Here is a 57,671-nt window from a genome sequence, read left to right on the forward strand (position 1 = left end):
AGCTCCGTCAAGTCCGCTCGACTTGCATGTATTAGGCACGCCGCCAGCGTTCGTCCTGAGCGAGGATCAAACTCTCCAAAAAGTGTTTGACTTGCTCAATTGTTTCTATTAAAAATACGGGGTGTACTCTTAATAGAAGTTAAAAATTAAAACGTTGACGTTTTATTGATTTTGTTCAGTTTTCAATGTTCAATGTTCAATTTCGCTTCATTTTCGCTATCATCATCTGACGACTTAAATAATATACCATGTATAAAAATAAAGAGCAAGTCTTTTTTATAAAAAAAACAGCCTTTTTAATTGGCTGTTTTCTCCTCGCTTTTTTCGATGTATAAGTCTCTTCGTTTCGCTAGATCTAGAAAGTCTCCATTTCGGAGTTGAACGAGCGGTCTTGTCTTATTTCCAGGTTGAACGAATATTACTTTCCCTTCGATTCCATTTGATAACGTGACTTGCATGCCTGGAGATAATTCCGCCACTAATGAAAACAGTGCACCCATAATAGAAAGATCAAACTGTCCGAATAAATCCTGTTGAATCATTTCAATAGCTTTAAAAACAGATTCTCTTCTACGAAACAGCCGCTCGGTCGTCAGCGCATGGTATGTATCAGCCAGCCCGATTAATTGTGAGATTGGGTGTATCGCATTTCCTTTTTCACCCGCAGGATAACCAGAGCCATCTAAGCGTTCATGATGCTGATAAATTGCCAGCTTCGCTTCTGGTTTTAAAAGCTTTAAATCTTTTACCATTTTATAGCTGACGACAGGATGATTCTGAATTTCTGTGTATTCAGTTTCAGTGAGCGCTGTGCTTTTTGTTAACAAAGACATTTTAATTTTCGACATACCACAGTCCGCCAATAGTCCTGCGAGAGCTGATTGAACGATTAATCCCTTATCGTAATTCAGCTTTTGGGCGATCATGCCGCTTAATAAGCCGACTGATAGAGAGTGATGGTAAAGATATGCGTCTTTTTTAGAGTAAGATGAAATTTTTTGAAGCTGCTCCGGATTTTCTAATGTATATTCCAGAATTGGTAAAATAATTGTACGCATCCTGGCAATTTCCACATTCATTCCGGACTGCCACCGTTGAAATTCTTCTTTGACACTTTCCAATGTTTTAAAATAAAGCTGCTCCATTGTATCAATTATTGGCAGTATACTAGTTGATGGAGATGCTGAATATAACGAAACGGTCGTATTTTCTTCCTCTGCTATAACGTCTACTGACTGTATTGAAAAAGCACGTAAAAATCGAATATGCTGGTCTGTCAAAACCATCCCGGCTGAGATGATGGGAGTGGATGTTCGGGCTAAAACCGCTTCTTTTAGCCGGTATCCCGGTTCAATAATTTCAACAGCTATATACATTTTCCACCTCGCGTTCTGTCTTTACACCTACATTATAAAGAAATTAAGTTAAAATAGACAGACAAAAAGCACAGACATATGAAACGCCTGTGCTTTTCTTTATTCTTCTAGTTCTTCTAGTTCTTCTAGTTCTTCTTCATCTTCTTTTTCAACTTTCGCAACTGTAGCCACCGTTTCGCTATCACCCAGACGAATAAGTTTCACGCCTTGTGTATTCCGGCCAGTAATAGAAATTGTAGCAATATCCATCCGAATCATAACGCCGCCCATTGTAATCAGCATAAGGTCTTCTTCACCCGTAACGGTTTTAACAGCAATAAGTGCTCCATTTTTCCCGGTAATATTAAGTGTTTTAAGCCCTTTGCCACCGCGTGTTTGAATGCGGTATTCAGATTCAGGCGTTAATTTTCCGTACCCATTTTCTGTGACGATTAAGATGTAATCATTTTCTTCTACAAGTTCCATTCCAACCGCGTAATCCCCTTCTGATAAGGTGATTCCTTTTACGCCTGTTGACGTACGGCCCATAGAACGGACATTATCTTCAGGAAAACGAATAAGCATACCATCGCGTGTTCCCATAACAATATGCTTGTTACCATCCGTTAACCGAACAGAGATCAACTCGTCTTCGTCGCGGATATTTAACGCAATTAAGCCATTTGTTCGAATGTTTGCGTAATCCATTAACGGTGTCCGTTTAACGACACCCTGTTTAGTCGCAAAGAAAAGGAATGAATCCTCCGTGAACTCTTCAACGAATAACATCGAGTTAACCCACTCATCCTGTTCAACACCCAGCAGGTTGACGAGCGGAATTCCTTTTGCCGTCCGGCTGAATTCAGGAAGCTGATAGCCTTTTAAGCGGTACACTTTTCCTTTATTTGTAAAGAAAAGGATTGTGTCATGAGTAGACGTTGTAAGCAGCTGCTCAACAAAGTCATTTTCATTCGTGCCCATTCCTTGAATGCCACGTCCGCCACGGCGCTGGCTCCGGTATGTGGAGATTGGCTGGCGTTTAATATAGCCTTTATGTGTTAATGTAATAATGATTTTTTCAACCGGAATTAAATCTTCATCCATCAAGTCACCCGGCGCTCCGTCTGTAATTTCTGTGCGGCGCTTATCATTAAATCGGTTTTTGATTTCAATTAATTCTTCGCGAATGATCTCAAGAATTTTTTCTTCATCGGCTAAAATAGCTTTTAACTCAGTAATAACAGCCAGCAGATTTTGATATTCTTCTTCGATTTTTTCACGTTCAAGACCGGTAAGGCGCTGCAAACGCATATCTAAAATAGCTTGTGACTGTTTTTCAGATAGGCCGAATTGTTCCATTAAGCCTTCGCGAGCAAGATCCGCTGTTTGTGAGCCACGGATCAACGCAATAATACGGTCGATGTGATCCAGCGCAATACGCAATCCTTCTAAAATATGAGCACGCGCTTCTGCTTTATTTAAATCAAATTGTGTACGGCGGCGGATAATTTCCTGCTGATGCGCTAAATAATGCGTTAAACATTCTTTTAAGCCGAGGACTTTTGGATGTCCGTCGACAAGCGCCAGCATATTAATTCCAAAACTTGTCTGCATAGCCGTATATTTGTACAAATTGTTTAAAACAACACTCGCATTCGCGTCACGGCGGATTTCCATCACGATTCGCATACCTTCTCGGTCAGATTCGTCACGAAGATCGGTAATGCCGTCAACCTTTTTATCACGTACGAGTTCAGCGATACGCTCAATCAGCTTTGCTTTATTAACTTGGTATGGAATTTCCGTCACAATGATCGTTTCTTTGCCATTAGCTTTTTCTTCAATTTCTGTCCGTGCACGCAAAATAATGGACCCGCGTCCTGTTTCATAAGCTCGGCGAATACCGCTGCGGCCCATTAAAATGCCAGCAGTTGGAAAATCAGGACCAGGAATATGTTCCATCAAATCGAGAACAGATATCTCCGGATTTTTGCTGACAGCGAGGATAGCGTCAATGACTTCTCCGAGCTGATGTGGCGGGATATTCGTCGCCATACCAACCGCAATGCCCGAAGCCCCGTTTACGAGCAAGTTAGGGAATCGGGCTGGCAGAACAACAGGCTCCCGTTCAGATCCATCATAGTTATCTTTGTAATCAATTGTATCTTTATTTAAATCACGCGTAATTTCCATGGCAATTTTGGACATGCGGGCTTCTGTATAACGCATTGCTGCCGCTGCATCGCCATCTACTGAACCGAAGTTTCCGTGGCCATCCACAAGCATATAGCGATAGTTAAAATCCTGCGCCATCCGTACCATCGTTTCGTATACGGCTGAGTCACCGTGCGGATGATATTTACCGATAACATCACCGACGATCCGCGCAGACTTTTTATATGCCTTATCGGCAGTCATGCCAAGATCATTCATTGCGTATAAAATACGCCGGTGTACCGGTTTCAATCCATCACGAACGTCCGGAAGCGCCCGGGATACGATAACACTCATCGCATAATCAAGAAACGATGACCGCATTTCCTGGCTTATATTAATCTCTTTCACGTTGGAGCTTGGCATATCAGCCATGAAAAATCCTCCCTTTAAGAAAAGTGCAAGGTGTACAGCTTTAGGCGACAAGCATAAGACGAGTAGTTTTTAGAGCAAAGGCTAAAATCGCGGCATTATACCGCAAAGCCTTTGTGACCCACACCCTATAAGGCCCTCGAACTAATGACGCCTGGAACTGGACAATGTAAGAAAAGCCGGAGCGTCCGCAAATACGGACGCTTTCTCAACTTATATATCAAGATTTTTTACGTATCGTGCGTTGTCTTCGATGAATTTACGGCGTGGTTCTACTTTATCGCCCATTAAAATTTCAAACGTTTCATCTGCTTCCATTGCGTCTTTTAGTGTTACTTGCAGCAATGTTCGCGTAGATGGATCCATCGTCGTTTCCCATAGCTGGGTCGGATTCATTTCCCCGAGACCCTTATAACGCTGCAAAATTGGTTTTGCATTCGCCGGAATGGTTTTCATGATTTCATCTAGCTCATGATCGTTGTATGCATAACTGATGTTCTTGCCTTGCTGCACTTTGTAAAGCGGCGGCTGGGCAATATAAACATAACCTGCTTCAATAAGCGGCCGCATGTACCGGAAAAAGAATGTTAACAGCAATGTCCGGATATGCGCACCATCTACATCGGCATCCGTCATGATCACTAATTTATGATAACGTGCTTTCGACAAGTCAAACTCTTCGCTAATGCCTGTGCCGAGCGCCGTAATCATAGCTCGAACTTCATTGTTGGATAAAATTTTATCTAAACGTGCTTTTTCTACGTTTAAGATTTTCCCACGCAGCGGCAAGATTGCCTGAAAGTGGCGGTCACGCCCCTGTTTCGCTGAACCACCCGCTGAATCTCCTTCTACAATATAGAGTTCGCTGATTTTTGGATCACGCGATGAACAGTCTGCCAGTTTCCCTGGAAGGCTTGATACTTCAAGCGCACTTTTCCGACGTGTCAATTCACGGGCTTTTTTGGCAGCCATTCGTGCACGTGCAGCCATCATCCCTTTTTCAACGATTTTCCGCGCGACATTTGGATTTTCAAGCATAAACGCTTCAAAGCGGCCTGAAAAGACATTGTCTGTTACAGTACGCGCCTCTGAATTACCAAGCTTTGTTTTCGTTTGGCCTTCGAACTGTGGATCTGGATGTTTAACTGAAATAATGGCTGTCAGCCCTTCACGAACATCTTCTCCTGATAAATTGCCGTCAAGCTCTTTCGCTAAGCCATTTTTACGCGCATAATCGTTAATCACACGGGTCAGTGCCGTTTTAAAGCCGGATTCATGTGTACCGCCTTCGTGTGTACTTATATTATTGGCAAATGAGTAAATATTGCTTGCATAGCCATCGTTATATTGAAGAGAGACCTCGACTTGAATGCCTTCGCGCTCTCCTTCCATGAAAATGGCTTCTTCATGCAGCACTTCCTTCGTACGGTTCAAATGCTCCACATACGATTTAATTCCGCCTTCGTAATAGTATTCATTTTTTTTGCCGTCTTCACGCTTATCTTCAAGCGCTATTTTAATGCCACGGTTCAAGAAAGCGAGTTCCCGAAGACGCTGTACTAATATGTCATAATCGTACACGAGTGTTTCAGTGAAAATCTCGCTATCCGGCCGAAAATGAATATGGGTGCCGGTAATATCCGTTTCCCCTACTACTTTTAAGTCCTCTTGCGGCACACCGCGCTTAAATGCTTGATAATGAATTTTTCCATCACGGTGAACATATACTTCCAAAAGCGTCGAGAGCGCATTAACAACTGATGCACCGACGCCATGAAGACCGCCGGATACTTTGTAGCCGCCGCCGCCAAATTTCCCGCCGGCATGAAGGACAGTTAAAATAACCTCCACAGCCGGACGGCCCATTTTTTCATGAATGCCGACTGGAATCCCGCGGCCATTATCTTTAACGGTAATACTGTTATCCTCTTCTATCGTGACATTGATTTCATCACAATAACCAGCTAGTGCTTCATCGATGCTGTTATCGACAATTTCCCAGACGAGGTGGTGCAGTCCTCTTGCACTTGTTGAACCAATATACATTCCTGGACGTTTTCGGACAGCTTCAAGTCCTTCGAGCACCTGTATTTGATTTTCATCATAGGAAGGTGTCGTATTTTGCGGGTCCATAGTCAAATCCAGTCACCTTCTCTTTCGGTAAAATAATCTTATTTTATTTGGTTAATCGCACCAGCTGTTACACTATAAGCCGATGCGGCATTTAATGTGTCGTGCTCAAGACCGTCTGTATTCGTTGTGGTCACAAACGTCTGCACTTTTCCGTGGATCGTGTTCAGCAAATGTGATTGGCGGTAATCATCCAATTCCGATAAGACGTCATCGAGCAGTAAAATTGGGTATTCTCCAATTTCTGCTTGAATCAGTTCAATTTCAGCAAGTTTCACAGCAAGTGCCGTTGTGCGCTGCTGTCCTTGCGACCCAAATGTTTGAATGTTTTTGTTGTTCACATAAAAAAGAAGATCATCCCGATGTGGACCGGTTAAGGTAATACCCCGGTCTATTTCTCTCGTCCGGCCCTTTTGGAACGCCTCCAACATAGCTGAGCGTATTTGATCGTCGCTCTGCCCTTCCGTTACCCCGACTGCCGGCTCATAAACGATGGAAAGTGATTCAATACCACGTGAAATACCCGAATGAAGCGGTCCCGCCCATTTTTGAAGCAGGCGAATAAATTCAAATCGTTTTTTCATCACTTTCACCGCCAGCTCCACAAGCTGCTCGGTAAAAACGTCAAGCATTGCAAAGTCAGACGCCCTTTTCGTCTGGAGCTGCTTTAAATAATGGTTCCGCTGCTGCATCACTTTATGATAAAGGCTCAAGTCGTGCAAATAGACAGGAGATACCTGTCCGATTTCCATATCAATAAACCGCCTTCTTACTTGAGGGCTGCCCTTTACCAGTGTTAAATCTTCCGGTGCAAACATGACAACATTCATGTTACCGATATATTGACTAAGCCGTGTTTGTTCCAAGTGATTGACCTTGGCTTTTTTACCTTTTTTTGAAATGACGAGCTCAATCGGAAGTGACTGGTGCTTTTTTTGCACTCGCCCTTTTATTTTAGCATATTCCGCTTCCCAGCGAATTAAATCTTTATCATTCGATGTCCGATGCGATTTGGCCATTGCCAATACATAGATGGACTCGATTATATTTGTTTTCCCTTGAGCATTTTCACCGATGACGACATTAACAGTATTATCAAATTCCACGAGGAGCGATTCATAATTCCGATAGTTTTCTAAGGCCAGTTGTTCAATGTGCATATGAAAACACCTTTCGATGGCCGTTAATCGCTGTCTTCCTCAGTTCCAAATCCTACTTCGTATACGCCATCACCAGGAATCTCCACTTCATCCCCTTCATAAAGCTTCCGGCCGCGTCTAGCATCCAGTTCTCCATTGATGTATACTTCATGCTCACTCAAGTACCACTTTGCCTGGCCGCCGGTCTGAATAATGCCCGCCAGTTTTAGAAATTGGCCAAGAGTAATAAATTCCTCGTTTTCTGCTTTTTTTGTCGTCATAAGTTCATTTCCTCCGTAAATATCCTAATACTTTATTTTAACATAAATACAAAAGAAGCGGAGCCAATACGCCCCGCTTTTCCGAAGATTAATTAATATGTGCGCACCGGCAAAATTAATTGCAAAGTAGAGTCGTCATGAAGCGGCCGAATAACGAATGGGCGCATCGCTCCAGTAAATTGAATTTCAATCTCTGTCCCTTCGATTGCTTTCAGCGCATCCATCATATACTTCGCGCTGAATGAGATCTTCAGTTCTTCTCCTTCAGCCGCCAAGCTGTTTACTTGCTCCGTTACTTTGCCAATCTCCGGTGAATTGGACGAAATTTCAACGGTCCCATCATCATTGCTGCTCATTTTCACAACATTATTTCGTCCTTCGCGCGCTAAAAGTGAAGCACGGTCAACGGCCTGTAAATATTCTTTTGTATTTAAGTCGATTTTTGTTTTATGTTCATCCGGGATAAGACGACTTGTGTCCGGGTAATTTCCGTCAAGCAATCGTGAGAAAAACAAAACATGCTTTGAACGGAACAATACTTGGTTTTCTGTCATGACAATTTCAACCGGTTCATTTGTGTCATCCAAAATTTTGCTTAGCTCTGTCAAGCTTTTCCCTGGGATCACAACGTTGTACTCGCCTTCCGGAAGCCCTTCTGCTGCCGTTTTGCGAAGAGCAAGACGGTGGCTGTCGGTAGCTGTGCAAATGAGTTTGCTGTTTTCAATCTTCCAGTTTACCCCGGTTAAAATTGGACGCGTTTCCGACGTAGATACAGCAAACACCGTTTGGCGAATAAGTGTTTTCACAAGGTCGGCAGGCAGCTTAAACACATTCTCATCATCGATTTGCGGCAAATGGGGGTATTCATCAGCATCCTGGCCATTCAAATTAAATTCTGCATGTCCTGAACGAATGATTGTTTGGAATGAAGATGATGTTTCAAATTCGATAGTAGATGCCGGAAGTTTTCGGACGATTTCATTGAAAAACCGTGCATTTAAGACAACACCGCCTGTTTCTTCAATTGTGGCGATCGCCACTTCTCCTTCTTCACTGGGAATGAACGATTCGATTGAAATATCAGAGTCGCTTCCCGTCAGTGTGATCCCCTCATCCGATGCATGAATTTTAATTCCGGTCAAAATGGGGATTGTTGTTCTCGAACTTACTGCCTTTAGTACATCTTGTATGCCAGCAGCGAGCCGGTCTTTTTGAATCGAAAATTTCATAAGAATACCTCCGAAATTATTTTTGAATAACAATTTTAATAAGGGCAATTTTAATAATTATATATTTAAAAAATAATAGCCGTAGTAGTAGGGGGTGTTGATTTGTGGATAAGTGTATAAAAACGAAATAATAACAGTCTATCCACATGTGGACAGACTGTTGATGAACGCCCTTTTTTATTCACAGCTTATTAAGCTTTTAAAATGGTAATGATTTCTTTTACTTTTTGAGCAGCGGCAGGATCTGTTTCCATGAGCTTTGAAATTTTCTCATGTGCATGAATCACTGTTGTGTGATCGCGCCCCCCAAACTCTTCGCCAATTTTCGGCAGAGAAAAATCAGTCAGTTCCCGAGACAAGTACATTGCAACCTGTCTCGGGAAGGCGATGGATTTCGTTCTTTTCTTTGCAGTGAAATCTTCTAGGCGAATACCGTATTGTTCTCCAACAACCCGTTGAATGTCTGGGATGGTCACAACTTTTGGGCGCGATCCTGGAATGATGTCTTTCAACGCGTCTGCTGCGACAGTTGCATTCACTTCTTTGTTAATTAGAGAAGAATAAGCAACGACTCGGATCAAAGCCCCTTCAAGCTCCCGGATATTTGTATCAATTTGATTTGCTATATACAGCATCACTTCATTTGGCACATCCAAGTTTTCCGCACGTGCTTTTTTGCGCAAAATGGCAATCCGTGTTTCAAGATCCGGTGGTGTGATATCTGTAATTAGTCCCCATTCAAAACGGGAACGTAATCGGTCTTCAAGTGTTGGGATTTCTTTAGGCGGCCGATCGCTCGAGATGATAATTTGTTTGCTTTCCTCATGAAGCGTGTTAAACGTGTGAAAAAACTCTTCTTGTGTCTGTTCTTTCCCGGCTAAAAACTGAATATCATCAATAAGCAGCACGTCGACATTCCGGTATTTATTCCGAAATTCGACTGCTTTGTTATCACGAATTGAATTAATAAATTCATTCGTAAACTTTTCCGATGACAAATAAACGACTTTTGCACCAGGATTATGCTCGATTACATAATGGCCAATGGCGTGCATCAAATGGGTTTTACCCAGACCGACGCCCCCGTAAATGAATAATGGATTATAGGCTTTTGCCGGCGCTTCAGCAACTGCGAGTGATGCAGCATGAGCGAATCGGTTACCAGATCCGATAACAAATGTGTCGAATGTATACTTTGGATTCAGCATACTTTGAATCGTTGGTTCACCGTTTGATTTTGGAGCTGGTGCCGGCTGCTCGGCACGATGTGTTGGCGGTACATATGATTTCAGATCATGGACGTCTGGGGAAATAAAATAAACATCCAGCTTTTCACCGGTTAATTCATCAATAATTTCAGACGTTAAGTGCGTATAATGCCCTTCAAGCCAATCACGGTTGAAAAAATTAGGCGCTGCAACAACAATCGCATCTCCATGAAGCGAATGAGCTTTTGTTGACTTCACCCACGTTTCGTAACTCGGCTTGCTGATTCTTGTCTGGATACGTTCCAGCACTTTGTTCCATAAATCATCAATATTTTCCATTGGCCCCTCCTTACTGACTGTCAGCGCAGTTTGTTTAATGTTTGTACAACTAAAAAACCTTAGATTTCGAGCGAAATTCATAATTATGCATGACAATGTTTGTGAATAAATATATAATAAGATGAAACTAGTTTTTCGACAAAACTAACAGTCTGTGGATAAAGATAAAAACACCCTGTACATTATTTTTCCACATATTATCCACAACTGTGGATAGATAATATGTCGAATTTTAGTTATGCAGAGTGAAAACAAAATAATAATAGCAGAAAAAACGAGACTGTGCAATGGCTTGAATTATTTATCCACAGGCTTTAAAACACTGTTTAAAAGATTGTCCACAGGGTGCGGACTTGTGAAAAGATCATAGAAGAGGCTGTGGATAATCAAAAAATGCTGTCGATTACTGTCCACAGCAAAAAATAGGTCTATAAATAGCGTTTTCTGTACAAGGTAGATTCCTTATCAAAAAGACAGTGAAATAATTTGCATCCACGGCCATTTTAAAATTTGGTTGACAGGATACAGGCTCATCCTTATAATTAACAAAGACTGTTTTGAAAATATGAATTTTAAAACCTCAGGGAGGTGTTTTAATATGAAAAGAACGTATCAGCCTAATAAACGTAAAAGAAGCAAAGTTCATGGTTTCCGTGCACGCATGAGTTCTAAAAACGGCCGCCGTGTTTTAGCAAGCCGCCGTGCTAAAGGCAGAAAAGTACTATCTGCATAAGACCACTGACCATTTCAGTGGTCTTTTTTTCTAAAGATTGCTGAGGGACCGCGGGAAGCGGGTCACGAAGGCGTTGCCGCAGGAAGCAGCGGAGTTAGCCTTTGATCCTTAAAAATAGCCAGCAGGTGCCATACATGAAAAAACCATTCCGCATTAAAAAAAACGACGATTTTCAAACGGTCTTCAGTAAAGGTAAGTCGTTCGCGAATCGCCAGTTTATTGTGTACTTGTATAAAAAAGAACAAAACGTCCCGTTCCGGATCGGCTTGTCCGTCAGCAAAAAGCTGGGCAACGCTGTTGTGCGTAATCGTATTAAGCGATATATAAGACAGAGCTTTACGGAACTGAAGACAGACATTAAGCCTGGATACGACTTTATTGTCATTGCACGAAAGCCGGCTGCCGACATGTCTTGTGCAGAAGTGAAGGGGAGTCTTATACACGTATTGAAACTGGCGCGGGCGCTTCAGCGAGAACAATCGAATCCACTCAATAAGAATTAAGCCAATGACAGGGGGCGCAACCGCTTGAGCAAAAGAATGCTTTCAGTCCTGATGGTGGCTCTTTTTTCCGTCTTGCTTGCAGGATGTACGGAAGTCAATCAGGACATTACAGCGGACAGTGAAGGATTCTGGAATGAGTACGTCATTTATCCGCTTTCGCAATTTATTACAGCCACATCTGATCTAGTAGGTGGCTACGGTCTTGGGATCATTGTCGTTACGATCATTATTCGGATCATCATTTTGCCGCTTATGATCAAGCAGACGAAAAGCGCTAAAGCGATGCAGGAGATCCAGCCTAAAATTAAAGAAATTCAAGAAAAATACAAGTCAAAAGATGCACAAACGCAGCAAAAGCTTCAGCAAGAAACGATGGCACTCTTTCAGCAGAATGGTGTCAACCCGCTTGCCGGATGTTTCCCGATTTTGGTTCAAATGCCAATCATTATTGGTCTTTACCAGGCGATTATGCGGACAGGAGAAATTAAAAACCATACATTCTTATGGTTTGATTTAGGCTCGCCAGATATTATTTTGTCTGTTTTGGCCGGTGTATTTACATTTTTCCAGCAAAAATTGATGATGTCCGGCGCAGCAATGGAAAATCCACAAATGAAAATGATGCTTTGGCTTATGCCGATTATGGTTATCGTATTTGGTATTACACTGCCATCTGCACTTGCGTTGTATTGGGTAGTCGGCAGCATTTTCATGATTGTTCAAACATTGGTGATCAATGGAATGCCCAAGAAAAATGAAAATACTGTTGCTAAGTAAGCAATTAAAAAGACATTGCCATCCAGGTAATGTCTTTTTTTATGTATAAAAAGGGAAATAATACCACGGTAAAATTGCCGATTAAAAATAAGTTATCAACATGTGGACGATTATCTGTCTTTTTTTCACCAGCTGGCTGTGGTATTCTATTTATTTAGGGAATGACATGAAAGCCAGCAGGCAATAACATATATTAACATCAACATAAAAAGAGGTGAACGAAGTGGAGTTTGATACAATTGCCGCAATTTCGACGCCGTCTGGCGAGGGGGCAATTGCGATCGTCCGGCTGAGCGGCGATGAAGCGATTGCGATTGCGGATAAAGTATTTAAAGCACCGGGACAGAAAAAACTGTCCACAGTGCCGAGCCATACTATTCATTACGGTCATTTAATAGAGCCATCCACAGGCCGAACTGCAGAAGAAGTCATGGTGTCTTTAATGAAAGGCCCAAAAACATTTACACGTGAAGATGTTGTGGAAATTAACTGCCATGGAGGTATAACAGCCGTTAACCGTGTTTTGCAGATTGTCTTAAATGAAGGAGCGCGTCTCGCTGAACCGGGAGAATTCACCAAACGGGCTTTTTTAAATGGCCGAATTGATTTATCCCAGGCGGAAGCTGTTATGGATTTGATTCGTGCGAAAACAGATAAAGCAATGAACGTTGCCCTTAATCAAGTGGAAGGCCGATTATCGAAGCTGATTGGGCAGCTGCGCCAAGCAATTTTAGAAACACTGGCACACGTAGAAGTAAATATTGATTATCCAGAATATGACGATGTGGAAGAAATGACTCATCGTGTACTGCTCCAAAAATCGCAGTTTGTGCGAAAGGAAATTGATCGGCTGCTCCGGACGGCAGAACAGGGAAAAATTTTACGCGAAGGGTTGTCCACTGTTATTATCGGGCGCCCAAACGTCGGGAAATCTTCACTTCTTAATGCGCTTGTTCAAGAAAATAAAGCGATTGTTACAGATATTCCTGGCACAACACGGGATGTAATTGAAGAGTATGTCAACGTCAGGGGCGTACCGCTTCGGCTTGTTGATACGGCGGGCATTCGAGAAACGGAAGACATCGTGGAACGAATCGGTGTGGAGCGTTCAAGAAAAGTATTAAAAGAAGCCGATTTAATTTTACTTGTGTTAAACTATTCCGATGAGCTGACGCCGGAAGATGAAAAGTTATTTGAAGCGGTAGCCGGCATGGATGTTATTGTCATTGTCAATAAAACAGATCTTGAGCCGAAAATAAATATGAAACGTGTGAAAGAACTGGCTGCTAATAGCCGGCTTGTGACAACTTCGCTTCTTGAAGAAGAAGGCATCGATGAACTTGAAGAAGCCATTGCCGGACTCTTTTTTTCTGGAGCCGTTGGAGCACAGGATATGACCTATGTATCTAATTCACGCCATATTGCTCTATTAAATCAGGCAAATCGTTCGATTTCCGATGCAATCAGCGGAGTCGAATCAGGTGTGCCAATTGATATTGTTCAAATTGATTTAACAAGAACGTGGGAGCTGCTCGGCGAAATTATCGGCGAAAGCGTCCATGAAAGCTTGATTGACCAGCTATTTTCACAGTTTTGTCTCGGGAAATAAGCAATGGAAAGGATTAATAGCATGAACTATTATGAAGCAGGCGAATATGAAGTTGTTGTCATTGGAGCAGGCCATGCCGGAGTAGAAGCGGGTCTTGCTTCTGCGCGCACAGGTGCAAAAACATTAATGATTACGATTAATCTTGATATGATCGCATACATGCCATGCAACCCGTCTGTCGGAGGACCGGCAAAAGGAATTGTTGTCCGTGAAATTGATGCACTTGGCGGCGAAATGGCGAAAAATATAGATAAAACACACATTCAAATGAGAATGCTTAACACAGGAAAAGGGCCAGCTGTTCGGGCATTGCGCGCGCAGGCGGATAAAGTACTGTATCAGCAGGAAATGAAAAAAACGATTGAGCAGGAGCCGAACTTGACTCTTATTCAAGGAATGGCGGATCGCTTAATCGTAGAAGATGGCGAGTGCCGCGGGATCATTACACAAACAGGTGCGATGTATCGTTCAAAAGCCGTCATTATTACGAGCGGAACGTTTATGCGTGGAGAAATTATTCTTGGCGACTTAAAGTATTCGAGCGGTCCGAACAATCAGCAGCCTTCCGTAAAATTATCGGAGCATTTAGAAGAGCTTGGTTTTGAGCTTGTCCGTTTTAAAACGGGTACGCCGCCACGTGTTAACAGCCGGACAATTGATTATTCCAAAACGGAAATTCAGCCGGGAGATGATGTTCCGCGTGCATTCAGCTATGAAACAAAAGAATACATTACGGATCAGCTGCCGTGCTGGCTTACTTATACGAACGAAGAAACACACAATATTATCGGCGAAAATTTACACCGCTCACCGATGTATTCAGGTGTCATTAAAGGACGCGGCCCGCGCTACTGTCCATCTATTGAAGACAAAGTCGTCCGTTTTAACGACAAGCCGCGCCATCAAATTTTCTTAGAGCCAGAAGGACGGAATACAGAAGAAGTATATGTACAAGGCTTTTCCACAAGCTTGCCGGAAGATGTTCAATACCGGATGCTGCGTACCATCCCGGGGCTGGAGAAAGCACAACTGATGCGTGCCGGCTATGCGATTGAATATGATGCAATGGTACCGACACAGCTGTGGCCGACGCTGGAAACAAAAAAAGTGAAAAACTTGTACACAGCGGGGCAAATTAATGGAACTTCTGGCTATGAGGAAGCAGCAGGACAAGGGTTAATGGCCGGCATTAATGCCGCATGCCGCGTACTTGGCAAAGAAGAAGTTGTTCTAAGCCGTTCCGATGCATATATCGGCGTAATGATTGACGACCTTGTCACAAAAGGAACAAGTGAGCCTTATCGTTTACTCACATCCCGTGCGGAGTACCGCCTTCTTTTGCGCCACGATAACGCAGATCTTCGCTTAACGGAAATTGGTCATAAACTCGGTACCATCTCACAAGAGCGTCATGCAGCCTTTACAGCCAAAAAAGAAGCGATCGCTGCCGAAATTAAACGGCTGAAAGCAACGATTATTAAGCCGGATGAAAAAACGCAGTCGGTTATTCGTGAGTCTGGCGGAAGTGAACTAAAAGACGGCATTCGCGGTGCAGACTTATTGCGCCGCCCAGAAATGACGTATGACGCAGTCAAGAAGCTTATTCCGGCTGATGTACTTCTTGATGAAGAAGTAGAAGAGCAAGTGGAAATTCAAATTAAATATGAAGGTTACATTGAAAAGTCCTTGCAGCAAGTAGAGCGGATGAAAAAGATGGAGAACAAAAAAATTCCAGCCGACATTGATTACGATGCAATCAGCGGTATTGCCAATGAAGCACGGACAAACTTAAAAGAAGTCCGGCCGCTTTCGATTGCACAGGCATCCCGTATTTCCGGTGTAAATCCGGCTGATATTTCGATCTTGCTTATTTACATTGAGCAGGGCCGTGTTGCACGGACCGGCAGCGAATAAGAAAGGAACCGACATATGAATATCAATCAATTTCAATCCGAACTATCTTTAAAGGGTATTGAATTAACCGCACAGCAGCTCAATCAATTTAACCGCTACTTTGAGCTGCTTGTGGAATGGAACGAAAAAATGAATTTGACGGCGATTACCGACCAGGAAGATGTTTATATGAAACATTTTTACGACTCGCTTACAGCAGCTATATATACGGATTTAACAAAGCCGCTGCGCATTTGTGATGTCGGTGCCGGTGCCGGGTTTCCGAGTATACCGCTGAAAATTGCGTTTCCTCATTTACATGTGACGATCATCGATTCATTAAATAAACGCATTACCTTTTTAAATCATTTAGCTTCTGAACTGAAGCTGGAAAATGTTCAATTTGTTCATGGCCGGGCAGAAGAAATGGGTCAAAACCCGGAGCATCGCGGGCAATACGATCTTGTTACTGCCCGTGCAGTGGCACGCATGTCAGTCTTATCTGAACTGTGCCTGCCATTTGTGAAAACCGGCGGTGCTTTTGTCGCGATGAAAGCAGCCAGTGCAGCTGATGAAATGGAAACAGCCGCCAAAGCGATTGGAACGCTCGGCGGCAAAACAGAAAATGTTTTTTCATTTCGTCTGCCGATTGAAAACAGTGAACGGACGATTATTGTGGTCAGAAAAGAAAAAGAAACGCCAAAAAAGTATCCGCGCAAAGCTGGTACTCCGAATAAGACACCAATCGAATAGTCTGGAGAAGGAACAGGGCGCCTCGTGGCGAATACTATCAGAATGGAGAATGAAAAAGGTGGTGTGAACATGAAGCGTCCTTTTTCCCGTCTATTTGGCGGAAAAAGTGAAACAGCCATGATGTTTCCCGTGGATGAAGTAAAAGAAATTGCAGTGGAATGGCTGGAGCCAAATCAATTTCAGCCGCGATTCGTGTTTCAAGAAGAAAAGATAGCAGAACTTGCGTCAACCATTGCTGTCCATGGCATTATTCAACCAATTGTTGTCCGGGAAATAGAAGGTGGAAGATACGAAATCATAGCGGGAGAACGTCGTTTTCGAGCAGCGAAAAGCCTTGGCCATGAAACAGTCCCCGTTATTATTCGTCCATTTACGGATGAACAAACGGCTTCAGCGGCTATTATTGAAAATGTTCAGCGGGAAGAGTTGTCCCCAATTGAAGAAGCGATTGCGTATAAAAAGCTGCTTGATTTAAATAAGACGACGCAGCAAACACTTGCGGAAATGGTCGGGAAAAGCCAGTCATTTGTAGCTAATAAACTCCGCTTGCTCAAATTGCCGGAAGAAGTGCAGCAGGCTGTGGCTGAAAGAAAGGTTACCGAACGGCATGCAAGAGCACTTTTGCCGCTTAAAAAGCCGGAATTGCAATGCGAGCTGCTGCACATCATGATCGATAAGCAGCTTAGCGTAAAACAGACAGAAGACCGTGTTGTGAAAATGTTAGAAAAAGAGCCGCCGCGACCTCGTACAAAAGCGGTCAGCCGTGATATCCGTATTGCGCTGAATACGATCCGCCAGTCACTTGTCCTCGTTCAGCAAAGTGGCATCGATGTAGAACAGTCAGAAGAAGATAATGAGGACTTTTATCGAATCACGATTCAAATTCCAAAAAAACCAAAATAGTGCTTCAAAAGCCGTTTTTTTATAGAAAAGCGGCTTTTTTTTACAGGCATCAAAAGCCAAAACGCTTCACTTTTGATAAAATAGAAAGCAGATAACACCGACAGACGAAAGCAGGTGGCTTCTTTTGGGAAAAGTAATCGCAGTCGCCAACCAAAAAGGCGGCGTAGGGAAAACGACAACATCGGTGAACCTTGGGGCATCGCTCGCCTCACTTGGCAAGAAAGTACTACTTCTTGACATTGACCCACAGGGAAATGCAACAAGTGGCGCCGGAATTGAAAAAAAAAGCGTTGAACAGTGCATATACGATGTAATCGTAGACGATGTAGAGTTGACAGATGTCATTAAGCAAACAACAGCGGAAGGCATGTTTGTAGCACCGGCTACAATTGCGCTTGCTGGTGCTGAAATTGAGCTTGTATCGGCCATTTCACGTGAATTGCGGATGAAAAAAGCACTCGAGCCGCTCCGCGAAAGTTTTGATTATGTGATTATTGACTGTCCGCCATCGCTTGGTTTGTTAACGATTAACGCATTAACAGCAGCGGATTCTGTTTTAATTCCGGTTCAATGCGAGTATTACGCACTGGAAGGGTTAAATCAATTATTAAACACAGTCCGGCTCGTTCAAAAGCATTTAAATAAAGACCTTTACATAGAAGGTGTTCTGCTCACGATGTTTGATGCCCGGACTAATTTAAGCATTCAAGTCGCAGAAGAAGTGAAAAAATATTTCCATGATAAAGTATACAAGTCGGTAATTCCTCGTAATGTGCGTTTAAGTGAAGCACCGAGCCACGGCAAGCCGGTTTTACTGTATGATGGCCGTTCACGGGGTGCGGAAGTGTATCTTGATTTTGCGAAAGAGGTGGCAGCATATGGCTAAAGGGCTTGGCAGAGGACTGGATGCACTTTTTCCGGATTTAGGTTCGGACAAAAACAGCACCGTCGAGGACATTTCAGTAAAAGATATTCGCCCGAATCCGCATCAGCCTCGAAAAATATTTAATGAAGAAGCGATTAATGAACTGAAACAATCCATTCAGGCACATGGCATTTTGCAGCCAATTGTACTCCGGAAAAGTATTAAAGGCTATGAAATTGTAGCCGGTGAGCGCCGTTATCGCGCTGCAAAAGCAGCGGGCATGAAAGAAGTACCGGCGATCGTCAAAGAATTGACAGAAGCACAAATGATGGAGCTCGCACTGCTCGAAAACTTACAGCGTGAAGATTTAACGGTAATGGAAGAAGCAGCGGCTTATCAGCTTATTATGGATAAATTAAACGTCACACAGGCAGAACTCGCTTCTAGGATTGGGAAAAGCAGGCCGCACATTTCCAACTATGTCCGCCTGCTGGATTTGCCGCCGGAGATTCAGGAAATGATTGCAGAGAGCAAACTGTCGATGGGCCATGCGCGTGCTTTGCTTGGTGTAAAACCAAAGCAAAAACAGCTTGAAGCAGCCGAAAAAACAGCGGCAGAAGGCTGGACAGTCCGTCAGCTGGAAAGCTGGATTCGTGAAGCCAGAGAAAATGTTTCACGTGAAACAAAAACAGTTAAAAAAGACGTATTTATTTTAGATCGGGAAGAAGCTCTTCGCGAGCGATTCGGTACAACGGTGCAAATTCGTCAATCAAAAAGCGGCAACAAGGGCAAAATTGAAATTGAATATCTGTCAACGGACGACTTAAACCGCATTTTAGAAATGCTTGATAACAGAGGATAAAAGATGTTTATAATTGGGTCGCTTGTCAATGGGATCGCTGTTGTAATCGGCGCTTTGCTCGGTACTTTGCTGGCGCGGATCCCGGAAGGAATAAAAGGAACGGTTATGCATGCGATTGGTCTTGCGGTTATCGTTCTCGGTTTACAAATGGGGTTAAAAAGTGAAAATTTTCTGCTTGTCATTATCAGTCTTGTATCCGGTGCACTCACTGGGGAATTGATTAAAATTGATGATCGGCTGAATCATTTAGGAAATTGGCTTGAATCAAAAATTGGCTCAGCCGGGAGTGGGCGCGTATCACAAGGATTTGTTACTGCAACGCTTATTTTTGTTATTGGCGCCATGGGTGTGATCGGTGCGCTGGACAGTGGCATTCGCGGCAATCATGATGTGCTGTATACAAAATCTTTGATCGACGGCATTACGGCTCTGATCTTAACGACGACACTCGGCATAGGTGTAATGTTTTCTGCTATTCCTGTCTTTTTATATCAAGGGGTCATCGCCCTTTTTGCTACTCAAATCGACCGATTTGTTTCACAAGAATGGATGGATACGTTTATCCTAGAAATGACATCAGCGGGCGGAATCATGATTTTTGCAATTGGTCTTAATTTGCTAGGCATTACCAAAATAAGAGTGGCAAATTTATTGCCGGCAATTGCATTTGTTGGCATTTTTGTCTCGGTTTGGCCGTAAGCTTCTCTTTTAGGAGAAGCTTTCAGGCTGTTGACAAACGCCCGCTTCGTCACTTGCCGTGCGTGAATGCTCAGGACCCCAAAAGGTCACTCTGCTTCCCGCACAGCGGTGTTCTTAGATCGACAAACGTTTTCAATCAGCCTGCTTTCTGACGCTGTCTCCACTCTGAGCTCTCTTCTTTCCGGAGAAGCTTTTTTAATTTGAAAGGCAACTATCATGCAGGACACCTGTATTTAATGGCTTCCGTTACTGCTGTGGATGATCGGCATTTCGCAAACGGGCTTGTTAAGATTACTCTGCGGTGGAACTATAAAAGTTCTTTGCACCACCTTTGCACGGGCTCTGCCGTATTACAAAGTTTTCAATCACTTCTCTGTAAAAAAGCATATTCTCCTGTTAAAATGAGAACGACTGATTCAACTAGCAGAAGGAGGGCTTTTTTTGGAGGAACAATCATTATCGACGTACCAGCGTGCCCTCGAATCGTTATGGGCTAAATTTACAAATGAAGAAACGTGGCTTGTTTTCGGGGAAGCTGCCCTTAAAATCACACTGACGATTCTGGCGGCATGGTTAATTGTCAAGGTTGGAAAAATAGCGGTTCGCAACTTTTTTGTCATCCGTTCAAAAGCACCGCTTACCTTTTCCGAGCGGCGTGAAAATACACTATTAAAGCTGATTGAGAATGTACTTGCGTATGTTGTTTATTTTATCGCGCTCGTCAACATACTTGGTGTTTTGACTTTTGATGTGAAAGGATTAATTGCAGGGGCTGGAGTACTTGGTCTTGCGATTGGTTTTGGGGCTCAAAGCTTAGTAAAAGACGTCATTACCGGCTTCTTTATTATTTTCGAGGACCAGTTTTCAGTCGGAGACTTTGTCCGCATTGGCCAGTTTGAAGGAACGGTTGAAGAGATCGGCCTGCGTACGACAAAGTTAAAGGTATGGACCGGAGAAATTCACATTATTCCGAACGGCAGCATTATCGAAGTGACAAACTTCTCACTCAATAACAGCGTTGCAGTTGTAGATGTGGGCATTGCATATGAAGAAAATATTGAAGAAGCTGAAAAAGTGATTAACGGAATGCTGGAGACGTTAAAAGATAAGTATCCAGAAATCGTAGATACTCCGAAGTTGCTTGGTATTCAAACACTGGCACCATCTGATGTGACACTCCGTATTACAGCGGAAACAACACCGATGAACCACTGGTACGTGGCACGAATGATGCGCAAAGACATTAAAGAATGCCTAGACGCGAACGGAATTGAAATTCCATATCCACGTATGGTTATGTACTCGCGCACAGATCAAGAAGCACAGGCAGCATCAAAACAAGCAAGCAGCGGAGGAACGGCATGATGGAAGAAAAACAATTTGAGTTAAATGATGTTGTCGAAATGAAAAAAGCCCATCCGTGCGGCACAAACCGCTGGAAAATCATTCGTCTTGGCATGGATATCCGAATCAAATGTGAAGGCTGTGGACACAGCGTTATGCTGCCGCGGCGTGAATTTGCAAAAAAAATGAAAAAAGTAGTAACAGAGAGCGGCGAATGAGCCGCTCTTTCTTTGCGTTGCCTTTTTCCGCCGCAGTCCATATAATGGGGAAAGGTTTAGAGAATACAATGTCCGTTTTTACAGAAAACAAGGAGTGAATAAATAATATGGCATTAACAGCAGGAATAGTCGGTCTTCCGAACGTCGGCAAGTCGACCCTATTTAACGCAATCACAAAAGCAGGGGCTGAATCGGCAAACTATCCGTTTTGTACAATCGACCCAAACGTTGGCATTGTGGAAGTGCCTGATGCGCGGCTCACAAAGTTAACAGAAATGGTCACGCCGAAAAAAACAATTCCAACAGCGTTTGAATTTACTGATATTGCGGGAATTGTTAAAGGTGCAAGCAAAGGGGAAGGGCTTGGAAACAAGTTTTTGTCTCACATTCGTGAAGTGGATGCGATTTGCCAGGTGGTTCGCTGTTTCGATGATGAAAATATTACACACGTGTCCGGTAAAGTAGATCCGATTGACGACATTGAAGTCATTAACCTGGAGCTTATTTTGGCGGATCTGGAGTCTGTTGATAAACGTCTTGCGCGTGTTGTAAAGCTTGCGAAACAAAAAGACAAGGACGCTGTAGCGGAGCATGATGTGCTTGTTCTCGTGAAAGAAGCACTTGAATCAGATAAGCCTGCCCGTTCGGTTGAATTTACTGAAGAACAGCAAAAAATTGTGAAACAGCTACACTTGCTGACAGCAAAACCAATGCTGTATGTGGCCAATGTGAGCGAAGAAGAAATCGCGGATGCGTCCAGCAACGAGCATGTGGGAAAAGTACGAGAATACGCTGCTGGCGAAGGTTCGGAAGTAATCGTTATCAGTGCGAAAGTAGAAGAAGAAATCGCGGAGCTTGATGATGATGAAAAAGCAATGTTTCTTGAAGAGCTTGGCATTGAACAATCGGGTCTGGACCAATTAATCACTGCAGCTTACTCCCTTTTAGGACTTGCAACATACTTTACAGCAGGTGTGCAGGAAGTGCGTGCATGGACGTTCCTTAAAGGCATGAAAGCACCACAATGTGCGGGGATTATTCATACCGACTTTGAACGCGGCTTTATTCGTGCCGAAACGGTTTCATACGATGATCTTGTCGAAAATGGCTCTATGACAGCTGCAAAAGAAGCCGGCAAAGTCCGTCTCGAAGGAAAAGAATACGTGATGAAAGACGGAGACGTTGTTCACTTCCGGTTTAACGTTTAATTTAATATGTCTGGAGACTAGACTATCCCAAGAGCCAGAAAAACTGGCTTTTAAGGATAGTCTTTTTTCTATTAACGCTGAAATTGTAGCAGCTAACGCCGAAAAATTCATTTTTTGGCGTTAGCAATTACACATTGGATCAAAAAATATAAGAGATTCCCTTTTTGACGGAGGTAGCTTGTTTGAAAGACATTAGCTATGCAGCACTGCTGGCCGCTTTTTTGTTTATGGCAATACCGCTCTGGCTATCGTATAAGCAAAAGCTCGGTATTTCCAGGGAAATGCTGAATGCATCCATTCGGGCGTTTGTTCAGTTAATGATTATTGGTTACATCATTACATTTGTTTTTTCCATTGAAGCACCAATTCTTTTTTCACTAATTATCCTTGTGATGATTTTGATCGCGGCAAAAACATGTGCGAAACGCGGCGGCAGTTTTAATTATTCTTTTCAAATTGCCTTTACCGCTCTTTTAACAGCGGAAATGCTGTCTGTATCGATATGGGTTCTGTTTGATATTGTGGAGTATGAAGCGCAGTACATTCTGCCAATGAGCGGTATGATTATTGGGAGTTCAATGGTAGCGATCAGCCTTGTATTTGACCGGCTGAAGCGGGAGTTTGATTTGACGAAAGAACTCATTATGGGAAAACTGGCACTCGGTGCGACGAATCGCCAAGCATCGCAAGAGTTGATCGAAGCAACTGTGAAAGCAGCACTCATTCCAAATGTGGAAGCGATGAAAACAATCGGTCTTGTGCAGCTGCCAGGCATGATGACAGGTGCGATTATTGCTGGCTCTTCACCCGTCATTGCGGTGAAGTACCAGCTCGTCATTGTTTTAACTAACTTTGGAAACACAGCGTTGACAGCTATTATCGTCTGTTTTTTGGCGTACTCGTCTTTTTTTAAGCAAAAAATGTTTTAAAGTTGCATTAATCAAACGTACGTTCTATAATGAAAAGGTGTTCACCTGCACAGCCATGAGCCCCGTTTTATTTTCTCTTATTGTGAAAAACGTTGCGCTGTTGAGAGATTCATGTTATAATTTCAACTTGTGAGTAATGAAAATTTGCTCCTTGCCCTTTTAAATAAAAGGGCCGCATAGTCCACGAGGAGGTGAACGAAGATGAGAAAGTACGAATTCATGTACATTATCCGCCCGAACATTGAAGATGAGGCAAAAAAAGCGCTTGTTGAGCGTTTTGACACAATCCTTACTTCAAACGGTGCCGAAATCATCGAGTCAAAAGAATGGGGTAAACGCCGTCTAGCATACGAAATCAACGATTTCCGTGAAGGCTTCTACCAACTAATTCAAGCTAAAGCTGAAGATGCAGCTGCAGTTAATGAATTTGACCGTCTTGCGAAAATCAGCGATGACATTATCCGTCATATCGTTGTTAAACAAGAAGAAAAGTAATCGCTGTACAATAAATACACATCTTTTTCATCATGTTTCAATTTGAAACATTTTAAAAGAAAAGGAGTTGATTCTGATGATAAACCGAGTGGTTTTAGTGGGCCGTTTAACGAAAGACCCTGAACTTCGCTATACGCCATCCGGTGCAGCTGTTGCGACATTTACGCTTGCGGTGAACCGTACGTACACGAACCAGCAGGGCGACCGGGAAGCGGATTTCATCAACTGTGTGATCTGGCGTAAGCCGGCTGAAAACGTAGCGAATTTCTTGAAAAAAGGAAGTCTTGCCGGCGTTGAAGGACGCATCCAAACACGCAATTATGAAGGTCAGGATGGAAAGCGCGTTTACGTGACAGAAGTCCAGGCAGACAGTGTCCAATTTCTTGAACCAAAATCCGGCGGCGGTGGAGGGAGCCAATATGGCAATGCTCCTCAACAGCAGGGTGGCGGTTATGGCGGCGGACAGCAGCAAAGCAATCAGGACTTTCCGTTTGGCCAGCAACAGCAGAATCAACAGCGCGGCAATAACAATGCCGGTTATTCTAAAATGAATGAAGATCCGTTTGCAGATAACGGTCAGCCGATCGATATTTCAGACGATGATCTTCCGTTCTAATTAAAGCAAGAGGAGGGGAAACTCATGGCAGGACGCAGAGGTGGACGTAAGCGTAAAAAGGTTTGTTATTTCACATCTAACGGTATTACACATATCGATTATAAAGATGTTGATTTGCTTAAAAAGTTTGTATCTGAACGTGGAAAGATTCTTCCACGCCGTGTAACAGGTACAAGCGCTAAATACCAACGCCGTTTGACGATCGCAATCAAACGCTCGCGGCAGGTAGCACTTCTTCCATTCGTTGGAGAAGAAAGATAAGACAAAAAGCACAATGCTGAATCTTCAGCATTGTGCTTTTTTTGTGAAACAAGATAAATGACGATCTTCATTATGTAAATAAAAAAATCTATAAATAGTATAGCTTTTTTTGAATTTATAAGTAAAATAGGTAATGGGGTATTATAACTTGGAAATGGTGGTAAAAAATTGAAGGTTATCAAATCAATCAAAACAAAATTGCTTCTTCCGATCATTGCAGCGCTTATTTTGGCGTTTGCCTTTATAATCGGATTTATTAGCTGGCAAACAGAAAATAGTGTTGAAAAAAGTGTGATTGCTCAAAGTGAGGGAATTGTAGAAAGTTTATCAGGAACGGTAAAATCGTTTTTAGATCAATATGAAAAAAGCATCGGCCTATTATCGGTTAATGAGACGATTCAAGCATATGGCTCAGCTGAACTGGACGGAGATGAAGCTGCCAGTCAGCAAACTGCGGCATTATTTGGGGATTATTTAGAAACGTATGGAGAAGTTACTAATATTTATTTTGGTGTAGAAGACGGGACAACACTTATCATGCCGGAAATTGAGCTTCCAGCTGATTTTGATCCTCGTGAACGGGACTGGTATACGCAGGCTGAAAATAAAAAAGCCGCTGTATGGAGCGAGCCATACGAAGATACAGCAACAGGTGCGTCAGTCGTCACTGTTTCAAGAGCAGTATATGATGCAAATGACCGTTTTCTTGGCGTCCTTGGAGTTGACATCGATTTAACCGTATTAGCGGAACGGGTCACGCAGACCGATCTCGGCTACAAAGGCTATCCGATTATTTTTTCTCCTGTAGGTACGGCTATTGTTCATCCGACTCTTCAAGGAGAAAATTTAACGAAAGTGGATGTCGTAAAAGAAATTATCGATGGTTCCTCACCATCCGGAACAAAATATTATCAGATGGATGGTGAAGACCGCATCATTGTTTTTAATAATGTTCCTGGTTTAAATTGGACAGTAGGTGCCGTTTACAACAAAGCCAATTTGCTCGACTTATCTGAATCAGTTGGACAATCACTCCTTTGGACAGGCATTATCCTTCTCATCTTAATCAGTGCGGCAATGCTTTTCGTCGTTTCCAGCATCGTTAAGCCGCTTCGTCAGCTTGAACGCTCGGCGTTTCAGGTGGCAGAAGGTGATTTGTCGGTGCAGGTACCTGTTACGACCAAAGATGAAGTCGGGCAGGTGGCGGCCGCATTTAATAAAATGACAGAAAACATGCGGACCATTCTACAAAAAGTGAACCATTCTGTTCAAGAGGTAAAAGTATCAGCAGAGAGTTTAAGTGCTGTGTCGGAAGAAACAAATGCATCAAGTGAACAGATGACGCATGCGATTAATGAAATTACGCTGGGGGTTTCTCGTTCGGCAGAAGATTCTGCCGAAGCAGTAGAGAGGTCAAATAGTCTAGGCAATCAAATCGATGTGATTACCAGACAGGCCAATGAAATGGCGAGAGCTGCTTCCCAAGCAGAGCAGGCCAATCAAAAAGGGACCGGACAAATTGAGGAATTGCGCACGGCAAGTGATGAAACAAAAACCTATATTTCCGGCATGCAAACCGTTATTGAAGAGCTGGAATCAAAAATGACATCGGTTGAAGTTGTTATTCAAGCGATCACGGATATTTCGGCTCAGACGAATTTGCTTGCGCTCAATGCCTCTATTGAAGCAGCCCGTGCCGGTGAACATGGGAAAGGATTCGCGGTTGTAGCAGAAGAAGTGCGGAAGCTGGCAGAGCAGTCTGGACAGGCAGCCAATCAAGTAAGAAAAACGATTACAGACATTCAAGCAGGGTCAAAAACAGCTGTTGAGCACATGAAAAAAACACGCAGCAATTTTGATGAACAAACAATGGCTGTTGAAGAAACGAGCAAGATTTTTCACCAGTTATCAGCGCTTGTCGGGACGATGGAATCTTCTATTATAACCATCAACCGTGAGATAAAAGAAGTCGGACTAACAAAAGATGAAGTGATTTATACGATGACCGGCATCGCGGCCAGCAGCCAGCAGTCTGCCGCTGCAAGCGAAGAAGTAAGCGCATCGGCGGAGGAACAGCTAAAAGCAGTTCGTACTGTGACGGAATCATCGGAGCAATTAATGGGTCTAAGTGCTGAATTAAAAGAAGTAGTGAATCAATTTAAACTAGCTTGAAGATTAAAAGAGATGCCGAAACGAGGGCATCTCTTTTTTAATATAATCTTTATAATTACTTAATAATATGATGGGTCTATGAAACTATAATGAGAGGTGGAAACAGGGAGAAAGGTGTAGATTGATGAAATCCATTCGAATGAAATTCATGATACCCATTGCGTTTGTTCTCATTACTGTTGCGCAGACTGGATGGAAAATTGGCGCTGTTTATGAAAAACAAAATTTATTTGGCATTTCCAATGAAATGAAAAAAATTCTCACGATTACGGCGTTATCTATTCTTGTGATTGTAATGGTTGTCGTGTTTTTATTAACGTCTAGCATTACGAAGCCCATTCTGAAATTGAAAGAGTCGGTTAAACAAGTAGCGGACGGTAACTTGCAGACACACGTTCACGTTTCGGGAAATGATGAAGTAGCTGAACTTAGCCTTAATTTTAATGAGATGGTTACCAAAATGTGCAGCATCGTTGAAGTAACAGAGGACGCGGCTAAAAATGTACGGGAATCGATTCAACATTTAAATATAGCTGTTCAAGAAATCAATGAATCCGGCTCGGTGGCTGTAGCGGCGCTTGATGACCTGACAGATGGAACAGAGCGTTCGGCAAGCGGATCGAAAAAAGCAGCAGACCGTGCAAAAGAGCTGGGGACATTAATTAGCTTGATTTCTGAAGAAGCCGATTCTATGGCTCAATTAGCTCAAAAGGCAGCCACAGCGGCGGATAAGGGGACAAAGCACGTCTCAGCTGTCGTGGAGTCCATGAATGCTTCTGCGGTCCGTATGGACGTTGCTATAACGGCCATTCGCACACTTGCTGAAGATATCGGCCGAATTGCAAGCTCGTACACGTGATTGAAGACATATCTGTCCAGACCAATTTACTTGCCCTTAATGCATCAATTGAAGCAGCATGCGCTGGCAGCCATGGCAAAGGATTTGCGGTCGTAGCGCAAGAAGTAAGAAAGCTTGCAGAGCAATCAAGCAGAGCAGCCGGTGAAATACATAAAAAAATCGAGGCGGTTCAAGAAGGTTCCACTCATGCCATTGAAACAGTAAGTGAAGCGGGCGGGCACATTATGACGCAGACAGAAGCCGTGCGGGAAACGGAAATGGTTTTTGTTAACCAGGAAGACGTTATAATCAAAATGGAAGAAGCCATCGCCCAAATGGTACACAGCGTTCACACCGCAAATCAGGAAAAAGATGCCGTCGTCCAGACAGCCGGTCATATTGCTGAAGAAGCACGGGCATCTGCTGCTTCTTGTGAAGAAGTACAGGGCCGGACGCGGACACAGCTATCAACTATTGAAGGGGTAGCAGCCGCTTCTGAACAGCTTGCTTCATTAAATGAAGAATTAATTCAAGCCATTCGTCAATTTCAAATATGAAGAAATAATGAAAAGTCCGATCTTGTGTTCGGGATTTTTTTGTTTTAAAGTTGAATGGGGGACTAAAGGAATGTAGAATAAAGAAGGAGAATGCCGGAATGTGCGGCAAATGAACGGAGTGTTGAAGTGGGAAAGACAAAAGTCATAACAGAAGGAGCGATGATGCTGGCAATTTTTACGGTTCTGCTGCTGATCTCAGTGTATGTACCGATTATTTCAATTGTCGGCGCGCTATTTTTATTGCTTCCTTTTTTGATTTATAGCGGCAAATATCCGGCAGGTCCATCCTTTATGCTGCTTGCTGGTGCAATCGCTGTGGCGTTTATTGCAGGAGGCATTGTATCTGTGCCGGTGGCGGTCATGTATGGAACAACGGGACTCATGATGGGCATGCTGATACGGAAGCGGTCGGATGGATGGATGGTTTACATGGCAGGAAGCCTTGTGTTTCTTGTAAATATTATCATTCAATATGTTGGAGCGGTGGTGCTGCTCGATATTTCATTTGTGGATCAATTCGGCAGCGCACTGAAGCAATCCATTGTAGAAACCAGCAACATTCTTGGACAGGAAGTTCCTTATACAGAAGATGAAATTAACGCGGTCATTGAATATATCGGCGCGCTTTTGCCCGCCATTTTTGTAGTGTCGGCATTTATCGCCGTTCTGCTCATGATAACGGTTAATTATCCAGTTTTGAAGCGCCTCGGTGTAAAGATGAAACCGCTCAATCCGTTCCGGACGGTTCAGCTTCCACGTGCGATTTTATGGTATTACCTCTTTTTTATGGTCGGTGCACTTCTCGTAAAGCCGGAAAGCGGTACAACATGGTACGATATTTATGTAAACGTCATGTTTATTTTGCAGGCATGCTTATACATACAAGGGCTATCATTTGTTTTTTTCTTTGCTCACAGCAAAAAATGGCCAAAAGCAATTCCGGTCATTCTGGCCGTTTTATCAATTCCCCTTGTCCCGCTTCTTTATCTTATCCGATTATTAGGTATAATTGATTTAGGATTTGACTTAAGACGGCGGATGCAAAAAAAGCCTTAAACGCTTTTTAAAATCAGCTCTATTGAACGTAACGAATGGAGCTTTAGAATGAGGAGCTGAAGCGAATGCTTTCGTATTACAACAGGCGAATGGTCCAGATACCGATGATCGTTGTTTTGCTTGTGCTTGCAGCTGCGTCGGTCTGGCTGTTCACCTATAATCGAATCGCCGGCGCCGGATTAATGATTTTAACAGTTTTTCTGCTCCTCTTTTTATACTTGGCAGAAAGAAAAATGCATGAAGATGTACAAAAATACGTCACTACCCTGTCCTACCGGCTGCAAAAAGTCGGCGACGAAACGCTTCAAGAGCTGCCGATTGGTATTTTGCTTTATAATAAAGAATACGTCGTCGAATGGGCAAATGCTTTTTTGACCTCTTATTTTCAAGAAGAAACGCTCGTCGGGGAATCGCTTTATGAGGTGGCAGAACCATTGCTGCCGGCGATCAAAAGTGATAAAGAAGCGATGATTGACTTGAATGGCAAGACATTTCGCGTTATGTCGAAACCAGATGAAAGGCTTCTTTACTTTTTTGATGTAACAAAAGAAGAGCGTACAGCACGGCAGTTTAAAGAAGAAAAAACGGCGCTCGGCATCATTTACCTCGATAACTTTGATGATTTAACGCAAGGGATGGATGATCAGACGCGAAGCAGCTTAAACAGCTTAGTAACATCTAAACTGAATAGATGGGCAAAAGAAAAAGGCATGTTTTTAAAACGTGTTTCCTCTGAGCGTTTTTTTGCGGTAATGAATGAGCGGATTTTGCGCAAGCTTGAAGAAAATAAATTTTCTATTTTAGATGAGGTGCGGGAAGAAACAGCAAAACATCATGCACCGCTCACATTGAGTATCGGCATCGGACAAGGTACGGTTCCATTGCCGGAATTGGGTGACCTCGCCCAATCCAGTCTCGATCTGGCGCTCGGACGAGGCGGCGATCAGGCAGCCATCAAGCAGGCAGACGGAAAAGTAAAATTTTACGGGGGGAAAACAAACCCGACTGAAAAACGAACCCGCGTGCGTGCGCGTGTTATTTCTCACGCGCTTCGTGATATCGTAACAGACAGCGATAAAGTCATTGTAATGGGCCATAAATATCCAGATATGGATGCGGTGGGTGCATCAATGGGAATTCGTCACGTGGCCGAATTAAACGGACGCGAAGGCTACATCGTCATTGACTTTTCGCAAATTGATACAGCGGTGAAACGGCTTCTGAGCGAAGTAAAAGAGCAAAACCCATCGCTTTATTCGAGGATTATTACGCCAGAAGAAGCGCTTGAAATTGCGACGAACCGAACATTGCTCGTTGTTGTTGACACACATAAACCGTCGCTTGTCATTGAAGACCGGCTTTTATCGAAAGCAGAACGGGTCGTCGTGATCGATCACCACCGGCGTGGGGAAGAATTTATTAAAAATCCACTTCTTGTGTATATGGAGCCGTATGCGTCGTCCACAGCTGAGCTTGTGACAGAGCTTTTGGAATACCAGCCGAAGACGAAAAAAATATCCATGCTTGAATCGACAGCGCTGCTTGCCGGCATTATTGTGGATACAAAAAGCTTTTCACTCCGGACTGGCGCCCGGACATTTGATGCGGCTGCCTATTTGCGCACACACGGTGCGGATACAATCCTTGTCCAAAAGTTTTTAAAAGAAGATATCGGCACATACATTCAGCGCGGCCAGCTGATTGAAACAGTTTATTTCTACAAGGACGGCCTGGCCATTGCCAAAGGCGACGACGATTATATCTATGATTCTGTACTGATCGCTCAGGCAGCAGACACAATTTTGACGATGACCGGAGTGCAGGCATCATTTGTCATTGCCCGGCGGTCAGAAGACACGATCGGGATCAGCGCCCGTTCGCTTGGCGAAGTAAACGTGCAAATTATTATGGAGCAAATGAATGGCGGGGGCCATTTGACAAACGCGGCCACACAAATTCGTGATGCATCAGTGGAAGATGTAGAGATGGAATTGTGCCGTGTGATTGATGAAATAACTGAAGGGGGAACAGAAGAATGAAAGTGATCTTTTTAAAAGACGTAAAAGGAAAAGGCAAAAAAGGCGAAGTGAAAAATGTCGCAGACGGCTATGCACATAATTTTTTAATTAAAAACGGCTACGCGGTCGAAGCGACTTCGGGCAACCAAAATGCGTTAGACGCACAAAAGAAAAAACAAGCCGCACTTGCGGCGCAAGAATTAGAAGAAGCGAAAAAACTGAAAGAAACAGTCGAGGCGCTAACGGTTGAACTGCACGCGAAAACAGGTGAAGGAGGCCGGCTTTTCGGTTCTGTTACCGCAAAACAAGTTGTAGATGAACTGAATAAAACGCATAATATTAAGCTGGACAAGCGAAAAATGGATCTTCCAGATGGAATTCGCGGTCTCGGTTACACAAACGTTCCGGTTAAATTGCATAACGAGGTAGCGGCTACACTAAAAGTACACGTAACAGAAGAAAAATAAATGATCAAAAAATGTGATCGGAATTATCTGATCACATTTTTTTCGCGAGGAGGGTAACGATGAGCGATGTATTAACGGACCGTGTGCCGCCGCAAAATATTGAAGCAGAACAGGCTGTACTGGGGGCGATTTTCCTTGAACCGTCCGCGTTAACAGTCGCTTCTGAAATTTTGATTCCGGAAGACTTTTACCGGAATGCCCACCAGCAAATTTACTTAACGATGCTGAAGCTCGGCGACCACGGAAAAGCGGTCGATGTTGTGACGGTCACTGAAGACCTGGCAGCCCAGAAACTGATTGAAGATGTCGGCGGTATTTCATATTTAAGTGAGCTTGCGTCGGCAGTCCCGACTGCAGCTAATATTGAATATTATGCCCGCATCGTCGAAGAAAAATCTCTTTTGCGCCGATTAATCCGAACCGCTACAACAATTGCGTCGGACGGATATGAACGGGAAGACGAGGTAGAAGGCCTTCTTAGCGAAGCAGAAAAAAGCATTATGGAAGTGGCGCAGCGCAAAAATGCCGGCGCTTTTCATAACATTAAAGACGTGCTTGTCCGCACGTATGACAATATTGAGCTTCTCCATAACCGAAAAGGAGACGTAACCGGTATTCCTACCGGCTTTGCGGAGCTTGACCGGATGACAGCAGGCTTTCAGCGGAACGACTTGATTATTGTGGCCGCCCGCCCGTCTGTCGGGAAAACGGCGTTTGCGCTCAATATCGCGCAAAACGTGGCGACAAATACTGATGAGACTGTTGCGATTTTCAGCCTGGAAATGGGCGCGGAACAGCTTGTGATGCGGATGCTTTGTGCAGAAGGCAACATTAATGCTCAAAGCCTGCGGACGGGCGCACTGACGGATGAGGACTGGCGCAAACTGACGATGGCAATGGGAAGCTTGTCCAACTCCGGTATTTACATTGACGATACGCCAGGGGTGCGGATCGGGGAAATCCGGTCTAAATGCCGCCGCCTTAAGCAGGAGCAGGGACTTGGCATGATTTTAATCGATTATTTGCAGTTGATCCAAGGGAATGGCCGCTCCGGCGAAAACCGCCAACAGGAAGTATCGGAAATTTCCCGCTCCTTAAAAGCACTCGCCCGTGAACTTGAAGTGCCGGTCATTGCTCTTTCTCAGCTTTCCCGGGGCGTTGAGCAGCGGCAGGATAAGCGGCCAATGATGTCGGATATTCGGGAATCGGGTTCGATTGAGCAGGATGCGGATATTGTCGCGTTCTTATACCGTGACGATTATTATGATAAAGAATCAGAAAACAAAAACATGATTGAAATTATTATTGCCAAACAGCGGAACGGCCCGACCGGTACCGTCGAGCTTGCTTTCGTAAAAGAATACAATAAATTTGTGAATGTCGAGCGGCGCATGGATGAGATGGGCGCACCGCCGGGAGCATAAAAAAGTCAGCGATTTGCTGGCTTTTTTATTTTAAAGGCGAATAAAAAAATCTAAATAACTTAAAAATGTTCGTCTTTTCCGTTTGACGAATCGTGTTTTTTACTGGTAAAATGAACGTGTTTGACAAAACGTTTTTCATGAACCTTCGGAGGTGCAAAAATGTCATCAGTAGTCGTAGTAGGAACGCAGTGGGGCGATGAGGGAAAAGGGAAAGTAACCGATTTTCTTTCTGAAAACGCGGAAGTCGTAGCTCGTTACCAAGGTGGTAACAATGCGGGTCATACAATTAAATTTAATGGTGTTACATACAAACTTCACTTAATCCCGTCCGGTATTTTTTATTCGGATAAAATTTGTGTGATCGGAAACGGTATGGTTGTTGACCCGAAAGCGCTTGTTAAAGAGCTTGAGTACTTGCATGGACACGGAGTATCCACAGAAAATCTTCGGATTTCAAATCGCGCACACGTTATTTTGCCATATCATTTGAAAATTGATGAAGTGGAAGAAGAACGTAAAGGCGCCAACAAAATTGGTACAACGAAAAAAGGCATTGGTCCTGCTTATATGGATAAAGCGGCACGGATGGGAATCCGTATGGCTGATTTGCTGGATCGTGAAACATTTGAAGAAAAATTAGCGCATAATATTGCAGAGAAAAACCGTCTGCTTGAGCGCTTTTACGAAACAGAAGGCTTTAAAGTAGAAGATATTTTGGATGAGTACTACGAATATGGCCAGCAAATTAAAGATCTTGTTTGTGATACGTCTGTCGTTTTAAATGATGCGCTTGACGAAGGCCGCCGCGTTTTATTTGAAGGCGCGCAAGGCGTTATGCTTGATATCGACCAAGGAACGTATCCATTTGTTACATCATCAAACCCTGTAGCAGGCGGCGTTACGATTGGTTCTGGTGTCGGCCCATCAAAAATTACACACGTTGTCGGCGTTTCAAAAGCATATACAACACGTGTAGGTGACGGACCGTTCCCAACAGAATTAAATAATGAAATTGGTAATCAAATCCGTGAAGTCGGCCGCGAGTATGGCACAACGACAGGCCGCCCGCGCCGTGTTGGCTGGTTTGACAGCGTAGTTGTCCGCCATGCGCGCCGTGTGAGCGGGTTGACAGACCTTTCATTGAACTCGATCGATGTGTTAACAGGCATTGAAACGTTGAAAATCTGTACAGCGTACCGCTACAAAGGTGAGCTGATTACAGAATATCCGGCGAACCTTCGCACACTCGCAGAATGTGAGCCTGTGTATGAAGAACTTCCAGGCTGGACAGAAGATATTACCGGCGTGAAAGACTTAAGCGAACTTCCTGTGAACGCACGCCACTATATTGAGCGTGTTTCACAGCTGACAGGCATTCCATTGTCTGTGTTCTCTGTAGGTCCAGATCGTAATCAAACAAACGTCGTGCGCAGCGTTTGGAGCTAAATATAAGCACGAAAGAAGAGGCTGTCTCAAATGGGACAGTCTCTTCTGCTTTTTTGAGAAGTGACGGCATGGATCGGCTGTTGGAGAATAGTCCCCATTTATCCAAACGCTGCTTTTCATAAAAGGAATTTATAGATATTCAAAAAAGTATTGCTCTTATGACTGTCTCCTTAACAAAAGCTAATAGAATTATTAAACAGATGGACCTTCCTTTTATTTAAAATTCACGTCTATGTTTATGGTTAAATATCTCTTTGTAGCGAAAAAAATGTAGAATTTTGTCTTATTTCCTTGGGAATGTTTAGGAATAGACGCAAAATTGTCAAAATTTCATCGTTTTGTTCGTTTTTTTACGACAAATATGGTGAAAATGTATTGTCACCCTTTAACCCATGTGATACTATTAACAACGTTGCTGGTGAACAGCATATTTATAAATGGTCCGGTAGTTCAGTTGGTTAGAATGCCTGCCTGTCACGCAGGAGGTCGCGGGTTCGAGTCCCGTCCGGACCGCCATTTTTACTTTAACCTATTGTTATGTTATTTCTTGATGGCGGCCGTCTAACACCTATGAATTGTCCTTCATGAACAACGGCCGCTGTATTTTTTGAAAACTATGATTTTTTATGAATGTATCTAATCTTGGCTCAGTAGCTCAGTCGGTAGAGCAAAGGACTGAAAATCCTTGTGTCGGCGGTTCGATTCCGTCCTGAGCCATCGAAAAAGCATCGCGGTGATTTCGCTCCCGTGGTGCTTTTTGTTATTTCTGTATATATGTTGCGGGATGCTGTGATTTGTCTGTCATGGTAAAGTTAAGGAAAGCGAAAGAAGCAAAAATATGATAAAATATAATATTTGAAGCCATCTTTTATTTAGTGAAACTAAAAGTGAGGGACATATACGATGCAAAAGAAAATATTGGTTGTTGATGACGAAAGACCGATTGCAGATATTTTGCAGTTTAATTTGAAAAAAGAAGGATACGACGTGCAGTGTGCTTATGACGGTGACCAGGCAGTTGAGATGGTTGAGGAAATGCAGCCGGACCTTGTGCTGCTTGATATTATGCTGCCAGGCCGTGATGGCATGGAAGTATGTCGTGAAGTACGGAAAAAATACGAGATGCCGATTATTATGCTGACAGCGAAAGATTCTGAGATCGATAAAGTATTAGGTCTTGAACTCGGGGCCGATGATTATGTGACGAAGCCTTTTTCAACACGTGAGCTTATTGCACGTGTAAAAGCGAATTTGCGGCGCCATCAGGCGGCGCCGGCTCAGGAAGAAGCAGCAGCGGACACCAATGAAATTGCAGTTGGCGCGTTGACGATTCACCCAGATGCGTACATCGTATCAAAGCGCGGTGAAACGATTGAATTAACACATCGTGAATTCGAGCTTCTTCATTATTTGGCGAAGCATATCGGCCAGGTTATGACACGTGAGCATTTGCTGCAAACCGTTTGGGGCTATGATTATTATGGAGACGTCCGGACTGTAGATGTAACGGTGAGACGACTGCGTGAAAAGATTGAAGATAATCCGAGCCATCCATCATGGATCGTGACACGAAGAGGTGTCGGCTACTATTTGCGCAATCCCGAACAGGAGTAATGTGAATGAAGCGAGTAGGATTTTTTCGTTCAATTCAAATGAAATTTGTACTGATTTATGTGCTGCTTATTTTATTTGCGATGCAGATTATCAGTGTGTATTTTGTCAATTCCCTTGAAGAAAAGTTCACGTCAAACTTTAAAACGTCCTTGGAGCAACGGGTTAACTTGCTTGAATACAATTTGCGCGAAGAAATGCTGAAAGAGCGTGATGAACAATCAAATACGTTGGAGCAGGATATCCGGCGCGTTTTAGAAGACTTTTCCTCGGCCAGTGATGTCAATGAGGTTCGCGTGATTAACATGGAAAACCGGATTATTGGCACTTCTGATTCAAACAACCGGGGAATCGTCGGTCAGCGATTGCCGGACCTTTCTGTGAAACGGGCGCTTTCAGCCGGCCAAACAGAAGATGAAATGTATATTGCCGAAAACACAGGCCAGCGTGTCTGGGTGCTCACATCACCGATTTTATCCAACAGTGAAGTTATTGGAGCCATTTATCTTGTCGGTGATATTGAGACCGTCTTTACACAATTGGATGATATTAATGAAATCTTATTTTCCGCAGCTGTGTTAGCGCTGGCGATTACAGCCATTCTGGGCATTACATTAGCCAGAACGATTACCCGTCCGATTACCGATATGAGGCGGCAGGCCGTTGCACTGGGAAAAGGAAATTTCTCCCGGAAAGTAAAAGTGTACGGACAGGATGAGATTGGCGAACTTGCCGTGACGTTTAACAATTTGACGAAAAGACTGCAGGAAGCGCAGGCAACGACAGAAGGTGAACGCCGTAAGTTGTCATCGGTTCTTTCGTATATGACAGACGGCGTCATTGCGACTGACCGGCGCGGACGTGTCATTTTAATTAACGAGCCGGCTTCTAAAATGTTGAATGTTTCACGTGAAACAGTGATTTCACAGCCGATTGTTTCACTGCTGAATTTAGAAGAGGACTATTCATTTGATGATTTATTAAATGAACAGGATTCGGTTATTTTGGATTATAGCACGCATGATCGGCCGTATGTCCTTCGGGCCAACTTTTCGGTTATTCAAAAAGAAACCGGCTTTGTGAACGGCTTAATTACCGTGCTGCACGATATTACCGAGCAGGAGAAAATAGAAATGGAACGCCGCGAGTTTGTAACGAACGTATCACATGAACTGCGTACGCCGCTGACAACGATGCGCAGCTACTTAGAAGCGCTTGCGGACGGAGCCTGGCAGGACCCGGACATTGCACCGAATTTTCTTGATGTTACGCAGACCGAGACGGAGCGGATGATCCGGCTCGTAAACGACTTGCTTCAGTTATCGAAGTTCGACAGCCAGGAATACAATTTAATGAAAAAAGATACTGATTTTATTGATTTTTTCAATAAAATTATTGACCGATTTGAAATGACAAAATCGCAGGAAGTGACATTCAGGAGAAAGCTGCCGCGTTACCCGATTTATGTCACGATTGACCAGGACAAGCTCACGCAGGTTATTGATAACATCATTTCCAACGCGCTTAAATACTCACCAGAAGGCGGACTTGTTTCGTTTAAGGTGGAGGAGCATGGAAATACGATTCAAATTAGTATTAGTGATCAGGGCATGGGTATCCCGAAAAAAAGCCTCGACCGCATTTTTGAGCGCTTTTACCGGGTAGATCGCGCCCGTTCAAGAAAAATGGGTGGGACCGGTCTTGGACTTGCCATTGCAAAAGAACTCATTACCGCGCACGGCGGCCACATCTGGGCAAAGAGTGTCGAAGGGAAAGGAACGACAATTTTCTTCACGCTGCCGGCGGATCTTTCCGAAGAGGATGATTGGGAATGAATTATGAAAAAATCAAATCTGGGGCACTGGCACTGCTCGTGTTGATCAGCCTTGCCTTTACGTGGGGAATTTGGAACTACCAGCCATCCTATGAAACGATTGCCGATGGGGCAGACGATATTGTAAAGGAAGTAGAGATTGGCCAGCAGCGCAAAATTTCTGAACTCGTAAAGCCGTCGAAAATCATCTTACACCAGGGCAGCGATCATTATGGCACTGTGTCTGAACAAGAGCTGGACTGGATGATGGAAGAAATGGCAAATTGGACGTTTTTTGAGCCTGAAAATGTGTCCAGTTCATTTGTAAATGAACTGGAATTTTCCAAGCTATTGTCCAGTGATTCGCATGTAGAATTATTTTTCTCTTCTTCAGTGCCCTTTAATACAATAAAGACGATGTTCTCTTTTAATGACACGATCGTTCCGAATGCTGTATTCAACCGAATCGTTATTACGGAAGCAGAAGAAGAAAATAAAGCGTTCGTTTATTTTGTTTCTGTGCAGGAAAGACTCGTTTTTAGAAGCCAAATTGAAACAAGATCGTTAAAAGAGTTTAAAGATCACTACGTGGAAGATGCTGCTCGGCTTGAACCATATATTTCTCATCAAGTTCCACAAGGATCCCTTTTATATGTACCGAAAGAACCGCCTGTGTTAACTGTGCAAAATTACTTGTCGAAGCAAATTGATGCAGAAACGTTTAAGCGTGCCCTTTTTAATGATCCGAGCTATGTAAGACGCGGTTCGCGTTCAGGCATTGACGAATATACGGATGGCTCGAGCTTTATGCGTGTTAACAGCAGCACAGGAACTATCACTTATGTGAATCCAGCAGAAACGCCTCAATCAATGCCGTTGGACCAGCTTATTGAAAAAAGTATTAACTTTGTTAATGATCATAAAGGCTGGGTGGATGATTATCGCTTATTTACAGCAGAACCAGGCTTGTCTAATATTGGCTATCGTTTGTTTTCAGGCGACTTTCCTGTTTTTGATTCACAAAGCATGGCTGAACTGTCGCAAATTTGGGGACAGGACCGAATTTATCAATATGAGCGCTCCTCTTTTATTGTGCAGCTTGACAAACCACTTCCTCCAGAAGAGAGTGTTGAATTAAAAAGCGGCCAGGAAGCATTGAATCAAGTTATCAATCTAGAAAGTATTGATCCATTGCTGCTGACAGATATGCGGATTGGGTACGAAATGACGCTGGAACAAGATTCTCGGAAAATTTTAACACTAAAGCCGTTCTGGTACTATCAATATAATGGGGTTTGGCAAAAGCTCGTCACAGACGAAAGGAGACCGGTTGATGGATTGGAGTAAAACAAAAACCATTTTTATCGCCGTGTTTCTTGTACTGGACATTTTTTTGGCTGTGATGTTTTTTAATAAATACAGTGCATCCCGCTTCGAAGTCATTAAAGCAACAACAATTGAAGAAAAGCTGCAGTCAGACGGAGTGAAATATGAAAAAATGCCGGCTGATGCCGGTGAGCGTTCGCTCATCACCGCCAAACCTAAAATATTTTCCGAAACCGATTTGCTGTTTTTAACGAAGCAGAAATTGGATATTAGAAAAAATGGCACTGAAATTGCGAGTGTGCTCGACAAGCCATATGATACAAATGGAGCAACACGGGACAAGCTCAATTCATTCGTAAAAAATAACGTCTATCAAGGCGGCGAATATTCATATGGGGAACGAAAACGAAGTCAAGACGGAGACACCGTTATTTACTATCAAAAAATTGAAAATAAAAAGCTGTTTGAAAATGATTATGGGACGCTGACTTTACAACTCGATAATGACGAAAACGTTGTCGAGTACTCCCAAACAATGCTCGACAGTGTTGATGAAGACCGGAACGAAGCAGCTATTTTGCCCGCGCCACAGGCACTTGATGCGCTTTATAAAAATGGGCTCATTCAGCCGGACAGCAAGATTAGCAATGCAGAGCTCGGCTATTATACGTTCGTGCAGCTGAATGAATCACAAGTACTGCTGCAAGTCTTATCACCAACATGGTATTTTCAGCTGGAAAAAGGCGATATAACCGAGGAAGTGTATGTAAACGCATTTGACGGATCTATTTATCAGACAGACAAAGAATCGTAGTAATGTAACTGGAGTGAACAGCATGACAATGCAATTTAGTGTACTGGCAAGCGGCAGCACCGGCAATGCGATCTTTATTGAATCAGACGGTCAGTCTTTTCTTGTCGATGCCGGTCTTTCAGGCAAAAAAATGGATGAGCTGTTTTCATCGATTGGAAGAAAAATTGCCGACCTGTCCGGTATCTTTGTCACACACGAGCATAGCGACCATATTAAAGGCCTCGGTGTGCTGGCAAGAAAATACAAACTGCCTATTTATGCGAACGAAAAAACGTGGCGGGCAATGGACCGGCTGACTGGCGCGATTGATGACAGCCAGAAGTTTACGTTTGAAACAGAAACGGTAAAAACGTTCGGTGCTGTGGATATTCAATCGTTTGGTGTCTCGCATGATGCAGCGGAGCCGATGTTTTATATTTTCCACAACGGTGGCAAAAAACTCGTTCTCATTACGGACACCGGGTATGTGAGTGATAGGATGAAAGGGCTTATCTCTAACGCGGATGTGTATGTATTTGAGAGCAACCATGATGTTGGCATGCTGCGGATGGGTCGTTACCCGTGGAGCATCAAGCAGCGCATTTTAAGCGATGTCGGGCATGTGTCGAATGAAGATGCAGCGCTCGCGATGAATGACGTGATCGGACCGCAGACGAAGCGTATTTATTTGGCGCACTTGAGTGCCGATAATAATATGAAAGAACTTGCGAAAATGAGTGTGACGCAAATGCTTGAACAAAAAGACGCCGGTGTCGGTCATCAGTTTCATCTGTATGACACGGACCCGAAAGTGCCGACACCACTCGCGTTGATTTAATAAAACGTTCCGCGGCAATCAGCCCGGAGCATTTTTTTTGCTGCGGGGCATCAAAAGAAATAAAAAATCGTATAGTAAACCTGCAAATCTTCACTTAAAACATTGCTGGCGGCTTATAAGTTGCCCTTCTTTTCGGCAAAAGCGTATAATTTTTTTAGAATAGCCTCTGAGAATGGTGAAACAATAAGTTGGCAGAAAGGGTGAATGATATTGGGCTATTATGATGAAGGGCGCACAGAACGAAATAAGCGCGGCGGAAAAAGCGGCTACTTTTTATCAGGACTTGCCGGCATCGTGATTGGGGCCGGTCTTGTCGTAGCCACGCTTCCATCGATTGTGGATTATCAAAACAAAGACGTATCCGTTTCTGAAAATAAGCCGGCCGGCAGATCGGAACAAGTGTCACTCGATGTAACAACAGACGTGACACAAGCGGTAGAAAAAGCAAAGGATGCGGTTGTTGGTATTACAAATATTCAAGCATCGATGAACTTTTTCGGCTCGGAATCAACAACAGAGGAAGCCGGGACCGGAAGTGGTGTCATTTATAAAAAAGACGGAGATACTGCTTTTATTGTGACAAATCATCATGTTATTCAAGACGCGCAGCAGCTTGAAGTGACGCTGGCGGACGGCACGAAAGAACCAGCCGAGCTGCTAGGCAGCGACGTATGGACGGATCTTGCTGTTTTAACGATCAGTGGCGCTAATGTGGATAAAACAGCTGAGTTCGGCGATTCAGAAGCGCTCAAAATTGGCGAGCCAGTTATTGCGATTGGAAATCCCCTCGGTCTTGAATTTTCTGGTTCAGTTACGCAGGGAGTCGTATCTGGACTGGAGCGTGCGATTCCAGTTGATTTAAATGGCGACATGGTTAACGACTGGCAGGCGGAAGTGCTGCAGACAGATGCCGCCATTAATCCCGGCAACAGCGGCGGGGCATTGGTGAACATTGCGGGTCAGGTGATTGGCATTAACTCAATGAAAATTGCCCAAAGCGCGGTTGAAGGCATTGGCTTGTCCATTCCAATCGACACGGCTTTGCCCATTATTGAAGATCTTGAATCATTTGGTGAAGTGAAGCGGCCGGCCATGGGAGTAACGCTTCGAAATGTTAACGAGTTGCCATCATATCACCAGCAGGAAACGTTAAAGCTGCCTGAAGATATTAAAGAAGGTGTTATTGTTGAGCAAGTATTGACGAATTCACCAGCGGCGAAAGCGGGACTTCGAGAATACGATGTGATCACTGCGCTTGACGGAAAACCCGTGCAAGATGTCATTGCCCTGCGCAAATACATGTACAATAATAAACAAGAAGGCGACACCGTAAACGTGACGTACTACCGGGATGGGAAGCAGCAAGAAACGAAAATGAGGCTTGTTGCGGAGAGTGATTTATAATGGAGAAACAACAAATGGCATGCTGTCTTGAGCATATTGAATTAGCCCTTGATATTGCTGTCGATGAATATGAAACAGCACCGGTTATGAAAAAAACGGAAGAACCTGTATCTTGCGAGTTTTGTCAAAATCCGGCTATATATATAGTGGGAAACTGATATTTGCCCACGAAATGTGGATGAATTCTGTGGGTATGTGGATAAAGTCAGAAAATTCCCGTTATCAACATGTTGATAATGGGAATTTTTTTCTTTATTTCACAGTAACTTTAATTGGTTCTGAAATGAGTGTCCATTCTTGGCCAAGCATTGTAAATGTGTGTTGAGCAAAAACGTAAGAAGAACCCAGTTTCTCTGCCTGAATGGTATTTTCATCAATTTTGAAATTGTCACCAGATGAGAAAAGGTTCGTTTCGATATTCTTTTTTTGTCGGTCGGATAATTCAAGAACGCTTTTGCTTGAATCGCTGCTGTCTGCCCTATATTCAAATTCCAGATTTTTATCGGCGTTTCGATCCGGATTGGTTATCGGCCAGTCGGGCTGCTTCTGTCTGTGTCACAGCTGCTGAATACAAATAACCGGAAGGCACATTGGACTTAGAAGCGACAGATTGTGTTACATTGTTTAAATGGAAGCGTTGCAATATAACTTAATCCGTTACGTCTTCTTCTTCAATAATTCGAATCGTGCCCTTAGCAATACCATCCGCTTTTAATTCCACCGTTAAATAATACTCCTGTTGCTAAAAAAAGGCCCTGTCTTCTTCTTTTTTATCATGATTCCTTCCTAAATAGACTTCAACAACTAATTTGTCAGGAAAATATTAAAGAAATATAAAGAATAAAATAAGTTGACAAAAAACAATGAAAATTCCTTCTTTTGTCCCCTTAAATAAAAAAGAAACAAACAAAAGACCGGTATTCACGTGTAGATGCTGTGGTAAAATATAAACAGATATGCTGTTGATATGTGGATAACTTCTGTGGATAAACTGTTCGTAAATTGTTTGTAAAGTGGGGTTTAATTGTGAATATCTCGATTATAACAGTAGGTAAATTAAAAGAAAAGTACTTAAAACAAGGAATTGACGAGTATATAAAAAGGCTGTCCGTATATGCAAAAATAGAAATCGTTGAAGTAACGGACGAAAAAGCGCCGGAAGTGTTAAGTGATGCCGAAATGAATCAGGTAAAAGCAAAAGAAGGAGAACGGATCTTAGCCAAAATCAATCCAGACGCCCACGTCATTGCACTCGCCATCAACGGCAAAATGAAATCATCCGAGCAGCTTGCTGCGGACATTGACAAGCTCGCCACATATGGGAAAAGCAAAATTGCATTTGTCGTCGGCGGCTCACTGGGGCTGAGTGATACCGTCCTAAAGCGGGCGGATGAAAAGCTGTCTTTTTCACCGATGACGTTTCCTCATCAGCTCATGAGACTTATTTTAGTGGAGCAGGTGTATCGGAGTTTTAGAATAAATAGGAATGAACCGTATCATAAGTAACTGAAAACCAATAAATAATTTACAGGATATGTTTTTACAAAGTGAATGCCCTTTATCTACTTCTAAAGAAATTTTGCCCTTTAAAGATGACCGTTTTCTTTTTGAGTAGGCGATTTTTGCACAAAAAGGGGAGTATAAACTAGCAGAAATTGAAGGCGAAGGGTTTAAATAAAATAATATCCAGTAAGTGTAGTCCACTGACCGATATTGCTAATGATGGTGTCATGAAAAGAATTTTTAAAACAATTGATAGTTTGTAAGATATACTTAAAATAAAAGAATATAATGATTATTATTTATTGATGGATATTTTAGTTTATTTTTTCAGTACTATCGGGTGGAAAGAGGTGTAATATGAAAAAAAAGGTAGCTGTTGTTATAGGTGGTTTAAAAGGCATTGGCAAGGCGATTAGTCTCGATCTTGTGGATAAGGGGTTCATTACTTATGCCACAACCCGGGAAAAAAATGTGACAATCAACTCGGAGAATTTGTTTCCCCTGCAAATGAATATTTTACATGAAAAAGAAATACAGGATGCATTTAAACATATTAGTGAGCAGCATGGTGCTTTAGATGTCCTGGTTAACAATGCTGGAATTGGTGATTTTAAAGCATTCGAAGACTTCAACGCCAAAGAATGGGAAAATATTTTCAAAACGAATGTTTTTGGCATGTTTCACTGCAATCAAAACGCATTCCCTTTATTGAAAAAAAGGGGAGGGCGTATTATTAATATTAGTTCTATTGCTACTAAAAGGAATCTTCCTTTTAATTCTGTGTATGCGGCTTCAAAACATGCAATGAATGGAATGGGGAGTACTTTAGCAGAAGAGTGGTATAAGTATAATATTTTTACGACTAATATTCAATTAGGAGCAACTTACACCGATATTTGGAAAGATGTTGAAGGTTTCTCTCCTGAAGATATGCTGCACGTTAATGATGTAGCACGCGTAGCATCATTCATTGCTGCGACTCCTCTTCACGTTCGAATTGATGAAATGACACTGACCCCGCCAAAAGGGGTATTATAATCCAAAAGATATTAAAAAATAAAATAAAAAACTACCAGCATACAAAGTTAAATTGGAGGTGATTATTTGTCTTTAAAGAAGAAGCTATCATTTATATTTTCTATGATAGTAACGGTAATATTGATTTTAAATAATATATTATTTTATTACTATACAAGAGACTTATTAATAAAAGATCAAGAAAAACAGATGGATCTCTTGGGGAATGAAATTAGTATGTCTATTGAACACTCTCAGTTTATGGCAAAGTCGTTGGAACAACAGATTGGAAACGAGCTTCGTACTGCAGCCATTGCAGCACAGAATGAGCTTAATCCTGATATCAATAAAGTGAAGAATGAACAACTTATTGAGCTTAGCGAAAAACTAGGGGTTTCCCATATTACTTTGATGGTAAAAGAAAAAGATGATATTAAGGGTGTAAAATCTTCAGATCCGCATGAAAGGGATTTAAGTACGAAGGAATGGGGTTATTGGCATACCGCATTTCAACAGCTTTTTGAACACCAGAACGTTACGATTCCCGAAGGACAAAAATTGCTAAATTACTGGTCCGGTCCTAAAAATGTTTCAGCATCCAATCCTAATTATGTGGACAAGTGGGGATACTATTACGATGGCACCACTAACTATATTATTAACCCATATATAAGGGACAATCAAAGCGTAAATGTTGAGAAACAAATTGGGCCTGATGCAATTGTAAAGAAAACTTTAAGCAATAATGATACTTTGCTAAATATTACTGGATTTAACCCGAATACTTTTGGCTCCCCACCTGTTTATACTGAACAAAATGGGGAGAATTTCATTGAAATAGGAAACAGGGAAATTCAATTTGGAACCTACAAATTTAAAGATAAAAAAGCAGATATTTCTGCTGTTAGAACAGCAATGAAGACGGGTAAATTAGTTAGTTTTCAAAGCACTATTAATAATAAAAAGGTGTTCAAAAGCTTTATACCGATCTCTGCTGAAAATCCGTATGTGATTGGAATATTAATAGATTATAAGGTTATTCAAGATGTATTAAACAAGCAGTTAGTGAACAACCTTATTATCTCCGTTATCGTTCTGATTTTTGTTGTAGTTATCAGTTACTTTCTCGCTGGATACATTGTTAGGCCAATAAATCGAATTCTGGAAAAAGTGAATCAAATTGCTGAAGGTAATTTTGGGGCGCAGGTATCGATTAATCGCCGTGATGAATTGGGCCTGCTTTCTAATCAAGTGAATGCAATGTCATTAAATCTATTAAATTATACGGACGAGCTTAAGAAAAAGAATCAAGAAATACAACACTATGCTTATTATGATTTTTTAACCGGGCTTCCCAATCTGCGCCTGCTGAACAAAACAGCGTTAGAGCTGGCAGGTTTGCCCGAAAAAAAACCAATGGCGTTTTTATTTCTTGATCTGGACAGATTTAAATTTATTAATGATCTGCTCGGGCATTCCGCTGGTGACTATATTTTAAGGGGCGTGACGGACCGGGTTTTGTCGCTTTTAAAAGAAGAAGAAACAATGGCTCGAATAGGAGGAGATGAATTTCTCCTGCTTTTGCCTAATACAAATTATGAAAAGGCAAATGAGCTGGCCGTCACTATTTCGAAAATGTTAGAAAAGCCGTTTCTCTATGAAGGAAATGAGCTTTTTATTACTTCAAGCATCGGAATAAGCATCTATCCAATAGATAGTAATAATATTGAAAACGCAATAAAGAGTGCTGATATTGCCATGTACCGTGCAAAAGAGCAAGGGCGGAACAATCACCAATTCTATACTTCTGATATGAATGAGCTTTTAAAAAGAAAGGTTATTTTAGAAAATGCCATGCGCCACGCAATAGAACGAAATGAATTTTCTTTGTTTTACCAGCCTAAGGTTAACACAGACACAGGAGCCATAACAGGAAATGAAGCATTAATTCGATGGAATCACCCAAGCCTGGGGATGATTTCACCCGCAGAGTTTATCCCGCTGGCAGAAGAAACAGGATTAATTGTTTCTATTGGGGAATGGGTTTTGCGAACGGCTTGTAAACAAACCCGAGAATGGCAGAAAGCAGGATTTTCTGAAATTGGCATATCTGTAAACCTTTCTCCACGTCAATTTCAACAAGCTAACTTAATTGAAACCGTAAGCGAAGTATTAAAGGAGACCGGTCTTGAACCGCAGTATGTCGAACTGGAAATTACCGAAAGCATTGCCATGTTCAATGAAGAATATGTGATTGCCAAATTAAATGAAGTAAAGGCTTTAGGTGTCAAAGTTGCGATTGACGATTTCGGAACAGGATATTCGTCACTCAGTTATCTGAAAAATTTTCCATTCAATACATTAAAGATCGATAAGTCGTTTGTTCAGGATATAGAGGTTAAATCAGGTGATATAAAAATTATAAATACCATTATTGCTATGGCTCATAACTTAAAAGTTAACGTTATTGCCGAAGGAGTTGAAACAGAAGAACAGCTTCAGTTTCTAAAGCGGCAAAAATGCAATGAAATACAAGGATATTTATTCAGCAAGCCTTTATCTGTTGAACAATTTGAATCAGATTTTCAAACAATCCAAAAAGCTGCATTCCTAAAAGTAAATAAAAGAATGTAATAGAATTGGAAGGGGGAGCGGTCGTGGTTTTACTAACAAGAAAAGTAGAGTTTTCATCAGCTCATAGTTATCATGTGCCCACGTGGAGCGCGGAAAAAAATAAAGAGATATTTGGTTTATGTAACAACCCGAATGGTCATGGTCATGATTATACATTAGAAGTTACAGTAAAAGGAAAAATCAACTCGAAATCAGGCATCGTTGTTAACATTACAGATATTGACCGTATTGTTAAAGACCTTGTTTTAGAGGAATTGGATGGTAAGTTTTTAAATCGGGAACATCCTTTTTTTAAGGAACACATTCCCACAACAGAAAACATTGTGGCGTATATATGGAATGAATTAAATGATAAGTTCGATGACTGTAAACTTCACAAAATAAAATTGCACGAAAATCCATTTTTACTTTCTGAAAAAGGAGAAAAATCTATGATTCAATTAACGAGAAAATACCACTTTTCAGCAGCGCATAGATTACACAGTGATCAGTTATCTGATGAAGAAAATAAAATGATTTTTGGAAAATGCAATAATCCTCACGGTCATGGTCATAACTACATTCTGGAAGTAACCGTGGATGGGGAAGCGGATCCGGTAACAGGAATGGTCATAAATTTAGCTGACCTTGACAGAGCGGTTGACGAGACAATTATTCAAAAATTTGACCATAAACACCTTAATTTAGATACAGAGGAGTTTAGCGGATTAAATCCAACTGCTGAAGTTATGACGGTTGTCTTTTGGGAGCTGCTTCAATCGTCTTTGCCGAATTTGTCCAAAATAGGACTTTGGGAAACAGCCAAAAATTATTTTGAATACAGTGGCCCGGAAATGGTAGAGGCTTATAAGTAACGACTGGGGCAGCATTTTTCATCTTAGACAGCACACTTTGAGTATTTTCAAATAGCTGCTAGAAGACATGTCGAGTGTTTTCTTCACGTCTTTTTTCTATACAAAAGTTCACTGTTAATACTGAAAGTGATGATCAAGCAGGTAGTTAAAATCTGAAGCCGGTTGAGAGAGAATCTTCCTCAACCGGCTTGTTCCATCTACAACCGTTTTTTTATTCAATCCACTGAACGATATCCCCTATATCCTTTCTTATTTTCGGACGTGGTTCGGTTTTGCGGTAGCCGAATGCCGCCATTACAGAGACAGCTAAATGCCCGTCTTCAAGTAAGTTTTCTTCCTCTAACAGCTTCTGTACCTGTTCAAAATGAAAACCTTCAATGGGACAAGAGTCAATACCGATCAAAGCGGCGGCCGTCATCATATTCGCTAAGGCGATATACGTTTGTTTTCCAGCCCAATCAAACATCGTGCGTTCGTTTTCTAAAAGATTGAGGTCTTCTTCTTGAAATGCTTTGTAGCGTTCTTTAATTTCATCAAATCGTTCAGGGGGAAATTTCTTTACGTTCAGCATTTGATTTTTCACGTACGCTGAATCATATTTGGTGTCTTTTATCGTTCTGGCAAGAATGACCACAAAGTGGCTCGCGGTAGGCAGCTGTCCCTGTGCCCCCCAGGAAACTTCACGCAATTTTTCACGCAGTTCAGTATTTTGGATAACTAGAAATTTCCATGGTTCATATCCGATAGAGCTTGGAGATAATCTAGCAGCTTCTAAAATAAGCTCAAAGTCTTCCTTTGCTATTTTTTTCGTTGGATCAAATTCCTTCGTTGCATGTCTAAATTGAAAAGCATTTAAAATATCTTGTTTAGTGACTGAATGGTTCATATATATGGATACTCCTTTTACTTTCGGTATTCTGCACACATATTATTCCCAGGAATGAAGGGATTATAACAATGCATAGTATAGATAATAAACAAGAGAAAAGGAAATGGTTTGCTCACAAAATTCATAGTGTATAATAATGGAAGCAGTGAAGGCGGTAAGGCCGTTTACTTTTCTAGTTGGCTTCATTTTAGTAAAAGAATGCATTTGAATGAGATAAAAAGCGAATTTTAGTTTATATTAACGAGAGAGAGGGTAATTAAAGAAAGGCCTGTTTTAGGCTTATAAGCGCTACATACTGAAAAAGGACGTGGAAGCGTGTCAGAAACAGATATGTCAAAATATGAGAAGAAAATTATTGTTCGAAATATACATTTTGAAGACATTGATGAAATTATGCAGCTATGGAGCCGCTGCTTTCCCGGAATGGAACCTTGGGGGCGGGATCAATTGGAAAGTCATATTCGCATTTTTCCCGAGGGTCAGTTCTGTGTGGAATACGAGGATAAAATTGTAGGCTCCTGTTCAAGTCTAATTGTGAATTTTGACGAGTATGACGACCAGCATACATGGGATACGATCACAGACAACGGCTATATCACCAACCATGATCCCAATGGCTTCAACTTATATGGAATTGAAGTAATGGTTGACCCGGAATACCGTCGTATGAAAATTGGACACCGCCTTTACGAAGCGCGGAAAGAGCTTGCCCATCAATTAAATCTTCAAAGTATCATCATTGGCGGAAGGATTCCAAATTATCATAAATACAAGGCCGATATGACGCCGCGCGAGTATGTGACAGCAGTAGAGAAGCACAGCATTTATGACCCCGTTCTATCATTCCAGCTTCTTGAAGGATTTACTATTAAACGAATTAACACGCGGTACCTTCCTGATGATGCGGCATCTGATTCGTTTGCGACGTTAATGGAATGGAACAACATTGATTATCTTGCGAAGTCAAAACGTGTATACCGTGCCTCATTCCCAGTAAGAATTTGCGCCATTCAATATATGATGAAAAAAATTGATTCCTTCGAGGATTTTGCCCGTCAGGTGGAATACTATGTCGATGTTGCGGCAGATTTCGGATCGGATTTCGCCGTTTTCCCCGAATTGTTTACCACACAGTTGATGTCGTTTCTTGAAGAAAAGCGTCCAGATCGGGCTGTCCGGCGGCTTGCTACCTATACCGACCAGTACATCGAACTCTTTACGGAACTGGCAGTACGATATAACGTTAATATTATTGGAGGATCGCATTTCGTAGAAAATGATGGTAACATTTTCAATGTGGCTTATTTATTCCGCCGTGATGGCACGATCGAGAAGCAGGAGAAGATTCACGCAACACCAAATGAGCAAAAATGGTGGGGCATTGCGGAAGGCGACAAAATTGAAGTGTTTGACACGGATTGTGGGAAAATCGCCATTCAAATTTGTTATGATATCGAGTTTCCGGAACTTGCGCGCATTGCTGTCGATCAAGGGGCAAACATCATTTTTGTTCCATTTTGTACCGATGACCGCCAGGGGTACCTCCGTGTTCGTTATTGCGCCCAAGCGCGGGCTGTGGAGAATCAGGCATACATCTGTATTGCAGGAACCGTGGGCAACTTAACTCATGTGGAAAACATGGATATTCAGTATGCACAATCGGCTATTTTCTCACCATCGGATTTTGGATTTGCGAGAGACGGAATTGTAGGGGAATGCGATGCGAACGTGGACACCATCGTGGTTGGTGATGTCGACCTTGAAAAGCTAAGACGTTCTAGAAACGAGGGATCGGTACGGCAACTGCGCGATCGGCGCCGTGACTTGTACCGGATTGAGCTTAATAATTTGAAGTCAGAATAAGTTGAAAACAGGATTATAAGCGGTGCAGTGGTGCCCGTATCCTTAGCAAAGGTAAAGAAATTGAAAAACAGCCTGCCTTGAACCTAAAGCAGGCTGTTTACATTTTTTAAATATGAAAAAGCCACACGACAACCGGGCCAATCACTGAATCAAATACAGCACTAAGCGTCATGGATACAGAGCTCATCGATACGGCGAGTTCCCCGTATTCGAATGCTTTTGAGGTACCTAAAGCGTGAGAGCCGCTGCCAAATGCAATTCCTCTTTCTTTTTTCTGATCCTTCAGAAAAAAAGCGTTTGCCTATTGCATTGGCTTATGACCTGTAGTACAATCTAATTGTGAAACACTTCACAATATCTTTCGAGAAAATTAAGCTTGTTATATATGAATTATTTTTTTATATGTTCATGTGAAAAACTTCACAATGAGTGAGCGTAGAAACAAAAGATTTTTTAAAAGCTCAGTTATTTAAAACAGGTAATGATGTCATCACTTATATTATTATTTGTGAATTTTTTCACAAAATAAATTATTGGAGGCAATTATCATGAATTTTACACAAGGCAACAAAGTTGTTTTAGTTGGGACAGGGGCAGTTGGATCTAGTTATGCGTATGCGTTAATGAACCAGGGCATCAGTGATGAGCTTGTTTTGGTTGATTTAAATGAAGAAAAAGCAAAAGGTGATGTAATGGATTTGGATCATGGTATCGTTTATGCGCCTGGAGCCATGAATATCAAATTCGGCACTTATGAAGACTGCCATGATGCGGCACTTGTGGTGATTTGTGCGGGTGCTGCGCAAAAATCAGGGGAAACACGGTTGGATCTTGTCAGCAAGAATGTGAACATTTTTGAATCAATTGTCGGAAGCATTATGAAGTCTGGATTTAACGGTATTTTCTTAGTTGCCACAAATCCTGTAGACATTTTAGCGTATGCGACATGGAAATTTTCCGGCCTGCCGAAAGAACGGGTCATTGGCTCCGGAACCGTACTCGATTCTGCAAGGTTCCGCTCTGTCTTGGGAAAAGCATTTGACACTGCCCCAACAAGTGTTCACGGATATATTATTGGCGAACACGGAGATTCGCAGCTTCCGGTTTGGAGTTCAGCGAATATCGCCGGTATGCCAGTCGCTCCGGAATTAACAGAAAAACGAAAAGAAGAGATCGCTGTTGAAATTCGTGATGCGGCGTACCAAATTATTAAATCCAAAGGGGCAACATATTATGGAATTGCAACCGGGCTGGCAAGAATAACAAAAGCCATATTAAAAAATGAAAATGTGGTCCTGCCAGTGGGAGCGCTGCTAGAAGGTGAAAATGGGCACAGAGATGTTTATATCGGCATTCCGTCTGTCATTAACCGAGCGGGTGTGAAAAAAGTAATGGAACTTGATCTGGATGATCGGGAAAAAGAAAAGCTTGCCCATTCTGTTCAAACCTTAAAAAATATTCAAGCTGTTATTTGGGAAGAGGTTAAGAATCAAGTAGTTTAAAATAGGAGTCCTTCGTATGTTAGTCAGCACATTCGATCCATTTCAAGTCTTGCACTTTCGGCGTTCATCGCCGCTATTCTAATTCTTTTGTTCCTATTATGCTTGACTTTATTAAAAATGAAAGGCATTTATGCGGTGCTCTTGAACTTGGTAGTGACCTTTTTCATTTTTCTGTTCCTGTTCAAGCTGCCTTTAGGAGAGGCAGCAGGAAGTGTAATCCAGGGGAGATGGCCGATTGGCTATATTATTATGATGGCGGTTTGGCTTTATAAAATTGCCGTGAAATCCGGGAAGTTTGATGTTTTGCGCGGCAGCATCGTGGGAATTTCTCAGGACCAGCGCATCCAGCTCCTGCTGACGGTGAAAAGGAATGAGAGAAATCCCTCTCATTCCTTTTTTGAATTGTAGAAAAGAAGCGGCTGCTTCAGGACTATTTAACAGAGCCACAAAAAACGAGCCTGCATTGTTTATACATGACAATGCAGGCTCACTTTTTACTTTTATTCGTTTGTATTCATCGAGCTGTGCTTTCTGCCGTAGGCAAAATAAACAAGAAGCCCGATTAAAAACCAAACACCGCATGCAATCCATGTATAGATGGAGAGCTGGGTCATTAAAAACAAACATAGGAGGAATGAACAAATCGGTAAAATTGGGAAGAACGGTACTTTAAACCCGCTTGTTGGAATGCTTTTATCCTTTCTAAGATAAAGAATACCAATTGAAACGATTGTAAAAGCAATCAATGTGCCCATGTTCACTAATTCCGCCAATTTAGACAAGGGAGTAAATCCCGCACAAAAAGCGATAAGTATTGAAAAGATCCACGTATTTTTAACCGGTGTTTTATATTTTTCATTAAGCTCATACATCGCTTTTGGCAGCAGTCCATCACGGCCAAATGCATAAAGAAGCCGTGTACCTCCATATAACATGACAAGGATAACCGTCACCATCCCGATAACAGCGCCGAGTGAAATCACGCCGGCCGCCCAATCCTGGTTGACAAGCTGCATAGCGAAGCTGACCGGGTCACTTACGTTCAAGTTTGTGTAAGAAACAATGCCGGTTAACACAAGTGAGACCGCGACGTAAAGCAATGTACAAATTAACAATGAGCCAATAATGCCAATCGGCAAATTGCGCTGCGGATTTTTAACTTCTTCCGCTGCTGAGGAAACGGCATCAAATCCTAGGTAAGCAAAGAATACAAGAGCCGCCCCGCTCAGCACACCATTTACCCCGAACGGCGCAAATGGCTGCCAGTTCGCAGGCTCCACATAAAAAATCCCGACGCCGATAAACAAAAGAATAACGCCTACTTTAACAAACACCATGATCTTATTAAACTTGGCGGATTCCTGGATCCCGCGTGTTAACAAGAAAGCAATGGCCAGCACAACCGCAATAGCCGGTAAGTTTACGTACGTTCCCTCTGCCGGATTAAAAGGTCCCGAGATTGCTTTTGGAATGATAATATTAAATCCTTGCAGTAAAGCTGAAAAATAAGAAGACCAGCCGGTTGCGACCGCGGCAACGGCCAAACCATATTCCAGTACCAGCGCCCAGCCAACTAACCAAGCGACTAATTCTCCAAATACGATATATGCGTACGTATAAGCACTGCCTGTTACAGGTACGGATGAAGCAAATTCTGAATAACACATACCTGCCAGTGCACAAACAATCGCAGCGATAATAAATGAAAAAATAATAGCTGGCCCAGAATGAGTCGCGGCTACTGTTCCAGGAAGGATAAAAATACCGGTTCCGACAATGGCACCAACGCCAAGCAGCATTAAATCAAATGCTCCTAATGTTTGCTTCAGCTGGCGCTGTTCACTTTTTTTCAGTAATTCTTCGATACTTTTTCTTCTAAATAATATATTTCTCATGATTAACCCTCATTCTTTTTAAAAACATGTAGAAAATTCTATACGTTTCTTTTTTAAAGGTCAAATACTTTTTATCGATTTATGACTAATTTTGTCGAATGATGAGATATTTTTCAAATCACATTAAGAATTAGAGGCAGAAATAGTGTATGCAGATTGGCGCATATTATCCTTGATATGAACGAGCTATTTTCGAAAGCTAATAAGTGTTTAACGATGAGAAATACACTTTTCGATTTTAACTATATTTTCATAAGTACATATTGAAAAACTCCAGAGCTGTCTTCTGGAGTTTTCCCTTCTATCTATTAACAGCACTTTAAACAATCCATTCACCACACTTTTAATTTACTTTTTCTTTCATTGGACCGAGGAATCCAATTAGGCGACTATGGATTACGCCTAATTTGTTACTTGAAAGGAAAAGCTACCTTTAGCGATGCCATTCACCAGAATAGTAAGAGTATGCTCACCGACGTAGTGGGTCCGGGTCGTCATATTTCGGAAAGACTGAGTGCGGCTGTATGTTTTGGACTGCCCGCCTGTTAAGAAAGTGTCCGCAAGCTGAAAAATTTTCCGGCTCGGCCGGCCGCTTTTTTTCATATAATCAATCGCGTATTCGATTCGAGCCTTTGTGTCGACGGAAGCGTAAAGTTCCACCGAAAAGTGCAAGGCACCGCCAATTGCGATCGAATTTGTTTCTACAGGTAAGCAGCGCACGGACACATTCTTGCTGCTTGGATAGCCGAATAGGTGCAGCATATCAGGGTTTCCCTGTTTCAAAAGCGTGCGGGAGGCATGCCGTAAAATCCAGTCTGTGTGACGGTTGTGTCCATGTCGCTGCCTGACCAGCTCAATCAAGCATTCCGGATGGGTCTTGGATATATCATTTAAATGATTGGCAACGCTTTTGCGTACATACAAAGAAGGATCTTCTAGCAGTGGCTCCAGCAGTGGAAAAAGGGGGGAGGGATCTTCCTTAAATAGTGGAATAGATTGTCCCCAAGGAAGCCGTGGCCGGGCTCCCTCGCTGGCCAGGCGTCGAATATGTTCATTGTTGTTTTTTATCCACTGTTTCATTTGTGCAAGCATACGGTCTGGATCCATTAACAGAAAAGGGCGTACGGCAAACTCAGAAGTAGAATGCACTGTAAGTTCAGCTAGTGCACCTATGGATTCTTCCCAATGATTCAGCCCATACTGCTCTATGTAATCGGGAAAAACAATCCCTGTGAGCCCTTGGAAATGGGGAGCCGCTTTTTTTAAAATGGACAGTGCTTCATCGTAAGGCTTGTCCATTCCAATGTGAAGCGCGGACGACAGCCGGCGAACACGCTGTTTAAACGCAAGAGCCGCCCAATCGTTTTCATACGTATGATTCAAAAAGCGCTGGCGGTGAAACGAAGCGTCATATCGTTCAAAAACAGCTGCTAATGATTCTACAAATGCCTGATTGAATAAATCCTTTAAGTCTGCCATGTGCTCACCTCTTTTTCACAAGTATACCACATGGAAGGAATGTATGTTTGCATAAATAAAAACACACGATTTCTCGTGTGTTTTAACCTAAAGTTATATTATTGTGCTTTTGCCGGTACATTTACTTTCGGCCACACGCCAGTAAATTCGTGCTCATTGTAAGCAAAAAAGTTTTTTAAGTTTTCTTCGCGATTGTCTAAAAACAGCTGATCCGCTATTTCCGAGACGAGCTTGGGTACGCCATATCGCATGCCCGAGAGAGCTGAAGCGGAAATGCCGCTGTTAATAAGCGCTGAATAATTAAAAGCAAACAAACCGCGGACCTTTTTTTCGCCCTCTCCGCCTCTGCCTGTATAGGCAAAACCGGGTGTAAGGTACGGGTGTGCATCAAGCAGAGGAGACGCTTCTTCTGCGGGCGCCTTGTATCGGTCACTCCAGCGGGCAATATGCTGCTCTACCAGCTTTAATTCTGGACGCAGGGCAGGATCAGTTACAAGTCCTGTGCTGATAACTAAAAAATCAAACGTAAATGTCCCTTTTGGTGTTGTCACAACGGCCCCATTTTCAGAAGCTTTCACATCAAGCCAAGGAGAAGCCAGGTGAAGGTGAAAGCCGGGCCAAGCTGCCGCACGTTCAAATGTGTCATTGGTTGGCGGCTGATTATGCTTGAAAAAGTGCCGGATTGCCGCATATTTATCCGCATCTGATAAAGATGGGAACCGTTCGATCATGCCGGAGACTTCCATTTGGCGAATCGGATTTACGCGTGGCATTTCGTTGCGGCGGATAAAAATATGCGCTTCTGCTACGCCTTGTGACAGGGCAAAATTTGCATTATCAAATGCAGAAGCACCGCCGCCAAGCACCGCTGTTTTTTTTCCTTTTAAGGAGTTAAAATCGATTGTTTCAGATGTGTGAGCATACAGGTGACGCGGCAGGTTGTCAGAAATCATGGGCGGGATATGCCACTCGCCGCCGCCTTGAATGCCGGTCGCTAAAACGACTTTTCGCGCTAAAAGCGTAGGAGAAGAAGCGCCTGAACCTCCGATGTGCAGACGATAAATTCCATCGTCGCCGGGTTCCAGAAGATTTAACTTCATTTCATTAACGACAGGCAGGTTAAGGACATTCCGATACCAGCGTAAATAATTCATCCAGTCGCCGCGTGGAATTTTATCAATTGCTTCCCAGCCTTCAGCCCCATGCTGCGCCTCCCACCATGAGCGGAACGTCAACGAGGGAATACCAAGGTCAATAGAGGTTAAATGTTTTGGCGTTCGGAGTGTCATCATCCGTGCATATGTGACCCACGGTCCTTCTAAGCCTTCACTGTTTTC

General features: G+C 42.7%; 49 protein-coding genes, 2 tRNA genes, 1 rRNA gene and 2 pseudogenes (1 of these 54 running past the window's edge). 41 read left to right on the top strand and 13 right to left on the bottom strand.

All coding sequences use genetic code 11. The annotated features are described in order from the left end of the window. From BA724_RS01990 to dnaA, 8 genes are all read right to left on the bottom strand, one after another. Nucleotides 1–82, bottom strand: a 16S ribosomal RNA gene (locus tag BA724_RS01990); the annotation flags it as partial. 214 nt (nucleotides 83–296) lie between these two features. Beyond that, nucleotides 297–1,376 (bottom strand): HD-GYP domain-containing protein, encoded by a 1,080-nt coding sequence (locus BA724_RS01995; protein WP_069937024.1) that lies wholly within the window; start codon nucleotides 1,374–1,376, stop codon nucleotides 297–299. A gap of 99 nt (nucleotides 1,377–1,475) precedes the next feature. Beyond that, nucleotides 1,476–3,944 carry a DNA gyrase subunit A gene (gene gyrA, locus BA724_RS02000; protein WP_069937025.1) on the bottom strand — a complete coding sequence of 823 codons (2,469 nt, stop codon included), beginning with the start codon at nucleotides 3,942–3,944 and terminating at the stop codon, nucleotides 1,476–1,478. A gap of 210 nt (nucleotides 3,945–4,154) precedes the next feature. Further along, a complete protein-coding gene (gyrB, locus tag BA724_RS02005) occupies nucleotides 4,155–6,074 on the bottom strand; it encodes a DNA topoisomerase (ATP-hydrolyzing) subunit B (protein ID WP_069937026.1) in 1,920 nt (639 codons plus the stop codon). A 38-nt stretch (nucleotides 6,075–6,112) separates the two neighbouring features. Then, nucleotides 6,113–7,231 (bottom strand): DNA replication/repair protein RecF, encoded by a 1,119-nt coding sequence (recF, locus tag BA724_RS02010; RefSeq protein ID WP_069937027.1) that lies wholly within the window; start codon nucleotides 7,229–7,231, stop codon nucleotides 6,113–6,115. A gap of 23 nt (nucleotides 7,232–7,254) precedes the next feature. Beyond that, on the bottom strand, nucleotides 7,255–7,491 hold the full coding sequence (yaaA, locus tag BA724_RS02015) for a S4 domain-containing protein YaaA (RefSeq protein WP_069937028.1): 237 nt from the start codon (nucleotides 7,489–7,491) through the stop codon (nucleotides 7,255–7,257). A gap of 92 nt (nucleotides 7,492–7,583) precedes the next feature. Continuing rightward, entirely contained in the window at nucleotides 7,584–8,720 is a 1,137-nt protein-coding gene (gene dnaN / locus BA724_RS02020; RefSeq protein WP_069937029.1) for a DNA polymerase III subunit beta, read from the bottom strand. A gap of 191 nt (nucleotides 8,721–8,911) precedes the next feature. Beyond that, entirely contained in the window at nucleotides 8,912–10,267 is a 1,356-nt protein-coding gene (dnaA, locus tag BA724_RS02025) for a chromosomal replication initiator protein DnaA (protein ID WP_069937030.1), read from the bottom strand. A 598-nt stretch (nucleotides 10,268–10,865) separates the two neighbouring features. Between dnaA and rpmH the strand changes: the two genes are divergently transcribed. From rpmH to BA724_RS02215, 38 genes are all read left to right on the top strand, one after another. Continuing rightward, the gene (rpmH, locus tag BA724_RS02030) at nucleotides 10,866–11,000 is read left to right on the top strand and encodes a 50S ribosomal protein L34 (protein WP_046180646.1); all 135 of its coding nucleotides are present in this window, start codon (nucleotides 10,866–10,868) and stop codon (nucleotides 10,998–11,000) included. Between the two features lie 134 nt (nucleotides 11,001–11,134). Next, the gene (rnpA, locus tag BA724_RS02035; RefSeq protein ID WP_069937031.1) at nucleotides 11,135–11,503 is read left to right on the top strand and encodes a ribonuclease P protein component; all 369 of its coding nucleotides are present in this window, start codon (nucleotides 11,135–11,137) and stop codon (nucleotides 11,501–11,503) included. Between the two features lie 24 nt (nucleotides 11,504–11,527). Then, nucleotides 11,528–12,280, top strand: a complete 753-nt coding sequence (spoIIIJ, locus tag BA724_RS02040; protein ID WP_069937032.1) for a YidC family membrane integrase SpoIIIJ — start codon at nucleotides 11,528–11,530, stop codon at nucleotides 12,278–12,280. A 223-nt stretch (nucleotides 12,281–12,503) separates the two neighbouring features. Next, nucleotides 12,504–13,889, top strand: a complete 1,386-nt coding sequence (gene mnmE, locus BA724_RS02045; protein ID WP_069937033.1) for a tRNA uridine-5-carboxymethylaminomethyl(34) synthesis GTPase MnmE — start codon at nucleotides 12,504–12,506, stop codon at nucleotides 13,887–13,889. Between the two features lie 21 nt (nucleotides 13,890–13,910). Further along, nucleotides 13,911–15,803: a tRNA uridine-5-carboxymethylaminomethyl(34) synthesis enzyme MnmG gene (gene mnmG / locus BA724_RS02050; RefSeq protein ID WP_069937034.1), complete on the top strand. Its 1,893-nt coding sequence runs from the start codon at nucleotides 13,911–13,913 to the stop codon at nucleotides 15,801–15,803. Nucleotides 15,804–15,818: 15 nt separating this feature from the next. After that, entirely contained in the window at nucleotides 15,819–16,535 is a 717-nt protein-coding gene (rsmG, locus tag BA724_RS02055) for a 16S rRNA (guanine(527)-N(7))-methyltransferase RsmG (protein WP_069937035.1), read from the top strand. Nucleotides 16,536–16,604: 69 nt separating this feature from the next. After that, nucleotides 16,605–17,438 (top strand): nucleoid occlusion protein, encoded by an 834-nt coding sequence (gene noc, locus BA724_RS02060; protein ID WP_069937036.1) that lies wholly within the window; start codon nucleotides 16,605–16,607, stop codon nucleotides 17,436–17,438. Between the two features lie 124 nt (nucleotides 17,439–17,562). After that, on the top strand, nucleotides 17,563–18,324 hold the full coding sequence (locus BA724_RS02065) for a ParA family protein (RefSeq protein ID WP_069937037.1): 762 nt from the start codon (nucleotides 17,563–17,565) through the stop codon (nucleotides 18,322–18,324). Beyond that, nucleotides 18,317–19,165, top strand: coding sequence for a ParB/RepB/Spo0J family partition protein (locus BA724_RS02070; RefSeq protein WP_069937038.1), 849 nt, complete (start codon nucleotides 18,317–18,319; stop codon nucleotides 19,163–19,165). Before BA724_RS02065 ends, BA724_RS02070 begins: the two co-directional genes overlap by 8 nt. 3 nt (nucleotides 19,166–19,168) lie before the next feature. Then, complete coding sequence (locus tag BA724_RS02075; RefSeq protein WP_069937039.1) at nucleotides 19,169–19,864, top strand: DUF554 domain-containing protein; 696 nt, start codon at nucleotides 19,169–19,171, stop codon at nucleotides 19,862–19,864. 441 nt (nucleotides 19,865–20,305) lie between these two features. Further along, a complete protein-coding gene (locus tag BA724_RS02080; RefSeq protein ID WP_069937040.1) occupies nucleotides 20,306–21,229 on the top strand; it encodes a mechanosensitive ion channel family protein in 924 nt (307 codons plus the stop codon). After that, nucleotides 21,229–21,426 carry a DUF951 domain-containing protein gene (locus tag BA724_RS02085; RefSeq protein ID WP_069937101.1) on the top strand — a complete coding sequence of 66 codons (198 nt, stop codon included), beginning with the start codon at nucleotides 21,229–21,231 and terminating at the stop codon, nucleotides 21,424–21,426. The genes BA724_RS02080 and BA724_RS02085 overlap by 1 nt, the downstream gene beginning before the upstream one ends. Nucleotides 21,427–21,533: 107 nt before the next feature. Further along, nucleotides 21,534–22,634 (top strand): redox-regulated ATPase YchF, encoded by a 1,101-nt coding sequence (gene ychF / locus BA724_RS02090; protein ID WP_069937041.1) that lies wholly within the window; start codon nucleotides 21,534–21,536, stop codon nucleotides 22,632–22,634. Nucleotides 22,635–22,816: 182 nt separating this feature from the next. Then, nucleotides 22,817–23,563, top strand: a complete 747-nt coding sequence (locus BA724_RS02095) for an ABC transporter permease (RefSeq protein WP_083256006.1) — start codon at nucleotides 22,817–22,819, stop codon at nucleotides 23,561–23,563. Between the two features lie 201 nt (nucleotides 23,564–23,764). Next, nucleotides 23,765–24,058: a 30S ribosomal protein S6 gene (gene rpsF, locus BA724_RS02100; RefSeq protein ID WP_046180634.1), complete on the top strand. Its 294-nt coding sequence runs from the start codon at nucleotides 23,765–23,767 to the stop codon at nucleotides 24,056–24,058. Between the two features lie 76 nt (nucleotides 24,059–24,134). Continuing rightward, entirely contained in the window at nucleotides 24,135–24,674 is a 540-nt protein-coding gene (gene ssb / locus BA724_RS02105; protein ID WP_069937042.1) for a single-stranded DNA-binding protein, read from the top strand. A gap of 24 nt (nucleotides 24,675–24,698) precedes the next feature. Further along, a complete protein-coding gene (gene rpsR / locus BA724_RS02110) occupies nucleotides 24,699–24,935 on the top strand; it encodes a 30S ribosomal protein S18 (protein ID WP_045852641.1) in 237 nt (78 codons plus the stop codon). Nucleotides 24,936–25,103: 168 nt separating this feature from the next. Continuing rightward, nucleotides 25,104–27,107: a methyl-accepting chemotaxis protein gene (locus BA724_RS02115; protein ID WP_069937043.1), complete on the top strand. Its 2,004-nt coding sequence runs from the start codon at nucleotides 25,104–25,106 to the stop codon at nucleotides 27,105–27,107. Nucleotides 27,108–27,231: 124 nt separating this feature from the next. Beyond that, complete coding sequence (locus BA724_RS02120; protein WP_069937044.1) at nucleotides 27,232–27,966, top strand: HAMP domain-containing protein; 735 nt, start codon at nucleotides 27,232–27,234, stop codon at nucleotides 27,964–27,966. Then, on the top strand, nucleotides 27,963–28,502 hold the full coding sequence (locus tag BA724_RS02125; protein WP_069937045.1) for a methyl-accepting chemotaxis protein: 540 nt from the start codon (nucleotides 27,963–27,965) through the stop codon (nucleotides 28,500–28,502). Before BA724_RS02120 ends, BA724_RS02125 begins: the two co-directional genes overlap by 4 nt. A 126-nt stretch (nucleotides 28,503–28,628) precedes the next feature. Continuing rightward, nucleotides 28,629–29,558, top strand: a complete 930-nt coding sequence (locus BA724_RS02130; RefSeq protein WP_169818475.1) for a YybS family protein — start codon at nucleotides 28,629–28,631, stop codon at nucleotides 29,556–29,558. Between the two features lie 65 nt (nucleotides 29,559–29,623). Further along, nucleotides 29,624–31,597 carry a DHH family phosphoesterase gene (locus BA724_RS02135; protein ID WP_069937046.1) on the top strand — a complete coding sequence of 658 codons (1,974 nt, stop codon included), beginning with the start codon at nucleotides 29,624–29,626 and terminating at the stop codon, nucleotides 31,595–31,597. Next, complete coding sequence (rplI, locus tag BA724_RS02140; protein WP_069937047.1) at nucleotides 31,594–32,043, top strand: 50S ribosomal protein L9; 450 nt, start codon at nucleotides 31,594–31,596, stop codon at nucleotides 32,041–32,043. Before BA724_RS02135 ends, rplI begins: the two co-directional genes overlap by 4 nt. Nucleotides 32,044–32,102: 59 nt before the next feature. Continuing rightward, on the top strand, nucleotides 32,103–33,467 hold the full coding sequence (dnaB, locus tag BA724_RS02145; RefSeq protein ID WP_069937048.1) for a replicative DNA helicase: 1,365 nt from the start codon (nucleotides 32,103–32,105) through the stop codon (nucleotides 33,465–33,467). A gap of 159 nt (nucleotides 33,468–33,626) precedes the next feature. Continuing rightward, nucleotides 33,627–34,913, top strand: a complete 1,287-nt coding sequence (locus tag BA724_RS02150; RefSeq protein ID WP_069937049.1) for an adenylosuccinate synthase — start codon at nucleotides 33,627–33,629, stop codon at nucleotides 34,911–34,913. Nucleotides 34,914–35,352: 439 nt separating this feature from the next. Further along, nucleotides 35,353–35,429, top strand: a tRNA-Asp gene (locus BA724_RS02155). Between the two features lie 128 nt (nucleotides 35,430–35,557). After that, nucleotides 35,558–35,630, top strand: a tRNA-Phe gene (locus BA724_RS02160). Between the two features lie 186 nt (nucleotides 35,631–35,816). Continuing rightward, nucleotides 35,817–36,527: a response regulator YycF gene (yycF, locus tag BA724_RS02165; RefSeq protein ID WP_069937050.1), complete on the top strand. Its 711-nt coding sequence runs from the start codon at nucleotides 35,817–35,819 to the stop codon at nucleotides 36,525–36,527. Nucleotides 36,528–36,532: 5 nt separating this feature from the next. After that, a complete protein-coding gene (gene walK, locus BA724_RS02170) occupies nucleotides 36,533–38,359 on the top strand; it encodes a cell wall metabolism sensor histidine kinase WalK (RefSeq protein WP_069937051.1) in 1,827 nt (608 codons plus the stop codon). Next, on the top strand, nucleotides 38,356–39,684 hold the full coding sequence (locus tag BA724_RS02175; RefSeq protein WP_069937052.1) for a YycH family regulatory protein: 1,329 nt from the start codon (nucleotides 38,356–38,358) through the stop codon (nucleotides 39,682–39,684). The genes walK and BA724_RS02175 overlap by 4 nt, the downstream gene beginning before the upstream one ends. Beyond that, a complete protein-coding gene (locus tag BA724_RS02180) occupies nucleotides 39,671–40,477 on the top strand; it encodes a two-component system regulatory protein YycI (RefSeq protein ID WP_069937053.1) in 807 nt (268 codons plus the stop codon). Before BA724_RS02175 ends, BA724_RS02180 begins: the two co-directional genes overlap by 14 nt. A 22-nt stretch (nucleotides 40,478–40,499) precedes the next feature. Then, nucleotides 40,500–41,294 carry an MBL fold metallo-hydrolase gene (locus BA724_RS02185; RefSeq protein ID WP_069937054.1) on the top strand — a complete coding sequence of 265 codons (795 nt, stop codon included), beginning with the start codon at nucleotides 40,500–40,502 and terminating at the stop codon, nucleotides 41,292–41,294. Nucleotides 41,295–41,504: 210 nt separating this feature from the next. Then, the gene (locus BA724_RS02190; protein ID WP_069937055.1) at nucleotides 41,505–42,698 is read left to right on the top strand and encodes a S1C family serine protease; all 1,194 of its coding nucleotides are present in this window, start codon (nucleotides 41,505–41,507) and stop codon (nucleotides 42,696–42,698) included. Continuing rightward, nucleotides 42,698–42,856 carry a CxxH/CxxC protein gene (locus tag BA724_RS02195; protein WP_069937056.1) on the top strand — a complete coding sequence of 53 codons (159 nt, stop codon included), beginning with the start codon at nucleotides 42,698–42,700 and terminating at the stop codon, nucleotides 42,854–42,856. The genes BA724_RS02190 and BA724_RS02195 overlap by 1 nt, the downstream gene beginning before the upstream one ends. A gap of 868 nt (nucleotides 42,857–43,724) precedes the next feature. After that, nucleotides 43,725–44,204, top strand: a complete 480-nt coding sequence (gene rlmH, locus BA724_RS02200) for a 23S rRNA (pseudouridine(1915)-N(3))-methyltransferase RlmH (protein WP_069937057.1) — start codon at nucleotides 43,725–43,727, stop codon at nucleotides 44,202–44,204. A gap of 354 nt (nucleotides 44,205–44,558) precedes the next feature. After that, nucleotides 44,559–45,239 carry an SDR family oxidoreductase gene (locus tag BA724_RS02205; protein WP_069937058.1) on the top strand — a complete coding sequence of 227 codons (681 nt, stop codon included), beginning with the start codon at nucleotides 44,559–44,561 and terminating at the stop codon, nucleotides 45,237–45,239. A 66-nt stretch (nucleotides 45,240–45,305) separates the two neighbouring features. Then, nucleotides 45,306–47,852 (top strand): bifunctional diguanylate cyclase/phosphodiesterase, encoded by a 2,547-nt coding sequence (locus BA724_RS02210; RefSeq protein WP_069937059.1) that lies wholly within the window; start codon nucleotides 45,306–45,308, stop codon nucleotides 47,850–47,852. A gap of 23 nt (nucleotides 47,853–47,875) precedes the next feature. Continuing rightward, on the top strand, nucleotides 47,876–48,706 hold the full coding sequence (locus BA724_RS02215) for a 6-carboxytetrahydropterin synthase (RefSeq protein ID WP_069937060.1): 831 nt from the start codon (nucleotides 47,876–47,878) through the stop codon (nucleotides 48,704–48,706). 211 nt (nucleotides 48,707–48,917) lie between these two features. Here BA724_RS02215 and BA724_RS02220 read toward each other — a convergent pair whose 3' ends face one another. Next, nucleotides 48,918–49,592 carry an NAD(P)H-dependent oxidoreductase gene (locus tag BA724_RS02220; protein ID WP_069937061.1) on the bottom strand — a complete coding sequence of 225 codons (675 nt, stop codon included), beginning with the start codon at nucleotides 49,590–49,592 and terminating at the stop codon, nucleotides 48,918–48,920. Nucleotides 49,593–49,910: 318 nt separating this feature from the next. Between BA724_RS02220 and BA724_RS02225 the strand changes: the two genes are divergently transcribed. Then, the gene (locus BA724_RS02225; protein ID WP_069937062.1) at nucleotides 49,911–51,458 is read left to right on the top strand and encodes a bifunctional GNAT family N-acetyltransferase/carbon-nitrogen hydrolase family protein; all 1,548 of its coding nucleotides are present in this window, start codon (nucleotides 49,911–49,913) and stop codon (nucleotides 51,456–51,458) included. A gap of 106 nt (nucleotides 51,459–51,564) precedes the next feature. Here BA724_RS02225 and BA724_RS17760 read toward each other — a convergent pair. Next, nucleotides 51,565–51,723, bottom strand: a pseudogene (locus tag BA724_RS17760) (LrgB family protein); the annotation flags it as partial. Nucleotides 51,724–52,006: 283 nt separating this feature from the next. On the opposite strand from BA724_RS17760, the gene BA724_RS02230 reads away from it, so the two are divergent. Beyond that, a complete protein-coding gene (locus BA724_RS02230) occupies nucleotides 52,007–52,960 on the top strand; it encodes an L-lactate dehydrogenase (RefSeq protein WP_069937063.1) in 954 nt (317 codons plus the stop codon). Between the two features lie 16 nt (nucleotides 52,961–52,976). Next, a pseudogene (locus BA724_RS02235) lies at nucleotides 52,977–53,317 on the top strand (L-lactate permease); the annotation flags it as partial. A gap of 143 nt (nucleotides 53,318–53,460) precedes the next feature. On the opposite strand, the gene bcaP reads toward BA724_RS02235, so the two are convergent. From bcaP to BA724_RS02250, 3 genes are all read right to left on the bottom strand, one after another. Further along, nucleotides 53,461–54,855, bottom strand: a complete 1,395-nt coding sequence (gene bcaP / locus BA724_RS02240; protein ID WP_069937065.1) for a branched-chain amino acid transporter BcaP — start codon at nucleotides 54,853–54,855, stop codon at nucleotides 53,461–53,463. Between the two features lie 402 nt (nucleotides 54,856–55,257). After that, complete coding sequence (locus tag BA724_RS02245) at nucleotides 55,258–56,334, bottom strand: DNA alkylation repair protein (RefSeq protein ID WP_069937066.1); 1,077 nt, start codon at nucleotides 56,332–56,334, stop codon at nucleotides 55,258–55,260. A 98-nt stretch (nucleotides 56,335–56,432) separates the two neighbouring features. After that, nucleotides 56,433–57,671, bottom strand: the 3' portion of a protein-coding gene (locus BA724_RS02250; protein WP_069937067.1) for a flavin-containing monooxygenase. Its footprint extends 198 nt past the window's final position; the window shows 1,239 of its 1,437 coding nt (coding positions 199–1,437); its start codon lies off the right edge, out of view; it ends in the stop codon at nucleotides 56,433–56,435.

This window comes from Domibacillus iocasae, assembly GCF_001750285.1.
Classification (GTDB): domain Bacteria; phylum Bacillota; class Bacilli; order Bacillales; family Domibacillaceae; genus Domibacillus; species Domibacillus iocasae.

Coding starts and splice junctions, on each gene's coding strand:
- BA724_RS01995 (WP_069937024.1), bottom strand. CDS start 1,376: ATGTATATAGCTGTTGAAATTATTGAACCGGGATACCGGCTAAAAGAA.
- gyrA (WP_069937025.1), bottom strand. CDS start 3,944: ATGGCTGATATGCCAAGCTCCAACGTGAAAGAGATTAATATAAGCCAG.
- gyrB (WP_069937026.1), bottom strand. CDS start 6,074: ATGGACCCGCAAAATACGACACCTTCCTATGATGAAAATCAAATACAG.
- recF (WP_069937027.1), bottom strand. CDS start 7,231: ATGCACATTGAACAACTGGCCTTAGAAAACTATCGGAATTATGAATCG.
- yaaA (WP_069937028.1), bottom strand. CDS start 7,491: ATGACGACAAAAAAAGCAGAAAACGAGGAATTTATTACTCTTGGCCAA.
- dnaN (WP_069937029.1), bottom strand. CDS start 8,720: ATGAAATTTTCGATTCAAAAAGACCGGCTCGCTGCTGGCATACAAGAT.
- dnaA (WP_069937030.1), bottom strand. CDS start 10,267: ATGGAAAATATTGATGATTTATGGAACAAAGTGCTGGAACGTATCCAG.
- rpmH (WP_046180646.1), top strand. CDS start 10,866: ATGAAAAGAACGTATCAGCCTAATAAACGTAAAAGAAGCAAAGTTCAT.
- rnpA (WP_069937031.1), top strand. CDS start 11,135: ATGAAAAAACCATTCCGCATTAAAAAAAACGACGATTTTCAAACGGTC.
- mnmG (WP_069937034.1), top strand. CDS start 13,911: ATGAACTATTATGAAGCAGGCGAATATGAAGTTGTTGTCATTGGAGCA.
- rsmG (WP_069937035.1), top strand. CDS start 15,819: ATGAATATCAATCAATTTCAATCCGAACTATCTTTAAAGGGTATTGAA.
- noc (WP_069937036.1), top strand. CDS start 16,605: ATGAAGCGTCCTTTTTCCCGTCTATTTGGCGGAAAAAGTGAAACAGCC.
- BA724_RS02070 (WP_069937038.1), top strand. CDS start 18,317: ATGGCTAAAGGGCTTGGCAGAGGACTGGATGCACTTTTTCCGGATTTA.
- BA724_RS02075 (WP_069937039.1), top strand. CDS start 19,169: ATGTTTATAATTGGGTCGCTTGTCAATGGGATCGCTGTTGTAATCGGC.
- BA724_RS02085 (WP_069937101.1), top strand. CDS start 21,229: ATGGAAGAAAAACAATTTGAGTTAAATGATGTTGTCGAAATGAAAAAA.
- ychF (WP_069937041.1), top strand. CDS start 21,534: ATGGCATTAACAGCAGGAATAGTCGGTCTTCCGAACGTCGGCAAGTCG.
- rpsF (WP_046180634.1), top strand. CDS start 23,765: ATGAGAAAGTACGAATTCATGTACATTATCCGCCCGAACATTGAAGAT.
- ssb (WP_069937042.1), top strand. CDS start 24,135: ATGATAAACCGAGTGGTTTTAGTGGGCCGTTTAACGAAAGACCCTGAA.
- rpsR (WP_045852641.1), top strand. CDS start 24,699: ATGGCAGGACGCAGAGGTGGACGTAAGCGTAAAAAGGTTTGTTATTTC.
- BA724_RS02120 (WP_069937044.1), top strand. CDS start 27,232: ATGAAATCCATTCGAATGAAATTCATGATACCCATTGCGTTTGTTCTC.
- BA724_RS02135 (WP_069937046.1), top strand. CDS start 29,624: ATGCTTTCGTATTACAACAGGCGAATGGTCCAGATACCGATGATCGTT.
- rplI (WP_069937047.1), top strand. CDS start 31,594: ATGAAAGTGATCTTTTTAAAAGACGTAAAAGGAAAAGGCAAAAAAGGC.
- dnaB (WP_069937048.1), top strand. CDS start 32,103: ATGAGCGATGTATTAACGGACCGTGTGCCGCCGCAAAATATTGAAGCA.
- BA724_RS02150 (WP_069937049.1), top strand. CDS start 33,627: ATGTCATCAGTAGTCGTAGTAGGAACGCAGTGGGGCGATGAGGGAAAA.
- yycF (WP_069937050.1), top strand. CDS start 35,817: ATGCAAAAGAAAATATTGGTTGTTGATGACGAAAGACCGATTGCAGAT.
- walK (WP_069937051.1), top strand. CDS start 36,533: ATGAAGCGAGTAGGATTTTTTCGTTCAATTCAAATGAAATTTGTACTG.
- BA724_RS02175 (WP_069937052.1), top strand. CDS start 38,356: ATGAATTATGAAAAAATCAAATCTGGGGCACTGGCACTGCTCGTGTTG.
- BA724_RS02180 (WP_069937053.1), top strand. CDS start 39,671: ATGGATTGGAGTAAAACAAAAACCATTTTTATCGCCGTGTTTCTTGTA.
- BA724_RS02185 (WP_069937054.1), top strand. CDS start 40,500: ATGACAATGCAATTTAGTGTACTGGCAAGCGGCAGCACCGGCAATGCG.
- BA724_RS02195 (WP_069937056.1), top strand. CDS start 42,698: ATGGAGAAACAACAAATGGCATGCTGTCTTGAGCATATTGAATTAGCC.
- BA724_RS02205 (WP_069937058.1), top strand. CDS start 44,559: ATGAAAAAAAAGGTAGCTGTTGTTATAGGTGGTTTAAAAGGCATTGGC.
- BA724_RS02220 (WP_069937061.1), bottom strand. CDS start 49,592: ATGAACCATTCAGTCACTAAACAAGATATTTTAAATGCTTTTCAATTT.
- BA724_RS02230 (WP_069937063.1), top strand. CDS start 52,007: ATGAATTTTACACAAGGCAACAAAGTTGTTTTAGTTGGGACAGGGGCA.
- bcaP (WP_069937065.1), bottom strand. CDS start 54,855: ATGAGAAATATATTATTTAGAAGAAAAAGTATCGAAGAATTACTGAAA.
- BA724_RS02245 (WP_069937066.1), bottom strand. CDS start 56,334: ATGGCAGACTTAAAGGATTTATTCAATCAGGCATTTGTAGAATCATTA.